The organism is Oharaeibacter diazotrophicus, assembly GCF_004362745.1.
In the GTDB taxonomy this organism is placed as follows: Bacteria; Pseudomonadota; Alphaproteobacteria; order Rhizobiales; family Pleomorphomonadaceae; genus Oharaeibacter; species Oharaeibacter diazotrophicus.
On record NZ_SNXY01000006.1, the window covers coordinates 731,394 to 787,664 of the forward strand.

A 56,271-nucleotide genomic window follows, 5' to 3' on the forward strand; every position below is an offset into this window, starting at 1 on the left:
AGGCGGATCGCGATCGACCAGCGCATAGGCCCTCAGCAGCGCGGCGAAGACGCCGTAGGGGATCCGCACGATCGGCGTTCGCAGGCCGGTGGCGGTGCGCAGCGCACGGATCAGGTCGATGTAGTCGATCCGCTCCAGGCCCGTGATGTCGTAGGCGGCGCCGGCAATGCGGCGCTCGAGGCAGGCGATCACGACGTCGCAGAAATCGCCGACGTAGAGCGGCTGGCGCAGGTAGCGGCCGTCGCCGGGCACGGGGAACACCGGGGCCTTCGCCATGAAGCGGGCGAGCCAGCCGAGATGCTTGCGGTCGAACCAGCCGAACATCAGCGTCGGACGCAGCACCACGGTGGGCAGGCCGGCGTCGAGGACGAGCTTCTCCTGCGCCTTCTTGGTCTCGGTGTAGAAGTCCACCGCGGCCGAGGCGACGACGGACGAGCTGACGTGGACGACATGGACCGCGCCGCGCCGGGCCACGGCTTCCAGCAGGCGAGCGGTCGCCGTGAGATTGTTGCGCTCGAACGGGTCCACGGTCAGACCGCCGATCTGGGCATGGCCGATCACGACCGCGTCCGCGCCGTCGAGGGCGTCCTCCCACGCGCCGCGCTCCGCGAGGTCGGCCTCGACGACGGCGACTGAGGGGTGGAGCCGGCGCAGGACCGCCGCGTTGGCCCGGTGCTTGTCGATGCCGACGATCCGCCAACCACCGCGCGCCTCGAGCCGCGTGATCAGGTTCTGGCCGAGGAGGCCGGCCGCACCGGTGACGACGACCTTGCGTGTCGGTTGTCCGGCCATGCCGTCAGAGCCTCGTCCGGTGGAACAGGGCGGCCGGCACGAGACGGACCGCCAGCATCACCCATCGCCAGAACCAGGGGGCGTAGACGACCACCGGCCCACGCGCCGCGCGGCTCGACGCGACGATGGCCGCAGCGATCGCCTCGGGCTTCGCCCAGAGCGGACCCTTGCGGGCGATGTGCGCGGTCATCGGCGTGTCGACGAAGCCGGGCTTGACCAGCACGGCACGGGCGCCCGAGCGCGCCAGCCGGTGGGCGATGCCCTGGACGAGGATGCCGAGCCCGCCCTTGGCGGCGCCATAGACGTAGTTGGAGGCGCGCCCGCGATCGCCCGCGACCGAGCCGACCACGACAAGAACGCCGCCTCCCCGGCGTTCCAGCACATTGGCGAGCGCGAGGCACCAGCCCGCCGCACTGGTGAAGTCGGTCTGCAGGATCCGCAGCGCCTCGGCCGGGTCCCGCTCGGCGCGGGCCTGCTCGCCGAGCACGCCATAGGCCAGCAGCGCGACGTCGATGCGGCCGTGCTCCGCGACGATCCGGTCGATCGTCGCCGCCGCGTCGACGGTGGCGAGGTCGGCCGCGACGGTGTCGACCCGCGCCCCGCGTACCCGAAGGTCCGCGGCGACCGCCTCAAGCCGTTCCGGATCGCGGGCGAGGAGCACGAGGTGCGCGCCCTCCGCCGCCCAGCGGCGCGCCGACGCCTCGGCGATCGCCGACAGGGCGCCGAGAATCACGATGGTCCGGCCGGGTGCCGCGTCGTTGCTCATGCCGATACCCTACGCCAGAAGTCCGAAGAGATTGCCGGGTCGAGATGGGCGACGAAGCGATCGAGCGCCGGGTAGCCCGCGCGCCACATCGCGGCGGGGATGCGACCGTCCTTGGCCGCGTAGAGCCGCCCCCCCGCCGCGCGCACGACGGCGTCGAGGCGCGCGAACAGCGCGGCCGTGCTCTCGCCGCGCTCGGGGAAGTCGAGCGCCAGCGTGGCGCCCGCGAGCGGGAACGACAGGAGGCCCGGCGAGGCGACGTCGCCGAAGGTCTTGAGCACGGCGAGGAAGGAGCCCTGCCCGCTGCGGGCGATCTCGGCGAGGAGGGCCGCGACGGCGTCCCTCATCGTCGCCGTCGGGACGGCGCATTGATACTGCCGAAAGCCGCGGGGCCCGTAGAGCCGGTTCCAGCCGCGCATGCCGTCGAGCGGGTGGAAGAACGCGCCGTAGTGCCGGCGGCGCGTTCCCGCCGCCAGGATCTGCGCCCGGCGATAGACCGCGTTGAACGCCCGGACCGTCGGGCCGTTCAGCAGCCGATCCGGCGCGTCGACCGGCAGGCCCGGCCACGCCCGGTGGTCGTGCGGCACGAGATCTCCGGTCGGGCACCAGTTCGCCCGCGAGAAGATGCCCCGACCGGCTTGCGGTCCGCGCGCGAGGCAGTCGATCCACGCCACGGTGTGCTCGTGGCTCGCGACCGACGCCGCGGCGAGGTCCCAGAACGCGTCGACGGTGCCGAACGGGATCGTCTCGACGTCGAGAAGGGCGGCGCCGATGCGCTGGAGGCGCAGTTCCACCCATTCCACGATGCCCGTCAGCCCGAGGCCGCCGACGGTCGCCGCGAACAGCTCGGGATCGCTCTCCGGCGACAGTTCCTTCCGCCCGCCGTCGCTGCGCAGCAGGCCGAGCCGCGTCACGTGGCGGCCGAAGGTGCCGGCGCGATGGTGGTTCTTGCCGTGGACGTCGTTGGCGACGGCGCCGCCGAGCGTCACGAAGCGCGTGCCGGGCGCGACGGGGACGAAGAACCCGCGCGGCACGGCGAACCGGAGCAGCGCGTCCAGCGACAGGCCGGCCTCCGCCCGGATCAGGCCGGTCTCCGGGTCGAAGGCGACGAGGCGGTCGAGGCGGTCCATCCGGACGAGGCCGCCGGCGGTGTCGAGGACGCTGTCGCCGTAGGACCGCATCAGCCCGACCGGCAGCGCGGTGCCGCCGGGCGGTGCCGCCAGGAGCGCCGGGAGATCCGAGCGGAAGGCGGGTGTCGCGACCCGCTGCGGCGCGCGCACCACACGCCCCCAGGACCGGACGTCGTCGCGGAGGTGGTAGCGCGCCGTCATCGGTCAGACCGGGATCACGGCCGCGGCGACGACCAGCCCCATGGCCGTGCCCAGCGCCAGACTGACGCGATCCTTGAGCGCGAAGGCGACGGGGTCGTCGCGCATGTTGCCGCGCTGGGCGACCAGCCAGACCCGCCCGAGGAACAGGAACAGGATCGCCGGCATCGCCCAGAGCAGTTCGGGGCGCGCGTAGAAGCCCTGCGGGAAGGCGTCCTCGACCAGGTACATCACGAAGATGAGCACAGCGCCCAGCATGGCCGCCAGCCCGATGCCGAGCGTCAGCGGTGCGTCGTCGGCCACGTAGCCGCGCCCGCCGGCGGCCTCGATGCCGTGGTCGGCGAGCCGAAGCACCTCCGTGTGGCGCTTGGCCATCGACAGCGACAGGAACAGGAACATCGAGAACACCATCAGCCAGGGCGAAGGCTGCACCCCGGTGAGGACGTTTCCGAAGCCGATCCGCACCGTGAACAGACCCGCGAGCACGAAGACGTCGAGGATCGGAACCCGCTTCAGGTAGAAGGAATAGGCGAGCGTCCCCGCGAGATAGAGAACCAGCACCGTCGCGGCCGCGGGGCCGGCGGCGACGGCGATGCCGAGCCCGACCACGAGCCCCCACAGCGCCATGGCGGCGCCCGCCCGGATCGGCAGGCCCCCGCTGGCCAGCGGCCGCCCGCGCTTCGACCAGTGCCGTCGATCGTGCGGCAGGTCCCAGAGGTCGTTGATCAGGTAGGACGCCGAGGCGCAGAAGCCCAGGGCGAGAAATCCGAGGGCGGCGGCCATCCACGCCGCGGGGTCGCCCGCCTTGCCGCTGAGGGCGAGCGGCACGAACACCAGCGCGTTCTTGGCCCACTGGTGGAGCCGCAACGCCCGTCGCAGCACGTGGAATCGGACGGGCTTGCGCGGAAAGACGGCGAGCACGTCGCAGGTGCGGGCGACCTCCTCGCGAACATCCGGGGTGGCGTCGACCACGACCGCACCCCTGCTCGCCGCCCAGACGGCGAGGTCGTCCCGCGAGCGCCCGGCGTAGACGAAGCCGTCCGGGAACAGCTTGGACAGACGCTCGGCCTTCGTCTGTCCCTTCGGGTCCGCGCCGCCGTCCGGCGCGTCGATCCGGTGCACGAAGGGAAAGCGCGCCGCGATCGCCTCCGCCACGGAGCGGTCGGCGGTGGTCGTCAGGACGATCCGCCGCCCCGCCCGCGCCTGTTCCTCGACGAAGCCCAGGAAGGCGGCGTTCACCGGCCAGTGGCGGACGTCGCACTGCGACAGCGACGCCAACCGTGTCCGTCCTGCCGCACGGCCGCACCACGCCGCCGCGAGCGCGCGCACGGCTGCGACCGGGCTTGCGCGAAAGGCGTCCAGCAGGGTCTCGTCGAAGGAGTCGGTGGCCAGGAGCGCGCCGTCCAGGTCGATCACCAGCGGTACGCGGGTGGACGCGTTCTCCGCTTCCTGGGTCGCCGACCGATCCATGCCGCCCCGCCACGTTGGCGCAGGCCGGATACTTCTCGATCGGAAGCGCAACATTTTCGGGAAGCCTGCCGCTGCTTTGTAAATCGACCGATCCGAAAATCAACCGTCGGGTGCCTCGAAACATGCGGCTCGACGAGTGCCCTGATCGAACGGGTCGACACGGCACCGCCCGCACCTCGCATGCCGGGCCGCCGAGCGCTCGGAGAGCGATGATCACAAGCAATTCGGTTGCATCGATACCGGGCGCGTATTAACCTTTCGTTCATTCTCCATCCACCGCGCACAGGGAGGCGTCGATGGATCGGTCGAGACTTTCATTCGTCGTTGTTTTTGCATGCCTTTCCTTGCCGGTTCGGGCGGCCGATACCACGGGGATCTATGGATTCTACGATCCGGCTACCGGTGTGTTCACTCCCGCGGCACCGGCGGTGGGCGAGGCCGGTGTCGACGCCGCCGCCGTCCGCGTCGTCCGCAAGGGGACGCTGGTGGTGAGCATCCAGCTCGACGCCAGGAAACTGCCGGCCGACCAGACCGTCGGCGCCACGGTATCGGCGACGGCCGCGGACGGCACCTACCGGAACCGTGTCTCCAACTTCGCCGCCGTGGTCCGCGACGGTGATCGCGCGAGCGTCGTGGTGACGATGCGCTACGCCTTCACCGTGGAGAGTGCGGCGACGCCGCTGATCGTGGACGTCACCCTGACGGCGAACCGCACACCCTACGGCGTCGCCGACCACACCCGCACGATCGCCCTGCCCGCCGACGGCGCGACCACCAGGGTCGCCTTCTCCAGCATCCTCTGACCGGAGGCGACACGATGCGATCGCTGCTCCCCGTCCTCGCCGCCGCCGCGACGCTCGTGGCCCCGCCGGTACCCGCCGCCACGGTGGAGATCGCCGGCACCTTCGAGGTCACCGTCGCGATCACCTACACCGACGCCGTGCCGGTGGGCGACAAGCTCTCGATCGGCATGTCGATCTACGGCGGGGCCTACGCGTCGCTGACGAGTTCCGTCACCAGGGCCGGCAAGACCGGCAAGGTCGTGCTGAAGCTGCCGGTGCGCTGGATCGTCGACGGCACTACCAAGACCACGCGCGTCGGCCTCTACCTCTCCCATTCCGGCGACGGCAGGAGCCAGACCGCCAACGCCACGCGCGAAATCGCGTTGCCGCGTGGCGGCGGCACCTCGAAGGCCACGATCGCCGTCACGCTCTGAGGATGCACCCGCGTCGACCCCGACGCCAATGCCCAGGACACGCGCCGGCCCCGAGATTCGGGCCGCGCCCGAGAACATGGGGGACCGGATCGATGCGTTTCGCAACCTTGCTGGCGGGCATCACCCTCGCCGCCGCCCTCCCCGCCGCTGCGGCCGAGCCGGTGGCCGGCCCTGCCGCCGCCGCCGCGGTGCAGGCGTCCGGTGTCTTCGCCGTAACCGCCGTGGTGTCGGTCAACGCCTCGATCCCGGACGGGACGACGCTGACCGGCGCCGCCACCGCCAATGTCGGCGATCCGAAGTTCTCCAACTATTCGTCGGTGTCGCTGACCGGCGTCGTCAAGAACCGCAAGGTCACCCTGACCGGGAAGGTCCCGTATCTCTGGGCGCTGTCGTCGCGCGGCGCGAACGTGACCGTGTCGGTCTCGGCCTACAGCTATCGGTTCGCCTCTGGCGACACGCTGAGCTACTCGACCTACGTCTACAAGTCGATCGCCCTGCCGAAGAACGGCGCGACCACCAAGGTAGCGCTGTTCGGTGCGATGTGAGCCGAGGGCGAGCGGGAAAGGACGGAGCGATGCGGAAACTCGCCGGATGCGCCTTGATGCTGGTGACGGCGCTTGCGCCGCCCTTCGCCGCCGGCCCCGCCGCGGCCGCCGATACGGCCCTGTTCAAGCCGGCCGAGGTGCCGCCCGTAGCCCCGCCGCCGGGCACGATCCCAGGCCATTTCGACCCCGCGACCGGCCTCTTCACGCCGCTCGCCCCCGGCCCCGTCACCGCGGCGGACGCGGAAGCGGAGGCGGCGACGACGGATGCCGCGGCGGCGGCCGCCGCGCCCTACGGGCCGCTCACCTACGAGCTGACGGTGCTGCTCGACGGCAACGGCCTCCTGAAGACCTTCGGCTCGATCAGCTACGTGCTGAGCGCCAACTATCCGGCGGCGAAGGTGGGCAGCCAGTCGCAGCAGGCGTCGGTCTCCTATACCGGCACGCTCGCCCTCGCCGGCTCGCCCGCCGGAAGCGGACCGGAGGCCGCCGCGGCGACGCGCAAGCTGGTGATCACGCTGCCCTGGCAGGTGCCGTCGTCGTCGACGGTGAAGTTCGTACCGGTGCTGAGCCTCTCCGGCCGCGACGCCGACAGCGTCAACCACAGCCTGACCGTGACCCTCCCCGCCGTCGCCGTCGGCGACGGGTCGGTGAAGAAGACGGTGACGGTCTCGTTCTGAGATGCCGACCCGTATGCTCTCGATGTCCGGCACTTAGCGGACATTCTTCACGTGATTTCCCGCGCGCCCTCAACGCCCCGTCAGGCGGGCCCAGCGGCGGACGAGATAGTTGTGCTCGTCCATGGTGGTGTTCCACACCGCGATCGAACTGGCGCGCTGCCAGTAGGAGCCGCCGGCGCGGACCGCGCCCTTGCGCACGACAGTCGCGCCGTCGGGGCCCGGCAGGTCGGTCGCGGCCGGTTCGCCCTCGTACCAATAGGCCCATTCGGCCGGAGTGAGATGGTTCCGCACCCGGCCGGGCACCGACATGTAGTAGCCCTGCCGCGCCACCACGGCGCCGGCGTGGCCTTCCAGCCACCAGTTCAGATAGTCGTAGGCGGCGTCGAGCATCCGGCCCGAGAGCCGGCTCGACAGGCAGAGGCCGCCGTGCCAGGCGCGGTAGCCCTCGTCCGGCACGGCCTCCTCCACCGGCACGCCGCGCCGGCGCAGTGCGGTGATCGCCGGCGACCACATCGACTGGATCGCGGTGCGGCCGTCCGCCATCATCTCGGCCGCCTCGGCGGCGGTACGCCAGAAGCCGTTGAAGTGGCCGGCCCTTCGGCGCGCCTCGATCAGGTCGACGAGACGGTCGATCTCGTCGGTGGTCATGTTGCCGATGTCGCGGAAGGTCATCTCGCCGCGGGCCTGGGCGGCCAGCGCCGCGTCGAAGATGCCGATCGCCGGTTCGTCGACCAGCGCGGCGCGGCCCTGCCAGCGCTCGTCGAGGAGCGCACCCCAAGAGACCGTCTCGCCCGGGTCCGGGCCGGCGAGGTCGGGCCGGTAGGCGAAACTGTCGAGGTTGTGCACCGTCGGCAGCATCGAGATCCAGCGCGACGGCAGGTCGCCGAGCGACTGGCTCGGCTGGACGTAGAGCTTGGTCACCGGCGCGTCGCCGTGGCCGAACGAGGCGTTCGGCCCGATCCGGCCGGTCTTGGTGAGGTCGGTCACCTCGCCCCAGAGGGGCACGCGGTCGAGGTCGATCGGCCGGATCGCTCGCCAGAACCAGACGATGTCCAGGTTGTGGAAGCACTGGTCGTAGACGTCGTAGGCGTCGGGGCTGGTCGCCGCCTTGCGCTGCGCCGACAGGAAGTCGAGATTCTCGAACACGATGTCGAGACCGAGGTCCGCCTCGGCCCGGCGCTGGATCTCCGGCAGCGCCGTGATCTCGGTGCCGAGCACCCGCAGCACCGGCCGCCCGGCGGCGTGGACCGCGGGCGCGTGGAGCGGGCTGGTCGGGACGTGCTCGTTCATCGTGGCGGGGCTTCCGTGGCCCGCGGGATCGCGCGCGGCCGCTGCGGCTCTACTGCGGTTGCGGGCGGGTGGCAACCTGTGGGGCATGATGGTTCAGGGCCGCACCGTCTCGGCGAGGTCGCAGCCGACGTAGGCCGCGAAGGAGCGGCGGACGAGGTCCGGATCGAGACCGTCGACGATGAACACCAGCCGCGAGGCGCGGTCCTCGCTCGGCCAGGCGCTCATGTGCACCGGCGTGTGGACGAGATGCAGGACGCCGTGGACCGCGACCGGGAGATCCTCGCCCTCCAGCGCCAGGATGCCCTTGACCCTCAGCACCCGTTCGCCGTGGCGGTTCAGCAGCATGGTCAGCCAGATCCCGAAGGCGGTCCAGTCGACCGGCCGGTCGACCACCATGGCGAAGCTGCGGATCCGCCCGAGATGGTCGTTGCGGTCGACCGCGCCGTGGGGATGGCCGTGATCGGCCGCCGCCGCGCCGTCGGCCGGCTCGGCACGGAAGGTCTCGGCGAACCACGCGCGGGCCGAGGCCGGCGCTCGGCCGGTCTCCAGGACGTCGCGGCCGAGCAGCGTCTCGGCGTCGGCCGTGCCGGCGACGACGAGGGCCGCGGACGGGTTGAGCCGGCGCAGCCGGTCGGAGAGACGGGCGACGCGGACCTCGTCGGAAAGGTCGGTCTTGGTCAGCACCAGCCGGTCGGCCGCGGTCGCCTGCCGGACGGATTCGTCGTGGCGCTCGATCTGGGCGAGGCCGTTGACCGCGTCGACGGTGGTGACGACGTTGCCGGGCCGGAAATGGTGGCGCAGCACCGGGTCGGCCTTCAGCGTCGACAGGATCGGGAACGGGTCGGCGAGGCCGGTGCTCTCGATCACGACGCGGTCGAAGGCCGGCACCTCGCCGCGCTCGCGCCGGCCGTGGAGGTCGCGCAGGGCCTGGGCGAGGTCGCCGCGGATGGTGCAGCAGACGCAACCGGACTTCAGCAGCACCGTGCCGCCGTCGACCCGGTCGATCAGGTGGTGGTCGAGGCCGACCTCGCCGAACTCGTTGATCAGCACGGCGGTGCGTGAAAGCGCCGGATCGCCGAGCAGGCGGGCGAGCAGCGTCGTCTTGCCGGAGCCGAGGAAGCCGGTCAGCAGGTTGACGGGGGTGAAGGCGGGGGCGTCGTCAGCCACGGCGCCGCTCCATCGCCGCCATCGCGGCGGGATCGAGCGGGTCGAGCGGCCGGCCGGCGAGGCGCTCGGCGGTCGGCCAGAGGTGGCCGAGGTCGTCGACGATCTCGGTCTTGCCGGTGCGGGTGGAGAGCAGGAACGACGCGCCCTGCCAGTCCGACAGCGTCAGGCCGAAGGGCCCCAGCGCCGCGTTGGCGAGGGCGACGCGGCGCATGCGCTCGCGCCGGCGGTCGATGCGGTCGCCGGTGCGCGTGTAGACGCCCGGCCGCGCCGCCGCGTCCGCCCAGTGCTCGTTGCCGCCGATCACGCCGCACAGGGAGCACATCGCCCCGCCCTCCCTCTCCTCGCCTCCGGCCACCCGCGGCGGCGGCCCCTCCGGACCGCCGCCGAGGGAAGTCTTACTTCTTGCGCGGGAAGCGCTTGGCGAAGTCGTCGGCCATCTCGTTCATGGTGACGAACTTGACGCCCGGGTGCTTGATCATGTGGGCGTAGAGACGCTCCAGCATCATCAGCACCTGCGGACGGCCGGCGACGTCCGGGTGGATGGTGATCGGGAACACGGCGTAGTCCATCTCGCGGTAGACCCAGTCGAACTGGTCGCGCCACATCTGCTCGATGTCGTGCGGGTTGACGAAGCCGTGCGAGTTCGGCGCCTTCTTGATGAACATCATCGGCGGGAGGTCGTCGAGGTACCACGACGCCGGGATCTCGATCAGGTCGGTCTCGTGGCCGCGCTCGAGCGGGACCATCCAGTCCTTCGGCTGCTTGGAATAGTCGATCTTGGTCCAGGAGTCGCCGACGCGCACGTAATAGGGCGTGAAGTCGTTGTGCATCAGCGAGTGGTCGTACTTGATGCCGCGCTCCAGCAGCAGCTCGTTGGTGACGTTCGAGAACTCCCACCACGGCGCGACGTAGCCGGTCGGCCGCTTGCCCGACAGCTTGGTGACGAGGTCGATGCACTTGTCGAGGACCGCGGTCTCCTGCTCGCGGGTCATCGCGATCGGGTTCTCGTGGGTGTAGCCGTGGATGCCGATCTCGTGGCCGGCCTCGGCCACCATCGCCATCTGCTCGGGGAACGTCTCGATCGAGTGGCCCGGAATGAACCAAGTCGTCTTGATGCCGAAGCGCTCGAACAGCTTGACGAGACGGGGCGAGCCGACCTCGCCGGAGAACAGGCCGCGCGAGATGTCGTCCGGCGAATCCTCGCCGCCGTAGGAGCCGAGCCAGCCGGCGACCGCGTCGACGTCGACGCCGAAGCCGCAGAGAATTTCCTTAGCCATGGTGCTTTCCTCCGGTCCTTGGAGTTGTTGTCCGGCCCGTCAACGCGCCGGGATGACGGTCGCCTCGGCGGCCGCCCATGCAAGAAGGATGTCACCGCCCGGCGGGAACGCCCCCGGCGGATACTTGTCGACGTGGGCCTCCAGGGAGATCGCCCGACCGCCCGGAAGTTCCACCGAGAGGTGCGAGACGTGGCCGACCACGTCCGAGCGGCGGATCCGTCCGGCGATCACGTTGCCTCCGGTCTTGGCAGCGACTGCCTCCCGCGTGCCCTCGAGGGCGGTGTGCACCTCGATCGCCTCGGCGGGCACCACCACCTGCGCGGCCGCCCCAGTGGGGACGGCGCCGTTGGCGGTGCCGGAGAGGACGCCGAGCGGGGTGTCGACCGCGACGCGCCCGCCCGCCACGTCCCGGACGGTGCCGGCGAGGATGGTATTGCGGCCGATGAACTGGGCGACGAACGGCGTATCGGGGCGGCGGTAGAGCTGATGCGGCGGCGAGATCTGCTCGACCCGGCCCTGGTTCATCACCACGATGCGGTCGGACAGCGACAGCGCCTCCGACTGGGCGTGGGTGACGAACACGAAGGTGATGCCGAGATTCTTCTGCAAGAGCTTCAGCTCGTTCTGGATCGCCTTGCGCAGGTTGGCGTCGAGCGCGCCGAGCGGCTCGTCGAGCAGCAGGATGTCCGGCTCGACGACGAGGCCGCGGGCGAGCGCGATGCGCTGGCGCTGGCCGCCGGACAGGCGCTCGGGCCGCTTGTCGGCGACGTCGCCGAGGCCGAGCGTCTCGATGATGCGCTCGACCTTGGCGTCGCGCTCGGCCTTCGGCAGGCCCTTGACCTCGAGACCGTAGCCGACGTTGCGGCGCACGGTCATGTGCGGGAACAGCGCGTAGTTCTGGAAGATCATCGAGGTCGGCCGCCGCTCCGGCGGCAGCTCGTTGATCCGCTTGCCGCGGATCCGCATCTCGCCGGAGGAGATCGATTCGAATCCGGCGATCATCCGGAGCGTGGTCGTCTTGCCGCAGCCGGACGGGCCGAGGAAGGCGATGAACTCGCCCTTCTCGACCGCGAGGTCGAAGCCGATCACCGCCGGTGTGCCGTTGTCGTAGACCTTGCCGACGCCGACGAGTTCGAGATCGTGGGCCACACTTCGTCTCCGCGAAATTCGGGGGGCCACCGCCCGCCGCGGCCCTTGGTCGGGGCGCGGCGGGCGGCGGTTCGTCGGATCCACCGGGCAGGGATCGGGGGCGAGCCCGGCGGGCCGGCGACTTCGGGTCAGGCGTTGAGGAACTCGTCCCACTTGCCGATCAGGTGGTCGTACTCGTCCGGCCACTGGTGCCAGTAGGCGACGTTCTTGGCGCGCTCCTCGAGCGAGCCGCCGTCGCGCAGGTCGCCTTCCTTGATGCCGCGCTCCTCGGCACCGACCCAGGGCTTGCCCTCGTACCAGAAGGCGTATTTCTCGGGCGCCATGGCGTCCTTGATGTTCGTGGTCGGCGAGTAGTAGCCCTGCTCCGACACGGTGATGCCCGGAGCGCCGGACAGCCAATAGTCGGCGTAGGCGGACACCGCCTCCTTGTTGGGCGAGGAGGCGATCAGCGACGGGCCGATCGCCCAGGCGCGATAGCCTTCCTTCGGGATCGCGTACTTGCAGGCCTTGCCCTGCGCCTTGACCGCCATCACCGCCGGCTGCCAGGCGTCGCAGACCACCATCTCGCCGGAGGCGAGCAGGTTGACGAGCTCGCCGAAGTCGCCCCAGAGCGCGCGGAACTGGCCTTCCTTCTTCTTGGAGATCAGGAACTTGGCGGCCTCGTCGATCTCGGCGGCCGACGGGTTGCCGGGGTTGGCGACGGCCGAGAGGCCGAGCGAGTTCATCGCCAGCACCGCCTGACCGAAGGCGATCAGCGGGTCGGTGTTGAGGCCGGACTTGCCCTTCCACTTCGGATCGAAGATCGCCGTCCAGGTGTTGGCCTCCTCGGCCGACAGGACGTCCGGGTTGTAGCCGATCGAGTCGTAGTTGTAGACGGCCGGGACCATGTAGAGCGAGGTCTGCGCCTCGTCGGCCCAGATCTGGCCGACGATCTGGGAACGGCGGTCCCACTTGTCGCTGGCGGTGGTGAAGGTGTCGCGGATGTTGGCCCAGTTCTTCAGGCTGGAAGCCGCGATCGGCTCGACGTTGTTGGTCATCACGACGGCCGGCAGGCGCTCGGCGATCGTCTCCCAGCAGTCGTAGTCGGTCGAGCCCGACAGGATCTTGGTCTGGGCGTCCGGGAAGGTCGCGGCGGTGCCGGTGGCCGAACCGACGCCCGAGGCGGCCTTGAAGTCGGCGAGGATGCGCTCCTGCACCGTGACCGACAGGCCGATGGTGCGCAGTTGCTGGCCCGCGAGGTCCTGCGCCTGCGCCCAGGCGGCGCGCGAGTTCAGGAAGGGCGTGCCGGCGCCCATGGCGACGGCGGCGATGCCGGCGGAGCGCTTCAGGAGCGCGCGCCGCGAGAGCTCGTATTTGTCCATGGTCCCACCTCTCTCCTTATTGATCTCCCATCCGGCCGTGGCGGCGTGACGAGCACCGCCGCGGCCGGCAACCTCTCGCCCGACCGGGTCCCCGTAGGGGCCGGTCAGTAGCGGCCCGGCAGCAGGCCGCCGTCGACCACGACCACCTGCCCGGTCATGTACCGGGCCTTGGCCGAGGCGAGGAACGTGGCGACGTCGGCGATCTCGTCGGGCTCGCCGATCCGCCCCATCGGAATGAAGGCGCCCGCCGCCTCGGCACCCTCGGGGCCGAGCGAATGCTCCTTCGACAGGAGCTGGGCGGTGCGGATGTAGCCGGGGGCGATGCCGTTGACGCGGATGCCGTCGCGGGCGAGCTCGACCGCGAGGCCGCGCACCAGGCCGACGACGCCGTGCTTGGCGGCGGAATAGTGGACGTGCTCGTCCCAGCCGTAGGCGACGCCCATGATCGAGGACAGCGCCACGATCGCGCCCGAGCGGCGCGCGCGCATCCCCGGCAGCGCCGCGCGGACGACGCGGAAGATGCCCTTCAGGTCGACCTCGAAGGTGTGGTCCCACTTGGCGTCTGTCATCTCGGCGAGCGGCACGCGGTGGGCGATGCCGGCGTTGGCGACGATCACGTCGATCGCGCCGCGCCGGGCCTCGACGTCGGCGACGACGGCGTCGACCGCCGCGGTGCCGGTGACGTCGAGCGCCAGGAACTCGGCCGAGCCGCCGGCGGCCCGGATCTCCTCGACCACCGCCGCGCCCTCGGCCGGCAGGACGTCGGTGACGACGACGTGGTCGCCCTCGGCGGCGAAGGCCTTGGCGGTGGCGCGGCCGATGCCGATGCCGCCGCCGGTGATCAGGACTGTCCGGGACATCGCGTGCGGTCTCCTCGAGAAGGGGGTCAGAGCATCACGTCGCCGCTGTTCGGGCCGAGCGTCTGGCCGACGAACAGGGAAGCGGCGGGCGAGGCGAGGAAGGACACGGTGGCGGCCACCTCCTCCGGCTCGCCGAAGCGGCCGAGCGGCAGTTCGGCGGCCTTGCGATTCCGCCAGTCCTCGGAGAGCGCCATCACGAGCGGCGTGTTGATCGGGCCGGGCGCCACCGCGTTGACGCGGACGCCGCGCGCCGACACCTCGCGGGCGAGCGCCTTGGTCATGCCGACGATCGCCGCCTTGGCGCCGGAATAGTGCACGAGCTCGATGCCGCCGATCTGGCCGAGCTGCGAGGCGACGTTGACGATCACGCCGGATCCGGCCGCGAGCATCGCCGGCAGCACGGCGCGCATCATCAGGAAGGTGCCGCGGACGTGGACCGCGAACATGCGGTCGAAGTCGGCCGGCGAAAGGTTCTCGAACAGCGCCTGATGGACGAAGCCGGCGTTGTTGACGAGCAGCGTCACCGGCCCGAAGGCGGTGCGCGCCGCCGCGACGATCGCCTCGACGTCGGCTTCCGACGAAACGTCGCCGCCGGCCGAGGCGGCCCGTCCGCCGGCGGACGCGATCTCGGCGGCGACCGCGCCGGCGCGGCCGGGATCGAGGTCGTTGACGAGGACGGCGTAGCCGTCGCTCGCGAGGCGGGCGGCGACGGCCCGGCCGATGCCGGAGCCCGCGCCGGTGACGATCGCGGTGCCGAGGTCGGCCATCACGCTTCCTCCTGGATGGCGATGCGCCGGGCGCGGCGGACCGACAGGGACATCAGCACCGCGTAGACCGCGAGCAGGGCGAAGGAGAACAAGGTGGTGAGCACGCCGAAGGCGAACACGTTCGGGTGGATCTCCACCGAGAAGGTGCCGTAGATCGCCAGCGGCAGCGTCAGGTCGCGGCCCGAGGCGAACAGGGTGCGGGAGAACTCGTCGTAGGAGAGCGTGAAGGCGAACAGCATCGCCGAGAGCACGCCCGGGAAGATCAGCGGGAAGGTCACCTTGCGGAAGGTGCGGATCGGCGACACGCCGAGCGACCACGACGCCTCTTCGACGCTGGGGTCGAAGCGGTTGAAGATCGCCAGCATCACCAGGAAGGCGAAGGGGAAGGTGTAGACCACGTGGAGCACGAAGGCGGTGCCCCACCAGTGGCGGTCGATCCCGAGCGTGTTGGCGACCAGCGCCATGCCGAGGCCGACCAGCACACCCGGCACCATCATGCCGAGGACGATCAGGTAGAACACCGCGCCCGAACCCTTGAAGCGGGTGCGGAAGGCCTGGGCGGCGGAGACGCCGAGCACGGTGGAGACCACCATGGTGGCGCAGGCCAGCACCAGCGAGCGCAGCAGGCTCTCCTCGATCGGCAGCGGCGCGATGCGCGAAGGCGGCGCGAGGCCGAACAGGTGCTGGTACCAGTAGGTCGACCACTCGATGATCGGGAACTGCGGCCCGCCCTCCGGTCCGGTCTGGAACGACAGTATCGCCAGCACCACGAAGGGGCCGTAGAGAAACAGGATGAACAGCGCCGTGTAGACGGCGAGGATCGGCTTGATGACGGGCGCCTGCATCGCTCAGAGTTCCTTCCTGAGATCGACGACGCGCAGCAGGCCGGCGACGACCGCGCCCATCACGATCGTCAGCACCACGCCGACGACCGCGGCGAAGGCCCATTTCAGCGAGCCGACCTGGGTGACGATGATGTTGCCGAGCAGGTTGACCTTGCGGCCCGACAGCGCGGCGGAGGTGGCGAACTCGCCGAGCACCATCACCGACACGAAGATCGCGCCGACCACCACGCCGGGCATCGACATCGGCAGGATGATGGTGCGGAAGATCCGCCCGAAGCCGGCGCCGAGATCGCGCGCCGCCTCGATGACGTTGGGGTCGATCCGCCCGAGCATGAAGGCGATCGGCCCGACCATGAAGACGCAGTAGATCTGCGTCATGCCGATCACGACCGAGAGCTCGGAGAACAGCAGCGCCTCGATCGGCTGGTCGACCAGCCCGAGTCCTTGCAGGATCAGGTTGATCGCGCCTTCCTTGCCGAGCATCGGCCGCCAGGCGAGCACGCGGATCAGGAAGGACGTCCAGAACGGGATGACGCAGAGCACCAGCAGCGCGGTCTGCAGCGTCTTGTTGCGCACGAACAGGCCGACGAAGAGTGCGGTCGGGTAGCCGACCACCAAGGTCGCGACGAGCACCGTCAGCCAGATCCGGACCGTGGTCCACAGCGCCGTGAGGTAGGTGTCGCTCGAGAAGAAGGTGACCCAGCTCTTCACCGTCAGCGTCGGCTCGATGGTGAAGGTGGTCTGCGTCCAGAAGGAGACGTAGACCATCATCAGGATCGGCAGCACCAGGAACAGCGTCATCCACAGGACGCCGGGCGTGATCAGCCACAGGGCGGTGCGGCGCTGGGCGCGCCGGCGGGTCTCCGCCGCCCCGATCGCCTCGCCTACGGTGGTGGTCGTCATCGGTCCATCGAGCTCCGGTTTCGCACGGCGGCGGATCAGGAGAAGAGAAGGGCGTCGTCGCGCTTCCAGACGAGGCCGTAGCGGCGCTGCGGCTCGTAGGACGGCGGGGCGCGGTGGCTGAGGTGGTCCTCGACCTCGACGAGGCGGCCGTCGGGAAGCGCGAAGAAGGACAGCACCGAGGCGCCGGTGTACTCGCTGGCGACGAAGGCGCCCTCGATCCGGACTTCGTCGGCGGCAGGCGCGGCGGCGGGGTCGCGCACCGCTATGCGGTCGTAGCGCACGCCGTAGCAGACCGGCCGGCGCTCCGGCGCGGCGACGGGGAAGCGCCCGGCCGCCGAGACGAAGGCGGCGCCCTCGAGCGAGCCGTCGAACAGGTTGTAGCAGTTGAGGAAACGGGCGACGGCGCGGCTGGCGGGCCGGTTGTAGACGGTGTCGCCGTCGCCGATCTGGCCGATCCGGCCACGGTCGAGCACGATCACGGTGTCGCCCATGGCGAGCGCCTCGGTCTCGCTGCCGGTGACGTGCAGGAAGGTGACGCCGAGCCGCTCGCGGATGGCGCGGAGCTCGTCGCGCATGCGCATGCGCAGGTTGGCGTCGAGGGCGCCGAGCGGCTCGTCGAGCAGCACCAGCCGCGGCTCGGTGACGAGGGTGCGGGCGAGCGCGACGCGCTGGCGCTGGCCGCCGGAGATCTGCGCGACGCCGCGGCCCTCGAGACCCTTCAAGCCGACGAGGTCGATCATGGCGCGGACGCGGTCGCGGATCTCGCCGGCCGCCATCGTGCGACCCTCGCCGTTCTCGAGACCGAAGGCGACGTTCTTCTCGACGGTGAGATGGGGAAACAGCGCGAAGTTCTGGAACACGAAGCCGATGCCGCGCCGGTGCGCCGGCGTGCCGTCGACGCGGCGGCCGGCGATGGTGACGGAGCCGACGTCCGGCTCCTCGAATCCGGCGATCACGCGCAGCAGCGTCGTCTTGCCCGAGCCGCTCGGTCCGAGAAGCGAGACGTAGCGGCCGGCCGGCAGCGCGAGGTCGAGCCGATCGAGCGCGGTCAGTGTGCCGTAGGTCTTGGTGACACCGGCGAGCTGAAGGATCGTCGACAAGCGAGAACTCCCGACTTCGGTTCGGTCCGGACAAGGCTCCGCCATCGTCGGAACACGCGCCGAACGCCCGAGACGTTCCGCTAATGCTCCGCCGTTCGCACCTTCGCCACCGGCGAAGACGCGGTCGTGCCCGTATCGAACTGCGAATACCCTGACAGACCTCTGGAGGACGCTTCTGTCGGCGTCCGATACTGAAACGGTAGTACGAACGGATTTTGTATGCAACAGCATTCTCGCGGCAGCCGTTGACCGCACCGGTGCAGCATGGCGCCGATCGCGGCAGCCCCTATCGGAAGTGCCGATGCACCGCGTCGGCCGCTGCGATGGCAGATTCCACGAGGTGGCGACAAACGCGGATTTCCCGCCGTTTCCTGGTAGTCGCGCGGGATCGGATCAGTTTTTCCGATCCCGTGCCACGCTTTCACGGATACCGGATTTTCCGCGCCTGCGGATCGGGGCGACCGATGCGGCGGTCTGGACCGACGCCCGCCCGACTGAGGCTCGGCGAGTCGAGGAATGGTCTCAACGATGGATTTGGTATGCAATAGACGTTTTCCGCACCGCATCCCGACCGTGGCGGGCGGGCGCGGAGCGCGCTAGAAAGGGGCGGGATTTCTCCAGCCGGCGAGTGTCCGTCCGCGATGTCCACGATCCGCCCCGGCACGAGCGGCGCGCAGCACCGCTACGAGATCGTCGAGGACGTGCTGCGCGCCAACATCGCGGCCGGCCGCCTGCCCGAGGGTCTGGTGCTGCTCGAGGGCCCGATCGCGGAGATCCTGCAGACCTCGCGCGCGCCGGTGCAGAAGGCGCTGCAGCGCCTCGAGGCCGACGGCCTCGTCCGCCGCTTCGAGGGCCGCGGCTTCCTGGTCGGCGCCCCGGACAGCCGCACCGCGCCGATCCGCACCGACGTCAAGACGCTCGGCCTCGACGTGCCTACCGAGGTCGACGAGGCGCTGCAGAGCCGCGCGTCCTGGGAGCGGATCTACGACGTGGTCGAGGCCGACGTCGCCGCCTGCGTGGTGTTCGGGCAGTACCGCATCGTCGAAACCGTGCTCGCCGAGCATTTCGGCGTCAGCCGCACCGTGGTCCGCGACGTGCTGAGCCGGCTGCAGGAGCGCGGCCTCGTGCGCAAGAATCAGTCGTCGCACTGGATCGCCGGCCCGCTCACCGCCAAGACGATCAAGGACCATTTCGCGCTCCGGCGCCTGCTCGAACCCCCGGCGCTGGTCGGCGCCGTGCCGCTGATCGACATCGGCCGCCTCGAGGCGCTCTACGAGCGGCTGGTCGCCGCCGAGCGCGACCAGGGCGCGCCGCACCACGACAGCCTCGAGGCCTTCGAGACCCAGCTGATCGACGTCTGCGTGCTGTCGACGCCGAACGAGAAGCTCGCCGGCCTGATCCGCGACAACCTGCTGCCGGTGCAGGCTTCGGAACGGCTGCTGCGCCAGCTCGGTCTGCCGAGCGACCGCGCCGCCGTCACCGAGCACCGCCTGATCGCCGAACTGGTGCTGCGCGGCGCCACGGACGCGGCCGCCGCCATGCTCGACCGCCACCTCGACGCCGCGATGAACCGCAACATCGCGCAAATGAAGATCGTGGCGGTGATCTCCGAACCGCGCAGCGTCGCGGCCTACCTCACCCGCGTCGCGGATTGAACCACGTTCCGCAAAGTCCCGACTCGTCGGGACGTTGCGCGGTTCCGGCCATCTGGCCGGCGCCCGGTCGGGCGCTCCTCGCTCGCGAGCTCGGTGTCACCCGCCCGCCCGGCGGAAGTCGCGCGGGGTCGTGCCGTAGCGCGCCTTGAAAAGGCGCGAGAACTGGGCCTGGTCGGTGAAGCCCCAGGCGTAAGCGATCTCGGCGACGCCCATGCGGCAGGTCGGATCGGCCAGCATGGCGCGGCAGGCGTCGAGCCGCTCCTCGCGGATCCAGGCGCCGACCGAGCGTCCTGTCTCGCCGACGAGGTCGTGCAGGTAGCGCACCGAGATGCCGCAGGCGCCGGCGATCCGCTCCGGGTCGAGACCGGGGTCGGCGAGGTTGCGCCGGACGTAGGCCTCGACGCGCGAGAGATGGGCGTCGCGGATCGGCGAGGCGGACGAGGTCAGCGTGCGGTCGTCCTCCTTCACCGCGAGCGCCATCAGGTCGACCAGCTGCTGGCCGAGCGCGCCACGCGCCTCGGCCGAGAGGCCGGCGAAGCGCAGCGGCAGCAACGTGAGAAGGTCGACGAACAGCTGGCCGACACCGGTGCGGGCGTCGAATTGCAGCGTGCAGAAGCGGTCCGGCTGGCGGATCCGCCCGGCGAGGGCCGCGTAGGGCACCTTCAGCACCCAGAGGTCGTTGCGGCCGTCGTGGCTGAACTCGTAGGGCTCGTTGGAGCGCTCGAGGATGAAGCCGCCGGGGCGGCAGCGCACCGCCCTGCCCGACTGGGCGAAGTGGACGTCCGACAGCGCCGGCACCGTCACGAGGTAGTGCTCGCCGCTCTCGTTGGCGAGGTGACGGCGCCGCCGGACGTAGCAGAGCGGATCCGACGTCAGCCGCGACAGCGACACCGGGCCGAAGGTCCACGCCTCCAGGCGGCCGTCGAAACGCTCGGTGTCGCGGAAGGTGAGGTCGAGCGGGAAATAGGCGTCGGCGATCACGTCGCGCCAGTGCCGGCTGCGCCGGTTCGCGTCGGTCCCGTCGGTGGTGGCGATGCTGTGCAAGACGACCTCCCGGCGGTCGGCGCGACGATCCCGAGACGGGGCCCGAGCCCAGGCCGCACCGATCCCTCCCGAACACCGAGACTGCGGGGCGCCCGGCCGGCCTGTCAACGGCACTGCACGGATTCGCAAATGTTGGCGCGCTCACCGCCAAGACCGCCGCCGCGAGCCGGCTCTAGCCTTCTCGAAACGGCCGGGCACACGGCCGGGGAACGGTTCGGCATCGGCGGCGGCGCGCAAGGGGATCGGACGGCTCGTCCGGCCCGACGGCGGCGCTCGCCCTCCAAGGCGAGGACGACATGACGACGAAGGTAGATCCCATCACGCTGTCGGTGGTCCGCGGCGTGCTCGAGACCACGCAGCGCGAGATGACGCTCAGCCTCGAGAAGACCGCGCGCTCCTCGGTCTTCAATCTCGCCCACGACTATTCCACCGCCCTCTTCAACCACGTGCCGGAGATGATCCTGCAGGGCCAGGACATCCCGATCCACATGGGCTCGCTGATCCCGGCGATGAAGGCGGTGGCGCGCTTCTTCGGCGACGACATCCACGAGGGCGACCTCGTGATGCACAACGACCCCGCCTATTCCGGCAGCCACATCCTCGACACCTGCGTCTACAAGCCGGTGTTCCACCGGGGCGAATTGGTGTTCTGGACGGTGTGCAAGGGCCATCTCACCGACATCGGCGGGCCGGTGCCGGCCGGCTACAACCCGAACGCCACCGAGATCTACGCGGAGGGACTGCGCATCCCGCCGATCAAGATCTGGGACCGCGGTAAGCCGCGTCACGACGTCCTCAACCTGCTGCTCACCAACATGCGCGCCCGGCGCGACCAGGAGGGCGACTTCAACGCCCTGATCGGCGCCTGTCAGGTCGGCGAGCGCAACCTCCTGGCGTTGATCGACAAATACGGCCTCCCGACCGTCCGGGCCGCGATCGGCGAGCTCCAGGACATGGCCGACCGCCACATGCGCAAGCTGATCGCCGAGGTGCCCGACGGCACCTACACAGGCACCGCCATCCTCGAGGACGCCGGCCACGGCTACGGCGACTTCGAGATCACCGCCACGGTGACGATCGCCGGCGACAGCTGCCACATCGCGATCGCGAGCCCGCCGCAGATCCCGTATTTCATCAACTCCTACGAGGGCAACAGCCACTCCGGCGTCTACCTCGGGCTGATGATGTTCGCGCAGCTGCCGCCGCCCTACAACGAGGGGCTCTACCGCTGCGTCACCGTCGACATGGGACCGAAGGGCACGCTCTGCAACGCCAGGGAGCCGGCGCCGCACGTCAACTGCACGACGACGCCGATGGAGACGCTGACCGACGCCGTCCGCCTCGCCTTCGAGAAGGCGGCGCCGGCCAAGGTGGCGGCGTCCTGGGGCCACGCCAACGGCTGCAACATCGCCGGCTGGGACACCCGCCACGACGAGGAATACGTGACGATGGTGCTGGCCTCGATCATATCGGGCGCCGGCGCCACCCCGAGCCAGGACGGCTGGCACGCCTGCGGGCCGGAATGCTGCTTCGGCGCCCTCACCTCCGGCGACATCGAGCTTTTGGAATACTCCTACCCGATCATCATCCACCGCTATTCGCTGATGACCGACAGCGGCGGCGCCGGCAAGTACCGCGGCGGTTCCGGCACCTGCTGGGAGGTCGAGCCGCTCGACCGGCCGATGACCTTCATCACCTTCGGCGAGGGCCGCCGGATCCCGGCGGTGGGCGCCGCGGGTGCCACGTCGGCGCTGGTCGAGCCCAAGGTCGGCCGTCTCGTGGTGACGCGCGAAGGCGGCACCGAACTGATCAAGAAGAACGTCATCGAGACCATCCGCCCCGGCGAGCGCGCCGCCAACATGAACCCGGGCGGCGGCGGCTACGGCGATCCGTTCGAGCGGCCGGTCGAGAAGGTGGTCGAGGACGTCCGCAACGGCCTCGTCTCGCTCGAGGGCGCCCGCGCCGACTACGGCGTGGTGATCGCCGACGCCGGCAGCCTCGCGGTCGACGAGGCCGCGACACGGGACCTCCGCACCCGCGCCGCGTGAACCTCGGCGCGCCGCGTCTCCGTCCGACGTCGCGCGAGCGGAACGCGGCGGCCGCGTCCTCCTACCTCCACCGGTGACGGAACGGCGCGGCCGACGCGAGCGATCCCGAAGCCGGCCGCGACCCGGCCGAACGGGCATGCCGCCACCGCCGTAGCGACCTCCCATTCCCCCATCCTTCAGGAACCACCGCCATGCTCTCCCGCTTCCGCCTCGGCATCGACGCCGGCGGCACCTTCACCGACTTCGTGCTGGCCGAGGACACCGGCGAGATCCGGCTCTACAAGGCGCTGTCCACCCCATCGGATCCGACCCTGGCGATCCACGCCGGCCTCGACCAGATCGCCGCCGACCTCGGGCTGACGCCGGCCGAGATCGTCTCGAACTGCGACCTCTGCATCAACGGAACCACCGTCGGCCTCAACGCGCTGATCCAGCACAAGGGCGCCAGGACCGGCCTGATCTGCACCGCCGGCCACGAGGACTCCATCGAGATTCGCCTCGGCCACAAGGAGGACGGCTACCGCTACGACGCCGAGTATCCGCCGGCGCGGATGCTGGTGCCGCGGCACCTGCGCCGCGGCGTGCGCGAGCGCGTCATCTCCGACGGCAGCGTCCGGGTGCCGATGGAGGAGGAGGACGTCCGCGCCGCCTGCGAACTGTTCGCCCGCGAGGGCGTCGAATCGGTCGCGATCTCCTTCGTGTGGTCGGTGCTGAACCCGGCGCACGAGCGCCGCGCCGCCGAGATCGTGCGCGAGATGCTGCCGAACGCGGTCGTCACCGTCGGCTCGGAGCTCTATCCGCAGGTGCGCGAGTACACCCGCACCTCGACCGCGATCACCAACGCCTATCTCGCCCCGATCATGGGCCGCTACGTCGCGGCGGTCGACCGCACCTTCCGCGCGCTCGGCGCCCGCCAGCCGGTGCGCTATTTCCAGTCCAACGGCGGCCTCGCCACCGGCGAGGCCATGACCGACCGCGCGGTCTACGCCATCAACTCCGGCCCGGCCTCGGCGCCCCAGGCGGGCCTCTACGTCACCGCCCCGCTCGGCGTGAAGAACGTCATTACCGTCGACATGGGCGGCACGTCCTTCGACATCACGCTGACCCGCGACGGCGTCACCAACGTCTCCAAGAACACCGACTTCCTGCGCTACCGCATCGGCATGCCGATGATCCAGGTCGAGACGCTCGGCGCCGGCGGCGGCTCGATCGGCTGGATCGACGCCATGGGCCTGTTGCAGATGGGTCCGCAGAGTGCCGGCTCCGATCCCGGCCCGGCCTGCTACGGCCGCGGCGGCGCCGAGCCGACCGTCTCCGACGCCAACCTCGTGCTCGGCTACCTCAGCCCGGCCGGCCTGCTCGGCGGCCGCCTGCCGCTCGACCGCGACCGCGCCGTCGCCGCGATCGAAAGCCGGATCGCCGCGCCGCTCGGCCTGACGGTCGAGCAGGCGGCCTACGGCATGTTCACGATCGTCAACAACAACATGGTCAATGGCATCCGCCGCGTCTCGGTCGAGCGCGGCTTCGACCCGCGCGACTTCGTACTGGTCGGAGCGGGTGGCGCGACCGCGGCGCACATCACCGCGCTCGCCCGCGAGATCGGCATCGACACCGTGGTGATCCCCAAGCTCGCCTCGGGCCTCTGCGCCTTCGGCCAGATCATCTCCGACGTGAAATACAATCACATGGCGACCTGCCCGGTCCGCCTCGACGGCGACGACGTCTATGCCCGGGTCGGCGCCCTGTTCGAGGAGATCGAGGCGCGCGGCATCGCCGAGCTCGAGGCGAACGGCTTTCCGCGCGACCGAATCCGGATCCAGCGCTCGCTCGACATGCGCTACGTCGGCCAGGTCCACGAGTGCACGGTGGAGATCGACCGCTTCCGCCTCGACGCCGGCAGCATCGGCGCGGTCAAGGAGGCGTTCCACCGCCGCCACGAGGAGCTCTACACCTACGCCGAGCGCCACAACGCGGTGGAAGTGGTTAACCTCGAGGCGACGCTCTACGGCATCGTCGACAAGCCGCCGCAGAAGCCGCTGCGCGCCGGGTCGGGCGCGGCGACGGCTCTCGCGGGCCGGCGCGTCGCGATCTTCTCGGCGGACGGCGCGGGCGTCGAGGTACCGGTCTACGACGGCAGCCGGCTCGGCGCCGGCGACGTGGTGGTCGGTCCCGCCATCCTCGAGGAGACCACCACCACCATCGTGCTGGAGCCGTCGTGGACGGCGCGGCTCGACGCCGGTGGTTCCTACGTGATCACGCGCGGGGCATGAGCCCGGCGCGGGGACGCTCCGTTCGGATCCCGGGCGGCCCGGGCGGAACCGGACTTGGCGAAGCCGAAGCACGGGGAGGGGTGTCGACCCGCGCCCTCGCCTCTTCCCGCGATCGTCCGCGCGTCGGCGGCACCACCGGCCGCGGCAATGCCACCCTCGGACGCGGCCGCGAGGGCCCCGACGGCGGTGCGCCGCCCATCGATCTCGCCCGCGTGCTGGTGGAGACGATCGGCCGGCGTCGCCCCTTCGGCGACGTCCGCCTCGACGCCGCGGCGATCGCGCGGGCGGGCGGCGTGCAGCAGACACTGATCGAAGGGGCGTTGCGTCGTCTTGCGCTGCTCGGCTTCGTGAGGCCGACCGGGCATGGCTGCTACGTGGCGGCCATGCTGACGGCGCGCCGGACCCGCGAGGAATTCGCGGTTTGGGCGGACGGCGGGGAAACGCCCGCCCCGGCCTCGGCGGCGGCGCTCTGTCGGTTGGCGCTCGAGGCCGGGACGGCAGCGCTCGGCATGGCCGGACTGCCCGACGACCCGGTGGCGCTCGCCCGTCTGCGCGACGTCGAGGCCGCACGCCGGAGCGGCGAGCCGCTGCTCGCCGCCGCGCTCGAGGCGCGCCACCGGCGCCTGCTCGAGACCGAGTTCGTGGCGCGCCTCAAGCTCGCCCACGCCCTGCCCTTCGCGGGTCTCAGCCCGGCTTCCGTCCGCTCTTCAGAGCTTCCAAACGCGCCAGGAACCAGCGCTTGAAGAAGGGATCGGCGTGCATGCGCGCGACGATGTCGCCGTCGCTCTTGCGACGCTCGGTCCATTGCAGCCAGTCGCTCATGTAGCTCATCGCGAATGTCTCCTCCGGTCGGCGTTGCGGAACGGACCGCCGTCGCGGCGGTCCTCAGACCGAACCGCCGGGGCAACGGAAGGTTCCGGGCGAGTGAGCGACCGCGCCCGACCTTGCGGGCCTACACCGTCAGCGCCCGCTCCTCGCGCCCGACCGCACCGAAGATGCGCAGGTAGCGCTCGATCTCGGCGGGGTCGCCTGTCGCCTTGGCCGGATTGTCGGACAGCTTGACCGCCGGACGGCCGTTGACGCTGGTGACCTTGCAGACCAGCGAGATCGGGTCGAGATCCTCGCGTGCCGCGGGAGCACATCCGCGGAAGTCGTTGGTTAGATTGGTACCCCAGCCGAAGGACATGTTGACCCGACCGTCGAAGTGGCGGAACACCTGCTCGATCTCGTCGGTATCGAGGCCGTCGGAGAACACGATCAGCTTGTCGCGCGGGTCCTGGCCCTTGGCGCGCCACCATTCGACGATCTGCTCGCCGGCCTCGATCGGCGGCGCGCTGTCGGGGCGGAAGCCCTTCCAGTGCGCGACCCAGTCCGGCGCGTCGCGCAGGAAGGCGGCGGTACCGAAGGCGTCGGGCAGCACGATGCGCAGGTTGCCGTCGTACATGTCGCGCCAGTCGCGCAGCACCTTGAACGGAGCCTGCCGGACCTCCTCGTCGGTGGTCGCCAGCGCGGCCATCGCCATCGGCAGTTCGTGGGCGTTGGTGCCGATCGCCTCGAGGTCGGACTTCATGGCGATCTCGACGTTCGAGGTGCCGATGAAGGCCTCGCCGAGCCCCTCCTTGAGCGCGTTCACGCACCAGTCCTGCCAGAGGTAGGAATGGCGGCGGCGGGTGCCGAAGTCGGCGATGCGGAGGCCCTTCAGCTTCTGCAGCCGCTCGACCTTGGCCCAGAGCTTGGCCTTGGCGCGGGCGTAGAGCACGTCGAGCTCGAAGCGGCCCATGGTGCGCATCACCGACCGCGAGCGCAGCTCGTTGATGATGGCGAGGGCCGGGATCTCCCACATGGTGGTATGGGTCCACGGGCCGTGGAAGTCGAGCTGGTACTGGCCGTGGCGGCGGCTGAGCTCGTATTCCGGCAGCTGGAAGTCCTTCAGCCACTCGAGGAAGCGCGGCTCGAAGATCTGCTTGACGCCGTAGAAGCTGTTGCCGGCGAGCCAGATCCACTCCTTCTTGCCGAGCTTCAGCGAGCGGGCGTAGTCGAGCTGGGCGCGCAACTCGCCCTCGTCGATGTCGTCGGCGAGGCGAACGTGGCGTGTCCGGTTGATCAGCGAGAAGGTCACCTCGACGTCCTGGTAGCGACGCCAGATCAGCTGCAGCATCAGCAACTTGTAGAAGTCGGTGTCGAGCAGGCTGCGGACGATCGGGTCGAGCTTCCAGCTGTGGTCGTAGACGCGCTTGGCGATGTCGGTGGTCATGGATCCGTCTCCCGAGCGGGGGCCTCGGGGATGTGTCGAAGGGCCGGCCGGGCCGGCCCGGACGGGCGCGACACCGGCGGGCATCATCGCCGATCGCGCCGCAAACGGCAAACCGGGGGACATCGCCATGGACGGTTGCCGAAAAGCGGGAATCCGGGGCCGACCGGCCGAGTCCTTGTCCGTATGAATACATATGCCCGCTGACTTCGCCTCATGCGAGGCGCTAATGTCGGGGCCCCGACTCCAAAAAGCCTTATCGCGCCATGACCGCACTCCCGGGCCCTCGCCCCTCGGGCGAATCCGATTTCGCCGCCCTGTTCACGCCCAAGCTCGTCACCGCGCTGCGCGAGGGCTACACGCTCGAGAAGTTCCGCGCCGACGCCGTCGCCGGTCTGACGGTGGCGATCGTCGCGCTGCCGCTGGCGATGGCGATCGCGGTCGCCTCCGGCGTCGGCCCGGAGCGCGGCCTGTTCACGGCCATCGTCGCGGGCTTCCTGATCTCGGCGCTCGGCGGCAGCCGGTTTCAGATCGGCGGGCCGACCGCGGCCTTCATCGTGGTGGTGTTCAACGTCGTCGAGCGGGTAGGCTACCAGGGCCTCGTGCTGGCGACGCTGATGGCCGGCGTGATCCTGGTGGTGGTCGGCTTCCTGAGGCTCGGCACCTACATCAAGTACATCCCCTACCCGGTCGTCACCGGCTTCACCGCGGGCATCGCGGTTTCGATCGGCGCCAGCCAGCTCAAGGACGCCCTCGGCCTCGACGCCGCCATGCCCGGCGACTTCGTCGCCAAGATGGAGACCATCGCCGGTCACATCGGCGAGGCGCGGCCGGCGACGGTGGCGATCACGGTGCTGTCGATGGCGCTGATCCTGGTGCTGCGGCGCTTCCGGCCGCACTGGCCGGGCTTCCTGATCGCGGTGGTGCTCGGCTCGCTCGCGGTCACCCTGCTCGGCCTCGACTCGGCCACGATCGGCTCGCGCTTCGGCGGCGTGCCGAGCATGCTGCCGGCCCCGACCCTGCCCGCCTTCGACCTCGCGACGCTGCGCGCCGTAACGCCCGACGCCCTCACCATCGCATTGCTGGCGGGCATCGAGAGCCTGCTGTCCGCCGTGATCGCCGACGGCATGACCGGCCGGCGCCACCGCTCCAACTGCGAACTGGTCGCCCAGGGCGTCGCCAACGTCGCCTCGGCGATGTTCGGCGGCATCTCGGCGACCGGCGCGATCGCGCGCACGGCCACCAACATCCGCTCGGGCGCGCGCACGCCGGTCGCCGGCATGCTGCACGCCGCCTTCCTGCTCGCGTTCATGCTGGTGGCCGCGCCGGTGCTCGCCTACGTGCCGCTGGCGACGCTGGCGGCGATCCTGCTGGTGGTGGCCTGGAACATTTCCGAGATCCACCACATCCACAAGATCATGACCACCGGCGGCAACGGCGACCGCTTCGTGCTGGCCGGCACCTTCCTGCTGACCGTCGGCGTCGACCTCACCGTCGGCATCGGCTTCGGCGTGGTGGTGGCCGCGGTGCTGTTCATGCACCGCATGGCCGAGTCGGTGGCGATCGAGCACCACGACCGGCTGTTCGACGAGGACGTCGCCGACCGGCCGGGCGAGCACGAGGATCTCGCCGTGCCACCGAAGGACGTGGTGGTCTACCGCATCCGCGGGCCGTTCTTCTTCGGCGCGACCCAACAGGTCGGCTCGGTTCTGGAACGCATCGGCGACCCGCCGCGGCTGTTCGCGCTCGACTTCTCCGGCGTGCCCTTCGTCGATTCCACCGCGGCGACGGCGCTGCAGAGCTTCGCCGGCAAAGCCGCCCGCCGCGGCACCCGGGTGGCGATCGCCGGCGCGTCGACACAGGTCAGGGCGGAGTTGGAGCGCTTCGGTGTCCGGCCCCCCGAGGTCTCCTACGTCGCGGATGTCGAGGCCGCCCTCGCCGAATAGGCGGCGCGACGCTCAGACGCCGCGCGAGCCGCGGCGCACCACCGAGCCGTCGCCGGCGTGTTCCGGCGGCGGCGCTCCGCTCCACACCCCGGCGAGGACGCAGCGGTTTCGGCCCGCGCGCTTGGCGTCGTAGAGCGCCCGGTCGGCCTCGATCACCAACTGGTCCAGCACGTCGCCGTCGGCGGACGAAACCGCGACGCCGATGCTGACGGTGATGCGCGGCGGCAGCCCGTCCGCCGCCGGCGCGGGTACGACCACCGCCGCCCGGACCCGTTCGGCGAGCGCCATCGCCCGCTCCGGCCCCGCAGCCGGCACGAAGACGACGAACTCCTCGCCGCCGAGGCGGGCGTGGCGGGTCGGGTCGGGGATGGCGCCTCGGATCCGGCCGGCGATCGCCTTGAGGACGAGGTCGCCGACGGCGTGGCCGTGGCCGTCGTTGATCGCCTTGAAATGGTCGACGTCGACCAGCAACACGGCGTCGCCGGCGGCGCAGCGCGCCGGTGTCACCGCGAAGAAGTATCTTCGGTTGTAGGCGCCGGTGAGCACGTCCACGGTCGCCATGTCGACGAGTTCGCGAGCGACGCGCTCCTGGGCGAGCAGGATCACCGCCACGGCGAGCCCGAACTTCATCACGATCGCGATCATGAAGGCGTCGACCGGGCGCGGAATGCCGTCGTAGAGCCCGAGCATGCCGAGCGCCGACGCCAGATGCGTCACCGCCAGGAACGCCAGCACGGCCGAAAGCAGCAGGCGAGCCGGCAGCGGCTCCTGGCGGTATCCCGCCGCCATGGCCCGTCCCGACACCGCGTAGGCGGCCACGGCGGTCAGGTTGAACACGGCGCCGCGGATCCCGTTGTCGGCGTCGAAGTCGGTGGCGAGCGCGATCACGACGAGGACCGCCGGATAGGTCATCACCAGCCAGCGCCGGGCGGAGGCGCGTCGCGTCTCGATCTCGGCGAGCCCGATCCAGAGTGCTCCATAGGCGGCGGCACCTACCACCAGAGTGAAGAGGCGCCAGGACGGCCACGTCAGGATGCCCATTTCGCCCCAGCCCGCCACGGTGGAACCGACGGCCAACAGCAGGAAGGCGAGGCAGAGCGGCGGGGCGCCGAGCCGCTCCCGGCGCACGATCGCGGCATAGGCGAAGATCACCACGCCGACCAGCAGCGAGGTCTTGTAGAGCTCCAGCACGGTGGCCATGTCGAGCGACGGCAAAGACCACCTCGCGAGCGCGCTGGAGAGGGACCCCGCGGGCACGCCGACGGGGCTACCGGATCACCGGTCGCGCCGAGGATAGCCGAAGACCGACATCAGAAGGTTTACGGACCCGAACGACAACGCGACGGGCGGATCGCCGCCCGGTCTCGGTCAGAGCTTCAGCCGTTCCAGGATCTGCTGGACCGCAGCGACGGTGGAAAGGTAGGCCGACGTCAGCGCGAAACCGATCTTCACGGCGTCCGGCGGATCGAGGCGGAAGGCCAGCGCCGCGCTGGCGAACACGAACCACGCCGCCGTCACCGCCAGCGTCAGCGGACGCCAGCGCTCGACCCGGACCGGATGCACGAAGGCGACCGGCATGAAGGTCAGCACCGCGAGCGCGACCACCACGGCGATCACGAACCACGCCGGCGGCTGGAAGACGAAGAACACGAAGACGACGCCGTTCCAGACGGCCGGGAAGCCGCGGAAAGCGTTGTTCTTCATCTTCATGCGGGTGTCGGCGAAGTACATCGCGCTGGTGAAGACGATGATGCCGGCCAGCACCAGCGCGATCGGCGTCGAGGTGAAGCCTGCGGTCACGATCGCGAAGGCCGGCAGGAACACGTAGGTGACGTAGTCGACCACGAAATCGAGCGAGGCGCCCGAGAAGGTCGGCAGGCGCCGTTCCACCGCGAATCGCCGGGCGATCGGGCCGTCGACACCGTCGACGAACAGCGCCACGCCGAGCCAGCCGAAGAACTCCGTCCAGTTGCGCTGGTAGGCCGCGAAGGCGGCGAGCATGGCCAGCACCACGCCGCTCGCCGTGAAGGCGTGGACGGCGAGCGCGATGGCGGTGTTCTGGTGCTTTTCCACGAGGGTCAGCTGCGCCACGGGAACCTCCCGCACGCGAGCGCGGCGGCCGCGGCCGGGCGGAGTGCCGGGGCGAACCCCCGCGTCCTCGAAAAATTGACCAAGCCCGTCTCCATGCGCCTCGAGAAGCCCCTCGTCACAGACCCGTTACATTACCCGAAGAACAGGCCCGACGCCAAGCCGAAGCCGCCCGCCAGGAAGACGATCCCGAGGAAACGGGTGAGAAAAAGCCCCGACGTCGTCTTCTCGAGGCCCATCAGCACGCCGAGCACCGCCATGGCGACGAGATTCATCAGACCGGTGGCGAACATCACCGCCATCATCGCCCAGCAGCAGCCGAGGCAGGCGAGGCCCTCCTCGACGCCGATGCGGAACGCGCCCTCGCCGTCGAGGAAGGCGGCGTGCGGGTTGCGGCAGCGCACGAGGCAGGCGAACTTCAGCGGCGTGAACTGGTAGATGCCGGCGGCGACCAGCACGCTCGCCGACAGCGCGACTCCGGCCGGCGCCATGTGCGGCGCGAGGGCCCCGATCGCCGTGAGCCCCGCCTGCGCCGCCGTCGCGAGCACCGCGAGCGCCAGCCAGACCGAGGTGTAGCCGGCCATCACCGCCGCGGCGGCGCGCCCGCCGGCCGCCGCGTAGACCCGGAAGGTCGGCGCCGCGGTCGGCAGCATCATCGCGAACACCATGGCGGCCCACATCGCGAACACCGTCGCGACATCGACGGCGCCCCAGGCCGACATGCCGGGCATCAGCGGTCCGTGCCCGCCGCCACCGGCCGCGAGCCCGGGCGCGAATGCGGCGATCCGGTCGAACAGCGCGGCGAAGACCGCCATGCCCGGCCCCATGTCGGCGGCGCTGCCGCCGAGCGAGACCGCCAGCACCAGCCAGCCCCAGCCGAGCGCCGCCATCACCAGCACGGCGCCGAGCGTCGCCCGGCGCCAGCCGCGCGCCAGCGCCGCCGCGACGCGGCCGGCGGCAGGTGCGTCGCCGGCCACGGCCGACGCGGGCGCGTTGCTCGGCCGGTCGGCCGTGTCGTCGCGAACCATCGAGATCATGGCGGCACCATCGGCTCCCGGCGCCCTGAAGGCAATCCGGTCCATTGCCGACGTGCCGCCGCTCCCGCCTCTCAGCCGATGCCGTATTCGGCGGCCTTGGCCGGGTCGCGCGCGGCGACCTGGCAGGCGAGGTCGTAGATCACCTTGGCCTGCTTCCAGGTGGCGTCGTCCTGCATCTTGCCGTCGATCATCACGGCGCCGGTGCCGTCGGGCATGGCGTCGAGGATGCGCTTGGCGAAGGCGACCTCCTTCGGGTCCGGCGAGAACACCTTCTTGGCGATGTCGATCTGGGTCGGGTGCAGCGACCACGCGCCGGCGCAGCCCATCAGGAAGGCGTTGCGGAACTGGGCCTCGCAGGCGGCCGGGTCCGAGAAGTCGCCGAACGGGCCGTAGAACGCCTTGATGCCGGCGGCGAGACAGGCGTCGACCATCTTGCCGACCGTGTAGTGCCAGAGGTCCTGCTGGAAGGCGACGCGCGGCGCCGTGCCCGCGGCGTCGGCGAGCACCGCGTAGTCCGGGTGGCCGCCGCCGACGCGCGTGGTCTTCATGCCACGCGAGGCCGCGAGATCGGCCGGACCGAGGCTCATGCCGTGCATGCGCGGGCTGGCGGTCGCGATCGCCTCGACGTTCTTGACGCCCTCGGCGGTCTCGAGGATGGCGTGGATCAGGATCGGCTTCTTGACGCCGTGCCGGGCCTCGAGCTGCGCCAGCAGCTGGTCGAGGTAGTGGACGTCCCAGGGACCCTCCACCTTCGGCAGCATGATGACGTCGAGCTTGTCGCCGATCTCGCCGACGATCGTGGCGAGGTCGTCGAGCACCCAGGGGCTGTTCAGGCAGTTGATGCGGGTCCACACGCCGGTGGCGCCGAAGTCGGTGGCCTTGACCATCTCGACGAAGCCGGCGCGCGCCGCCTCCTTGGCGTCGGCGGGGATGGCGTCCTCGAGGTTGCCGAGCACCACGTCGACCTGACGGGCGAGCTCTGGCACCTTGGCGCGGACCTTCTCGATGTGCGGCGGCACGAAGTGGATCATGCGCTCCACCTTGACCGGCAGTTCGCGGTAGGGCTCGGGCGCGCCGATGGCGAGCGGCTTGTAGAAGGCGCGCGGCGTCTTGACGGTCATGACGGGATCTCCTCCGGTCGGTCGCAACGAGCGCTAACCGATCGCGGGTGCGCCGCACAATGCGCCAAGGGTCGCAACGCCCAGCGTCGGCGGGCCGACGCGGCCCGCACCGGCCGGCGTCAGTCGCGGCCGTCGTCGACCTCGGGCGCCCTGGCGAAAGCCCATTTGCGGTGCGCCCACATCCACTGCGACGGCGTCTCGGCGATCCAGCCCTCGAAGACGGCGTGCATGGCGAGCGCCGCCGCGGCGATGTCGGCCTCGGCGTCGTCGGTGCGCGGCACCTCGACCGGCCGGGCGTCGAGGCGGAAGCGGGCGCCCTCGGTGCGGACGACGCGGCCGACGATCAGCGGCACGCCGAGCCGGCGCGCCAGCACCGCCGGGAAGGTGGCGAGCCGCGCCGGCCGGCCGAAGAAGGGCGCGACGATGCCGGACCGGTCGCGCAGGTCCGCCAACATCCCGACGGCGACGCCCTGCCGCACCAGCGTGCGCAGCCGGATCGGCGTCATCCGCTCGCGCGGGAAGATGCCGGCGTCGTAGAGCGGTTCGCGCAAGCCCCGCAGGAACGACTCGGCCAGCGGGTTCTTCATCGGCTGGTACACCGCCGCGACGCGGAAGCCGGCGAGGTGGATTCCCCAGCCGCAGAACTCCCAATTGCCCATGTGCAGCGAGGCGAACACGGCGCCCTTCGCGATCGCGTCGCGGCAAGGCTCCAGCGCCGTGGTGTCGACGGTGAAGCGGGAACGGTCGGCGGCGAGGCGGGGCAGCAACAAGCCTTCCGCCGCGGTGCGGCCGAGGTTGTCCCACATGGCGAGCAGGATCGCGCGCCGCTCGGCGGCGGAAAGCTGCGGCATCGCCGCGGCGAGGTGCTCGTCGGCGCGGCGATGCCGCGACAACCGCGGCGCCACCAGCCGCCAGATCGCCCCCATGGTCGCCGACGCCCGGTCGACGCCGAGCAGGCCGACGAGACCGGCCACGGCGCGCAGCGCCGCGAACTCGAACCGGTGCGCGAGCGAGGGCGTCGCCGCCGCTTCGGCGGGCGCGGTTCGCGGGGTCGGCTCGGGGCTGTCCGTCATGGCGGGCGTTCGGGGATTCGCGGGGTTCGGGCGGGGCGCGCCGGGTCGGCGTTGACCGCCCCTCGATAACCGTCTAGGCGGGAGAAGGCCAGTCCGCACCGCCCTCCCCGCCTCCCCGCGAACCAGGCTCCCGATGCTCCAGGTCCTCACGCTCGCGACACCCTTCTTCGGGGTGATCCTGATCGGCTTCGTTTCCGGCAAGATCGCCCGCATCCCGCGCAGCGGCCTCGCCTGGCTCGACTTCTACCTGATCTACGTCGCCCTGCCCGCGCTGTTCTTCGACCTGATCTCGAAGACGCCGGTCGAGGAACTGACGCGCTGGACCTTCATCGTCGCCACGACGACGTCGACCTTCCTCGCCTTCCTGATCTCCTTCGCGCTCGGGCGGGCCATCACCGGCTCCGACGTCAAGGTCGCGACGATCCAGGGCCTCGTCGGCTCCTACGCCAACGTCGGCTACATGGGCCCGGGCCTGACCCTCGCCACCCTCGGCAGCGCCGCGGCGGCGCCGACGGCGTTGATCTTCTGCTTCGACGTGGCGCTCGTGTTCACCATCGTGCCGATGGCGATGGCGCTCGCCGGCGGCGCCGAGCGCTCGCTCGGCCACACGCTGGCGCTGGTGGCGCGGCGGATCTTCACCCATCCCTTCATCATCGGCTGCATCGCCGGCGCACTCGGCGCCGTGTTCGAGGTCCACCCGCCCGAGGCGATCCAGGCGACGGTGACCTTCCTGCGCAATTCCGCCGCGCCGGCCGCGCTGTTCGCGCTCGGTGTGACGGTGTCGTTGCAGCCGGTCGGCTCCGGCGCCCGCGAGATCCCGGCGCTGGTGGCGGTGAAATTGCTCGTCCACCCGGCGATCGCCTGGGCGCTGGTGACGCTGGTCGGCGGCTTCCCGCCGGTGTGGATCGAGACGGCCGTGCTGATGGCGGCGATCCCGCCGGCGGCGACCATCTTCGTCGCCGCCCAGCAATACGACACCTATACCCACCGCGCCGCCACCGCGATCCTGGTCGGCACCGCGGCGAGCGTGGTCACGGTCACCGCCGTGCTCTACCTCGCGACCCACGACCTGATCCCGCTGAATCCTTGGGGTGGGTGACGGGGGCCTGGTGACGGTGCGCCGTCAGCGGCTGCGGAACACCACGCAGGCGCCGCCGGCCCGCTTCAGCGCCCGGCAGAGTTCGCCCGCGGCCTCGCGCGTCGCCGCGGGGGCGCGGACCCGGTAGAAGCGGCGGACGCCGCGGTTCCGCAGCCGCGTTCCCACGATCATCGGCTGCGCGTCGCCGAGCACGGCGGCGTAGCGGGCGCGGACGCGCTCGTAGCGGGCGAGCGCGCGCGCCTTGGAGAAGTTGCCGGCGAGTTGGACGCCCCACGGCGCGAACGGCCCCTCGACCGCCGCCTCGGCCGGCCGCTCGATCCGGATCTGCGCGACGAGGTCGACGCAGGGCTTGTCCGCCGCCTCGGGGTCGGCGGGCGGAGCCGCCGCCGCGCCCTTTGCCTTCCAGTCGTAGACCGAGGCGCCGGTGACGAAGGCGACGTAGTCCTCGGTCTCGAGCGGCAGCACGCCGTCGGCGCGGCCGAGCCAGCCGGCGACGCGGGTCGGGCCGCCGTTGTAGGCGGCGGCGGCGAGGCCGAGGCTGCCGAAGCGGTCGCGCAGGTCCGCGATCAGCGCCGCGGCGGCCGGGATAGCCTGCTCGGGATCGAAGGGGTCGAGGAGGCCGCGCTCGGCGGCGGTGCCCGGCATGAACTGCGCGACGCCCTGGGCGCCCGCCCGGCTGGTGACGCCGGTCCGAAAGCTCGATTCGCGCCAGATCAGCCGCGTCATGAAGGCCACGGGCAGGCCGTGGTCGCGCGCCGCCGGCTCGATCAGGTCGCACAGCGCCCGGTCGACGCTCTCCTCCTCGGCCGCCGCGGGCGCGGCGACGGCGAGAACGGCGAGGCAGAGGGTGACGAGGGTCCGGCGCATGGCCGCGACCATGCCCGATCGCGGCCGGCGGGAAAAGCGGGTGGCGGCGGTGGCGCCGCCCGTCAGCCCTTGCCGCCGGAGCGGACCAGCTTGACGATCTGCGCCGGCGGCAGGCCGGACTGTTCGGCGATGCGGCGGTCCTGGTCCTCGATCGCGGCGCGGGCCGGCTCGTCGCCGTCGAGACCGCCGAGCAGCTCGGCCGGGACGCGGCGGTTGGAACGGCGCGAGCCGTCGTCGTAGAACACGTCGAAGAGGACGAAGTCGGACTTCGCCTTGCTGGGCTTGGCCATGGGATGGGTCCTTGGAGGCGCGCGGGGAGGCGGGCGCTGAAGTGGCGCGGAAGGAGCGCGGGCGACCTGTAGCAGGAATGGGCGGACTTGCCACGAAAAACGCGGCCGTCCGGCTCCCTCGCATACCGGCGTGGCGTTTCCGTGACGGCCGGGCCCGCGGCGCCCGGCCCGCTCAGGTGCTGCGCAGCAGCCGCGGGCTCAGACCCTCCCGCATCATGAGCTTGCGCAGCGGGCCGACGTCGCGGGCGAGCTGGAGCAGAACGGCGCGGCCGACCTGGACCGGCAGGAAGTCGGTCAGCAGCGAGCGGTTGAGGAGGTCGACGCCGGTGGTGCGGGTCCACACGTCCGACCGGCGCGCGGCGGCATAGCGCTCGCCGATCGTCTCGGCGGGAAGCCCGCCGCCCGTGCGGGCGCGGCGGACGATTTCGGCGAGCGCGGCGATGTCGCGGATGCCGAGGTTGAGGCCCTGGGCGCCGATCGGCGGGAAGGCGTGGCAGGTCTCGGCCACCAGCACCACCGGCCCGCGGGCGAGCGCCTCGGCGGAAAGGCCCGCCATCGGCCAGAGCTGGCGCGGGCTCGCGACCGTGAAGCGGCCGAGCATGGAGTGGGCCCGGCGCTCGAGGTCGGCGGCGAGCGCGTCGTCGGAAAGCGCGTTCAGGGCCTCGGCGACGGCAGGCTTCTCGATGCAGACCAGCGCCGAGCGCCGAGCCGCGAGCGGGACCAGGGTGAACGGGCCGGTCTCGGTGTGGAACTCGGTCGAGGTGTCGAAATGCGGCGCGGTGTGGTCGAGGTTCAGCACCAGCGCCGTCTGCGGATAGCTCCAGGTCTTGACCGCGATGCCGGCGGCCTCGCGCACCTTCGAGCCGCGGCCGTCGGCGCCGACGACCAGCCGCGCCGTCACCGTGCGGTCGTCTGCCGTGACGAGTTCGGGGCGCGGGCCGGCGAGGTCGAGCCGGTCCATCGTCGCCTCGACGCGGCGGATCCGCCCGTCGGCGGCGACCGCGGCGGCGAGGCCCTCGGTGAGCGCGGCGTTGGCGACGTTCCAGCCGAAGGCGTCGAGGCCGAGCTCGCTGGCGTGGAAGGCGATTTCCGGCGCCCGCACCAGCCGGCGCGTGCCGTCGACCAGCCGCATCGTCTTCAGCGGCGCCGCCCGGTCGGCGACGCGGTCCCAGCCGCCGACGGCGCGCAGCACCTCGACCGAGCCGGCGAACAGCGCCGTCGTCCGATGATCGGCCGGCGGCGCGGGCGGCGCCACCAGCGCCACCTCCGCCCCCGCGGCCGACAGCGCCAGCGCCGCGGTCAGCCCCGCAGGCCCGCCGCCCACCACCGCGATCTCGACGTCGATCGTCCCCATGGCACCGCTCCGGATGTTCACGCCGTTGTTCTGGCGCGGGCGGGCCGGTTCGGCAAGGCGGGTGCGACGCGGACAGGGCACTCGCCGGACGTTTCTATTCATCCTTCCCCTCAGGGGAAGGTGGCCCGAAGGGCCGGAAGGGGTCGTCTTCGTGGGTCGGGCCAAGCACGTTTTGGACGAAATGGAGCCTCGTTCAAATTCAAAACGGGCAGGCTGACGGGAAGAAGGGCGACCCCTCCCCCTCGCTTCGCTCGGCCCCTCCTCCCCTTGAGGGGAGGGATGGAAGGCCGCTCCAAGCGATCGCCCTGGCGACGCGGATGCCGCTCGCGCCCCTCAGCGCGACGAGCGGATGACCTGGACGTCGAGATCCCGGATCTTCTTGCGCAGCGTGTTGCGGTTCACACCCAGGAGCTCCGCCGCCTTGATCTGGTTGCCGCGCGTCGCCGCAAGGGCCGCGCCGATCAGCGGATACTCCACCTCCTTGAGGATGCGGTGGTAGAGGCCGGGCGGCGGCAGGCCGTCGCCGTAGCCGGAGAAATACTTGGCGAGGAAGCGCTCGACCGAGGTCGACAGCCCCTCGTCGCGCGGGGTCTCCTCTTCGACCGGCACGATCGAGGGCGTGGAGAGCTCCTGCTCGATCAGGTTCACCGTGATGGTGTCCTGCGGGTAGAGCGCGGCGAGGCGGCGGACGAGGTTTTCGAGCTCGCGGATGTTGCCCGGCCAGCGGTAGCGCTTCAGCCGTTCCACCGCGGCGGGCTCGATCTGCTTGGAGGGCAGGCCCTCCTTTTCCGCGAGGTTGAAGAAGTGCCGGACGAGGTCGGGGATGTCCTCGGCGCGCTCGCGCAGCGGCGGCAGGCGGATCGGCACCACGTTGAGGCGGAAGAACAGGTCCTCGCGGAAGAGGCCCTGGTTGATCAGCTGGCGCAGGTCCTTGTTGGTGGCCGCGACGATGCGCACGTCGGTCTTGATCGCGGTGCGGCCGCCGACGGTGGTGTACTCGCCCTGCTGCAGCACGCGCAGCAGACGGGTCTGCGCGTCCATGGGCATGTCGCCGATCTCGTCGAGGAACAGCGTGCCGCCCTCGGCCTGTTCGAAACGTCCGGCCGAGCGGGCCTGGGCGCCGGTAAAGGCGCCCTTCTCATGGCCGAACAGCTCGCTCTCGATCAGGTCGCGCGGGATCGCCGCCATGTTGATCGCGACGAAGGGGCCGGAGCGGCGCTTGCCGTAGTCGTGCAGCGCGCGCGCCACCAGCTCCTTGCCGGTGCCGCTCTCGCCGGAGATCATCACCGTGAGGTCGGTCTGCATCAGCCGGGCGAGGACGCGGTAGATCTCCTGCATCGCCGGCGAGCGGCCGACCAGCGGGATGTTCTCGCCGCCCTCGTCGCCGTCATCGGTGCGCTTGCGGTTCTTCGGCTCGGCGAGAGCCCGGCCGACGATGCCGATCAACTCCTTGAGGTCGAAGGGCTTCGGCAGATACTCGTAGGCGCCCTTCTCCGAGGCCCGGATCGCCGTCATGAACGTGTTCTGCGCGCTCATCACGATCACCGGCAGGTCGGGCCGGAGCTTCTTGATGCGCGGCAGGAGGTCGAAGGCGTTCTCGTCGGGCATCACCACGTCGGTGATGACGAGGTCGCCGTCGCCCTGGCTGACCCAGCGCCACAGCGTCGCCGCGTTGGAGGTCAGGCGGACCTCGTAGCCGGCGCGCGACAGGGCCTGATTGAGCACGGTCCGGATCGCGCTGTCGTCGTCGGCGACGAGGATGCTGCCGGTCGGCATGGATTGTTATCCTTCTTGGGATCGTCAGTCCGAGGACTTTTCGGTGAAGGCGGGGAGGAGGACGCGGAAGACGGTGCGACGGGGCTGGCTGTCGCACTCGATGACGCCGCCGTGGTCGCCGATGATCTTGGCGACCAGCGCGAGGCCGAGGCCGGTGCCGTTGGTCTTGGTGGTCACGAAGGGGTCGAACATGTGCGACTGGATCTCCTCGGGCACGCCCGGGCCGTTGTCGCGCACGCAGAATTCGAGCGGCAGGCTGACGCGCTCGCGCGCGCCGGGAACCGACAGCCGCACGCCCGGCCGGAACGCGGTCGACAGCACGATCTCCGCGTCGGGCGTGTCGTCGAGCGCCTCGGAGGCGTTCTTGACGAGGTTGAGGAACACCTGCACCAGCTGGTCGCGGTTGGCGTAGACCGGCGGCAGCGACGGGTCGTATTCCTCGAGGATGCGGATGCCGCGGGCGAAGCCCGACTGCGCCAGCCGCTTCACGTGCTCCAGTACCGCGTGGATGTTGACCGGCTCGCGCTCGATCGGGCGCTCGTCGGAGAACACCTCCATGCGGTCGACCAGCTTGACGATGCGGTCGGCCTCGTCGGTGATCAGCTGGGTCAGCGCCCGGTCCTGGTCGTCGACCGACTGCTCGAGCAGCTGGGCGGCGCCGCGGATGCCCGACAGCGGGTTCTTGATCTCGTGGGCCAGCATGGCCGCGAGCCCGGTCACCGAACGGGCGGCGCCGCGGTGGGTGAGCTGGCGGTCCATCTTGTCGGCCATGGTGCGCTCCTGGAGCATCACCACCACCTCGCCGGTCGGCTCGGGCGCCGCGAAGATGTCGACGACGCGCTCGCCGCCGTTGCGCGGGGTGCCGACGTCGACGCGGTACTCGTTGACGCTGGAGCCCTGTTCGCGCACCTGCTCGATCAGCGTCAGCAGCGGGCTGCCGAACGGCACGAAGTGCTTGAGCGGATGGCGGGCGAGCACGGTCGCGCTCGCCTGGAAGAACACCTGCGCGGCGTCGTTGGCGGCGCGGACGTGGTCGTCCGCGCCGACCTGGATCACCGGGTGCGGCAAGGCGTTCAGGATCGAGACCTCCCGCGCCGACGCGGCGGTGCGGTCGTCGTGGCTGCGGCGCTCGGCCTTGCTCATGCGGCCCTCCTCGCGGGATCGGCGTCTGGCACCCCGTCGAACCAGCGCCGGATGTCGGCGACGACCGACGAGGGTTCGTCGGCGGTGAAGATGCGCGCCTTCAGCGCGGCGGCTTCGGCGTCGGCGCGCGGGACGCGGTCGAGCGTCCAGCCGACGTGCTTGCGGGCGATCCGCGTGCCGAGCGCCTTGCCGTAGAGCGCGAGGATCGCCTCGTAATGCTCCAGGATCACGTCGCGAATCTCGTCCGCCGACGGATCGGCGTCGGAGCCGCCGGAGGCGAGCGCGGCGGCGATGGCGCCGGGCGCCCACGGCCGGCCGTAGGCGCCGCGGCCAACCATGACCGCGTCGGCGCCGGAGGCGGCGAGGGCCGCGCGGGCGCTTTGCGCGTCGACGACGTCGCCGTTGACCACGACCGGGATCGAGACCGCCTCCTTGACCGGGCGCACCGCGGCCCAGTCGGCGGTGCCCTTGTAGAACTGGCAGCGGGTGCGGCCGTGCACCGTGACCATGGCGACGCCCGCCGCCTCGGCGCGGCGGGCGAGTTCGGCGGCGTTGAGGCTGCGCTCGTCCCAGCCGAGCCGCATCTTCAGCGTCACCGGCACGGAGACGGCGCCGACCACCGCCTCGATCAGCGTCGTCGCATGATCGAGGTCGCGCATCAGGGCGGACCCGGAATAACCCGTGGTGACACGCTTGGCCGGACAGCCCATGTTGATGTCGACGACGTCGGCGCCGCCGGCCTCGGCGCGAATCGCCCCCTCGCGCATCCAGCGGGCCTCGCGGCCGGCGATCTGGACGACGTGGGTGCGGATGCCCTCGCCCTCGGCGCGGGTGACCGTTTCGGGATCGCCTTCGAGCAGCGTCTCGCAGGCGACCATCTCGGAGACGACGAGGCCGGCGCCGTGACGCTGGGCGAGCCGGCGGAACGGCAGGTCGGTGACGCCTGACATCGGCGCCAGGAACACGCGGCCGGGCAACTCGACCGCGCCGATGCGGAGCCCGCCAACCCGGGGCTCACTCAGTTCCGCCGACGGCCGCAGGGCCGACTCGTTCATGCTCATTCACTATGCACCGGTTTGTCGTGCTCACATTTTACGCAGCGCGCGCGCGGGCGCAAGCCGATATCGACGGCTTGCCCACCGGATTGCCAACACCTATTGCGTTCTGGTGAAAAGCCCGGGACGACAGCCCGCGGCGGACGACCCGGAGTTATCGCGACGTGGCCATTTCTTCACCCAGGGTTGCCGTCGTCGTGGTCGCCGGCGGGCGCGGCCTGCGCGCCGGCGGCGAGGTGCCCAAACAGTATCGCCTGCTCGGCGGACGGCCGGTGATCGCCCGCACGATCGGCGCCTTCCTCGCCCATCCCGCGGTCGCGACCATCCTGCCGGTGATCCATCCGGACGACGCCGCGCTCTATGCGGCCGCCGCGTCCGGCTGGCGCGATCCGGCGGGGCGGGTCCGCGCGCCGGTGCTCGGCGGTGCGGAACGTCAGGCGAGCGTCCGTGCCGGCCTCGAGGCGCTCGCGGCCGACGCCCCCGACCTCGTGCTGATCCACGACGCCGTCCGCCCCTTCGTCACGCCCGCCGCGGTGGACGCCGCGATCGCCGCCCTCGCCGACCACGTCGCGGTGGTCGTCGGAACGCCGGTGGTCGACACCGTCAACCGCACCGACGCCGCCGGCGCGGTGGTCGAAACCGTCCCGCGCGAAGGCCTGTGGCGCGCCGCGACGCCGCAGGGCTTCCGCTTCTCCGCCATCCTCGCCGCCCACCGCGCCGCCGCCGCGGCCGGCCGGAACGGCTTCACCGACGACGGCGCCGTCGCCGCCGCCGCCGGCCACGCCGTCCACATGGTCGCCATCGCCGAAGGAAACGTGAAGTTGACGACACCGGCCGACTTCGCCGCCGCCGAGGCCCGCCTCGCCGCCGAGACCTTCCTGCGCCTGCCCGACGTCCGGGTCGGCGTCGGCTACGACGTCCACGCGCTCGAGCCGGGCGACGCGGTCTGGCTCGGCGGCGTCCGCATCCCGCACGACCACCGGCTCAAAGGGCACTCCGACGCCGACGCCGCCCTGCACGCCCTCACCGACGCCATCCTCGGCGCCATCGGCGACGGCGACATCGGCCGCCACTTCCCGCCGTCGGACGAGCGCTGGCGCGGCGCGGCGTCGTCGCTGTTCCTCGCCGACGCGGTTCGCCGCGTGCGCGAGCGCGGCGGCGTCGTCGCCCACTGCGACGTCGCCATCGTCGCCGAGGCGCCGAAGATCGGCCCGCACCGGGAGGCGATGCGTGCGGCGATCGCCGCCGCCTGCGGCATCCCGGTCGACCGGGTCGGCGTCAAGGCCACCACCAACGAGGGCCTCGGCTTCACCGGCCGGCGCGAGGGCATCGCCGCCATCGCCACCGCCACGATCCGCCTGCCGTTGCCGGAGGACGACGCGTCGTGACCGACCTGTCCCCGCTCCACGCCCGCGCCGCCGCCCTGCTCGACCGCTGCCGCGCCGCCGGCGCCGTGATCGCCACGGCGGAGTCCTGCACCGGCGGCCTGATCGCGGGCCTGCTCACCGAGATCGCCGGGTCGTCGGACGTGGTCGACCGGGGCTTCGTCACCTATTCCAACGCCGCCAAGACCGACATGCTCGGCGTGCCCGCCGACCTGATCGCGGCGGAGGGCGCGGTGTCCGAGCCGGTCGCCCGTGCCATGGCGGAAGGCGCCCTCGCCCGCTCGGCCGCGACCCTCGCCGTCGCCGTCACCGGCATCGCCGGCCCCGGCGGCGGCTCCGCCGACAAGCCGGTCGGCCTCGTGCATTTCGCCCTCGCCGCCAAAGGCCGCCCCACCCGCCACCGCGCCTGCCGCTTCGGCGACCGCGGCCGCGACGGCGTGCGCGCGGCGACGATCGCGGTGGCGTTGGAGATGCTGGAGGAGGCGACGGGCTGAGGCGGCCGGCTCGCTCAAGGCGAGTAGTCGCAGGCCTTCTGGTCGTTCACCCAGCAAGCGACGGACATCAGCGTGTCGAAGGCGTTGCCGAGAGAGCCGTAGACGTTCCGCTCGGGGCTGCCTTGGACGGCGTAGAGCCAAGCGGCGTTCCGCCGTGCCGGCACGACGTAGAGGAGTTCGCGTGCCACACCGCAGAAGCGAGCGCGCGCGGTTCCGCCCGGCAGCTTGCCGGCGTGGTGCACGATGAAGGCCTGCTTGTCCGGGGCGCCTTGGCGGACCCAGGCAGGGTAGGATCTTTCCTTCGTCCACTCCGCGCCGCTGTTCTCGTAGATCACGATGGTGTCGAACAGATCCCGGTACTGAGCGGCGTGCGGCCACGCGGCCGTATCCTCGGAGTAATCACCCCCGTTGAAGACGGTGTACGCGCTCGCCCCGAAAGCCAGATACACGGCCTTTCGAATATCGCGATAATAATCGACATTGCTCTTGTTTGCGAGATTGACGTCGAGAAATACGCCGTCGACCTTGGGGTAGAACTTTTTATAGTACGACAGGTTCGTGGCGATGTCGCCGACGGGCCGCTGCACGCTCGGCAGCTTGCCGGGTTGCGGCTTCTGGTAGGGGTGAACATAGGCGAGGATCAGCGCGCCCGCCGCGTCGAGGCGATCGACGACGGCGGCGTAGTCCGGCGAGAAGTCGCTGTCGTCGTCGAGTTCGCCGTTGTTGGCGTTGACGATGACGGCCAGCCTGAAACCGGCCCGCGTCGCCGCGCGGGCGGAGGCCACGAGCTTGTCCCACTGCTCCGGTGCGCCCGGGTCGGTCGGATAGAAATACGCGGGCACGATGATGTTCAGGCTGCGCTTGGCCGTCAGCGCGGGACAGACCGGCGTCTCGGCAAGGGCGGGCTCCATGATCCCGATCGAAGCGGCCACGGCGAGCGCGGCGGCGAAGCCTCGCGACAGGATGCTGCCCATGTCCCTCTCTCCCGACGTCCGATGGCGACGGAAGAATCTTAACCAAAACCTGGAGCTGTCCGCAACGCGCGAATCACCGCCGGTGAGTGGTGCTTCGCGCGTCCCTCCTCACCCCACCCCGTAGACCGCATCCGCGCGCGCCTCGAACGCGTCGGCGAACTTGCGGAAGGCGCGGTCGAACATGGCGCCCATCAGGGCGCCGAGGGTGCGGCTCTTGAACTCGTAGGCGATGAAGAAGCCGACCTCGCTGTGGTGGTCGTCGATCGGCCGGAAGGTCCAGCGGTTCTCGAGGTGGCGGAACGGGCCGTCGAGATATTCGACGACGATCTCGTTCGCCGCGCGGTCGAGCGTGACCTTGGAGGTGAAGGTCTCGCGCACGAGGGCGTAGGACACGGTCATGTCGGCGACCATGACCTCGCGCCCCTCCGGCAGCGCGCGGCGGGCGCGCACGACCAGGCTCTCGCAGAGCGGCACGAACTTCGGATAGGTCTCCACGTCGGCGACGAGATCGAACATCGCTCCGGCGGGGTGACGGACCTTGCGGGTGGTGCTGAACGACGGCATGGCCCTGCTATGGGGCAGTCGCGCGGCCCTGTCCAGACCCGTCGGCGACCGGCACGGCGACGGCCGCGCTCCAGCCCGCGCCGCGCTCGTTGGCGGCGGCCAGCTTGCGGGCGAGATCCTCGCCGAGCAGTCGGTAGACCGCGGTGGAGACGACGTCGTCGCGGCCGGCCTCCGCCGCAAGTCGGGCCGGATCGAGCGCCAGCACCTCGCCGTCCTCGGCCATGGTGACGGTGGCGCTCGCCGGCCGACCGGTCAGGAAGGCCATCTCGCCGACCACCAACCCGGCACCGCGGCGGGCGACCTCGCGGCCGCCGGCGACGACGGCGCAGCTGCCGGTACGGACTACGAAAAGCCGGCGCACCGGCCGGCCCTCCTCGGTGAGGTTGGCGCCGGCCGGCAGCGTCTCGAAGCCGCCGCAGGCGAGCAGGCGGACGAGCCGGGCCGGATCGAGCACCGGGAAGGTCGCCTTCAGGAAGGCGCGCTGCTCCGGCGAGATCGCGAGCCCGAAGCGGCCGCGGAGGATCACGCCGATGTGGAACAGGTTGATGGCGACGAAGATCGCGCTCCAGGCCAGCCCGGCGCCGAGGTCGCCGCCGGAATAGGCGAAATAGATCATCTCGAGCACGATCCCGACCACTGCCAGGACGCGCAGCCACAGCATGCTGGAGACGAGGTAGGAGAGGGTCAGCGCCAGATAGGCGGCATGGCCGAACGGGCTCGCGCCGTCGAACAGGGCGGCCCGTACCGCGGCCGCCGCCTCGCCGAACGTCCACTCCATCCGGTCCTCCCCGCCACACCCCGACAGAGGGGCATGGTAGGCCGGACCGGCGGTCGCGAAAACCACCTATGCGCGCCGCGCGCCCCCGTTCGGCGGGAACGCCGACGCGGTCCGCGGGCGCTCAGCGGCCGGCGAGACGGGCGGCGCGGTTGGCGCGCAGGCGCTCGAAGTCCTCGCCGGCGTGGTGCGACGAGCGCGTCAGCGGGCTCGACGAGGCCATCAGGAAGCCCTTGGCGAAGGCGACCGCCTCGTAGGACTTGAACTCGTCGGGGGTGACGAAGCGCACGATCGGGTGGTGCTTGCTGGTCGGCTGCAGATACTGGCCGATGGTGATGAAGTCGACCTCGGCCGAGCGCAGGTCGTCCATCAACTGCAGCACCTCGTTCCGCTCCTCGCCGAGGCCGACCATGATGCCGGACTTGGTGAAGATCGTGGGATCGAGTTCCTTGACCCGCTGCAACAGGCGGATCGAGTGGAAGTAGCGGGCGCCGGGGCGCACCGTCAGGTACTTCGACGGCACGGTCTCGAGATTGTGGTTGAAGACGTCCGGCCGGGCCGCGACCACCACTTCGAGGGCGCCGTCCTTGCGCAGGAAGTCCGGCGTCAGCACCTCGATCGTAGTCTTCGGTGAACGGGCGCGGATAGCGCCGATCACCGCGGCGAAATGGGCGGCGCCGCCGTCGGCCAGGTCGTCGCGGTCGACCGAGGTGATCACCACATGGCTGAGGCCGAGCTTCTCGACCGCGATCGCGACGTTGTCCGGCTCGGCCGGGTCGAGCGGGCCGGGCATGCCGGTCTTGACGTTGCAGAAGGCGCAGGCGCGGGTGCAGGTGTCGCCCATGATCATCATGGTCGCGTGCTTCTTCGACCAGCACTCGCCGATGTTCGGGCAGCCGGCCTCCTCGCACACCGTGACGAGGCCGTTCTCCTTGACGATGCCGTGGGTCTCGCGGAACACCGGCGAGCCCGGGGCGCGCACGCGAATCCAGTCGGGCTTGCGCTGGATCGGATTGTCGGGCCGGCGCGCCTTCTCGGGATGGCGGGGCTTCGGCGGGTTCGAGATGGTGTCGACCAGCGTGACCATGGGTGCTCGCGTCGTCCTCTCCGTGGGGCCCCGCCGCCCGTCCGGGCATGGTGTCGCGGCCGCGTCTCCTCGTCGCACCAGATGCACCAGCGCGGCGGTTTTCTCAACGGGTGCGGTGCACGGCGGCCATGCGCGCCGGGCGGGACCGCCGCGTCAGCGGCCCTCGCCGCGGATCGCGCGCCAGCCGAGGATCAGCACGACGGCCCCGATCACGCCGGCGACGAGGTTGGCGACGAGGCCGTGGGTCGAGACGCCGAACTTGCCGGCGACGTAGCCGAACACCACCGCACCGACGACGCCGAGCACGAGATTGGTGAGGAGGCCGTGGTCGGAGCGCGTGAAGCGCTCGGCGAGCCAGCCGGCCAACATGCCGATCACGATGGTTCCGATCAGTCCGACGCCTTGCACGTGCGCGTCTCCGGGTCCGAAGGCGGCCGGGGCGGCCACCCGTCCAAGCGAACATGGGGGACCGGCGGCCCCGGCGCCAGCCCCCGGCCCCGCAGGTCAGGACAGCAGGATCACGCCGTACCAGCCGAGGCCGGCGTAGGTCTCGTAGCCCGGCGTCGCCGAGAAGGCGAGGAAGCCGCCGCCGGGCCGTTCGATCACGCCGGCGGCGCGGCCGGCGGCGTCGAAGGCGATCCGCTCGGTGAGGATGCCATGGCCGTCGGAGGCGGCGATGACGCGGTGGCCGGCGTCGACCAGCAGCACGCGCGCCCGCGCCTTCTCGTCCTCGGTCAGGCGGACGCCGGTGACGACCGTGTGCGCCTGCGGTTCCCAGTCGAAATGGACGGCGAGGACGCCCGTCGCCGCACCGCGCACCGCGCCGTCGGCGCGCACGGCGGTGGCGTAGGTGGCGACCCTGGCGCCGCCGAGCAGCGGCTCGTCGCGGATGTCCTCGGCGTGGAAGTCGTCGCCGGTCGCGAGGCGGCGGGCGGCGCGGAACCAGTCGGCCTCGGCGACGCTGCGGCCGACGACGTCGTGGCGCTCGGGTCGGCCGGAGGCGATCACCGTGCCGTCGAGATCGACCAGCCAGATGTCGAGGTAGACGGTGTAGGCGCGCAGCACCACGCCGAGCCGGGCACCGGCATGGCGGCACTCGGCCGCCCCGGCGCTCGCCGCGGCCGCGACCACGGCGGCGTCGGTCGCCCACCAGCGCACGTCGCAGGTGCGTTCGTACAGGTTGCGGTCGATGATCTCGATGGCGTTGAGGGCGAGGTCGACGAGGCGCTGGCCCTCGGCGCTGCGCGCCATCGCGCTCGCCATCGCCGACAGCGCCTCGATCTCGGAGGCGACCTCGGTCTCGAGCGCCTGCGACAGCGCCTCGACCTCGTCGGATATGCCGCGGACCTCCTGCGACACTACCGCGAAACCACGCCCGGCGTCGCCGGCGCGCGCCGCCTCGATCAGGGCGTTGAGGGCGAGGATGCGCATCCGCCGGTTGATGGCACGGATCTGCCCGACCTTGCCGATGGCGACGTCACGGGCCGCCTCCGACTTCCGCGAGATCGCCTCGATCGTCAGTTCACTCATGCGGGCACCGTCCCGAACGCATCGCAAAGCGCTTGCAACACGTGTGTATAGTGGCGATCAACACCGCGAAATCAATGACATATTGTCAAAAGAATGGTCAAAAATGAAGCAGGTCCAACGAAAGTCGAAATTGTATTAAGTCGTGCTGATGGCCGATGAAAGACGTGTGCAGATCAGTATGAACACGCACAACCTCCCCCACCCGTGCGACGTCTCCCCGGATCGCCGCGAGTTGGCGATGGCGGTGTTCGCTACAGGTCACTGGACGGTTCGCGCGCGAGATGGCACGGTTGCCGTGCCCAAGCCCTAGATCGTTCGTCGGGCGAGATCGCGGGCGGCCCGGTGGAACGAGAGGGCCGGCGGGTGACGCCTCGCGGCCGGACGGGGCGTGTTCGCCTTCGATTGGCACCACACGGGCGAAAGGCCCGGCAGGGCGCCGACCGGATCGCAGTGACCGAGGTCGCGACATGTCGCGACCTCGGTCTTGGCGCATCAGATGTGGATCGCGCGACCGTAGGCCGAGAGCACGCTCTCGTGCATCATCTCGGACAGCGTCGGATGCGGGAAGACCGTGTGCATCAGGTCCTCCTCGGTGGTCTCGAGCTGCATCGCCACGACGAAGCCCTGGATCAGCTCGGTGACCTCGGCGCCGATCATGTGGGCGCCGATCAGTTGGCCGGTCTTGGCGTCGAAGATCGTCTTGACGAGGCCCTCGGGCTCGCCGAGCGCGATCGCCTTGCCGTTGCCGACGAACGGGAAGCGGCCGACCTTGACGTCGTAGCCCTCTTCCTTCGCCTTCTTCTCGGTGAGACCGACCGAGGCGACCTGCGGGTGGCAATAGGTGCAGCCCGGGATCTTGCGCTTGTCCATCGGGTGGACGTGCTTGCCGGCGATCGCCTCGATCGTCAGCACGCCCTCGTGCTCGGCCTTGTGGGCGAGCATCGGCGGGCCGGCGACGTCGCCGATGGCGTAGACGCCCGGCACGTTGGTGCGGCCGAGGCCGTCGGTGACCACGCAGCCGCGTTCGATCTTCACGCCGAGCTTCTCGAGGCCGAGATTCTCGATGTTGCCGACGACGCCGACGGCCGAGATGACGCGGTCGACGGTGATCTCCTGCTTGGAGCCGTCCTTGAGCTCGACGGTGGCGGTGACGTCGTCGGCGCCCTTCTTCAGGCCGGTCACCTTGGCCTCGAGCAGGATCTTCATGCCCTGCTTCTCGAAGCGCTTCCTGGCGTGCTCGGCGATCTCGTGGTCCTCGACCGGCATCACCTGCCCCATCACCTCGACCACGGTCACCTCGGCGCCCATGGTGCGGTAGAAGCTGGCGAACTCGATGCCGATGGCGCCGGAGCCGACCACCAGCAGCTTCTTCGGCATCGTCTCGGGGACCATCGCCTCGAAATAGGTCCAGACCAGCTTGCCGTCGGGCTCGAGCCCGGGCAGCACGCGCGGGCGGGCGCCGGTGGCGACGATGACGTGCTTGGCCTTGTAGGTGCCGGCGCCGAGCGCGCCGCGCGGGGCGGGGTTCGGCTTGCCGTGCTCGGTCTCGGCGGCGGCGGCGACCTCGACGGTGCCCGGCGCCGACAGCGCGGCGCGGCCCCAGATCACGTCGACCTTGTTCTTCTTCAGGAGCCCGCCGACGCCGGCGTTCAGCTGCGCCGACACCCCGCGCGAGCGCTTGACGATCGCGGCGGGATCGAAGCCGACGCCCTGCACGGTCAGCCCGTAGGCCTCGGCGTGGGTGGCGTAGTGGTAGACCTCGGCCGAGCGCAGCAGCGCCTTGGTCGGGATGCAGCCCCAGTTCAGGCAGATGCCGCCGAGGTGCTTGTTCTCGACGACGGCGGTCTTGAAACCGAGCTGCGCCGAGCGGATGGCGGTCACGTAGCCGCCGGGCCCGCCGCCGATGACGATGACGTCGTAGTCGGACATGTCTCGTTATCCCTTGGGTTTTCGACGCGGGAGGCGGGAGCCGCTACCCTCCCCCTTGCGGGGAGGGTCGACCGCCGGAACGGCGGGCGGGGTGGGGTCGGCGCCGTGCTCCACGATCTTTTGGAAGATTGTGTCGAGAACCCCGTCGAGATTCTCGGTGAGTTCGTTGTTCCAGAAACGCAAGACCTCGAAGCCGCGACTCTCGAGCCACGCGTCGCGGACACGATCCTTCGCACCGTCGTCGTGGCCATGGTGATCGCCGTCGAGCTCGATCACCAGCCGCCCGGCGAGCCAGGCGAAGTCCGCGATGTAGGGTCCGATCGGCGCCTGCCGCCGAAAGTTGGCGCCATACGGGCGCAGGTCCCGCAGTTTGGTCCAGAGCAGGACCTCGTGCCCCGTCATGTCCGCGCGCAGACGCCTCGCCCGGTCTCGCGTGACGGAGTCGATCGAGGTCCGCGGCATCGCCAATCCCTCTCGGAAGAAGTCACCGGCTCGCGGGTGGAAGCCACCCCACCCCGGAATGCTGCGCATTCCGACCCTCCCCGCAAGGGGGAGGGTATTCGTGTGCGGCACCGGCGCGGCCGGAACTCCGAGAGGATCCCCGCCGGGCGAAACGTCCCCGTCCCGCCCTCGCCGGCTCAGACCAGCATCGAGAACGGCTTCTCGACGTAGCCCTTGAAGGCTTGGACCAGCTGCGCGCCGAGCGCGCCGTCGACCGCGCGGTGGTCGGTGGAGAGCGTGACGCTCATCACTGTGGCCACCGCGAGCTGGCCGCCCTTGACCACCGCGCGCTGGTCGCCGGCGCCGACCGCCAGGATGGTGGCGTGCGGCGGATTGATGACGGCGGCAAAGTCCTTCACCCCGAACATGCCGAGGTTGGACACCGAGGTGGTGCCGCCCTGGTATTCTTCCGGCTTCAGCTTGCGGTCCTTGGCGCGCTTGGCGAGGTCCTTGATCTCGTTCGAGATCTGCGACACCGGCTTCTTGTCGGCGCCGCGGATGATCGGTGTGATCAGGCCGCCCGGGATCGACACGGCGACGCCGACGTCCACGACCTTGTGGCGGAGCATGCCGCCGTCGGTCCACGACACGTTGGCGTCCGGCACCGACCGCAGCGCGAGGGCGTAGGCCTTCACGACGAGGTCGTTGACCGAGAGCTTGTAGGTCGGCTTGCCGTCGACCGTCGGCGCGGCGTCGTTGAGCTGGGTGCGCAGCGCCAGCAGCGCGTCGAGCTCGATGTCGACCGTCAGGTAGAAGTGCGGGACGGTCTGCTTCGACTCGGTGAGCCGCCGCGCGATCGTCTTGCGCATACCGTCGTGCGGGATCACCTCGTAGCTGCCCGGCTCGAACAGCTTCAGCGTCATCTCGTCCGACGGGCCGGTCGCGAGCGCCGGCTTCGGCGCGGGGGCCGGAGCGGCGGCGGCCGGGGCCGGCGCCGGGGCGGCCGCGGCGGGCTTGGCACCCGGCTCGGCCTTCTCGACGTCGCGCAGCACGATGCGGCCGTGCGGGCCGGAGCCCTTGACCGCGGCGAGGTCGACGCCCTTGTCCTTCGCCACCCGGCGGGCGAGCGGCGAGGCGAAGATGCGGCCGCCCTCGGCCTTGGCCGGCGCAGACGCCGCGGCGGGAGCCGACGCGGCCGGCGCCGCGGGCGCCGGAGCGGGAGCCGACGCGGGGGCCGTGGCGGGCGCCGCCTCGGCCTTGGCCGGCGCCTTGCCGGCGCCGGCGGCCGCGACGTCCTCGCCCTCGGCGGCGAGCAGCGCGATCACCGCGTTGACCGCCACGTCCTGGGTGCCCGCGGGCACCACTATCTTGGCGACGACGCCCTCGTCGACGGCCTCGACCTCCATGGTGGCCTTGTCGGTCTCGATCTCGGCGATGACGTCGCCGGACTTGACCGTGTCGCCCTCCTTGACGGTCCACTTGGCCAGATTGCCCTTCTCCATCGTGGGAGAGAGCGCCGGCATCAGGATCTCGATCGGCATTGGTTTCCCTCCCAGGATCACGCCGTGTAGGTCACGGCGCGGACCGCGTCGATGACTTCCTTGACGTTCGGCAGCGCCAGCTTTTCCAGGTTCGCCGCGTAGGGCATCGGCACGTCCTTGCCGGTGATCCGGGCGACGGGCGCGTCGAGATAGTCGAAGGCGTTGGCCATGATCTGGTAGGCGATCTCGGAGCCGACGCCCGACTGCGGGTAGCCCTCCTCGATCGTCACCACGCGGCCGGTCTTCTTGACGCTCTCGACCACGGTGGCGACGTCCATCGGACGGATGGTCCTGAGGTCGACGATCTCGGCGTCGATGCCCATGCCGGCGAGTTCCTCGGCCGCCTTGACCGCGTAGGTCATGCCGATCCCGAAGGTGACGAGCGTGACGTCCTTGCCGCGGCGGTGGATGCGCGCCTTGCCGATCGGCAGGACGAGGTCGTCCACCTTCGGCACCTGGAACGACTGACCGTAGAGGATCTCGTTCTCGAGGAAGATCACCGGGTTGGGATCGCGGATCGCGGCCTTGAGCAGGCCCTTGGCGTCGGCGGCCGAATAGGGCTGCACCACCTTGAGGCCGGGGATCTGCGAGTACCAGGCGGCGTAGTCCTGGCTGTGCTGGGCGGCGACGCGGGCGGCCGCGCCGTTGGGGCCGCGGAACACGATCGGGCAGCCCATCTGGCCGCCGGACATGTAGAGCGTCTTGGCGGCCGAATTGATGATGTGGTCGATCGCCTGCATGGCGAAGTTGAACGTCATGAACTCGACGATCGGCTTCAGGCCCGCGAAGGCCGCGCCGACGCCGAGGCCGGCGAAGCCGTGCTCGGTGATCGGCGTGTCGATGACGCGGCGGGCGCCGAACTCCTGCAGCAGCCCCTGCGTGATCTTGTAGGCGCCCTGGTACTCGGCGACCTCCTCGCCCATGACGAAGACGTCGCCGTCGCGGCGCATCTCCTCGGCCATGGCGTCGCGGAGCGCCTCGCGCACCGTCATCGTGACGTACTGGACGTCGGACGGCAGGTCGGGATCGGCGAGCGGCTCGGACTTCGGCTGCGCCGGTACGCCCGAGACGGTCTCCTTCGTGTTCTCGACCGTCGCGATCTTGTCGCCTTGGGCAGGCGCGTCGATGGCGGTCGCAGGGGCCGGAGCGGCGTCGGCCTTCGGCGCGGCGGCCTCGCCCTCGCCCTGGATGCGGGCGATCGGGGTGTTGACCTTCACGCCCTCGGTGCCTTCCGGCACCAGGATCTCGGTCAGCGTGCCCTCGTCGACCGCCTCGACCTCCATGGTCGCCTTGTCGGTCTCGATCTCGGCGATGACGTCACCGGACTTGACGGTGTCGCCCACCTTCTTGGTCCACTTGGCGAGTTTGCCCTCTTCCATCGTCGGCGAGAGGGCCGGCATCAGAATGTCGGTCGGCATTCGGTCAATCCTCCCCTGCCCTCATCCGACGATGCGGAATGACAGGCCGGTCATCTGGTTGAGTGCGTCGATGTCCTTCGGCGTCCTGCAGACGACGAGAAAGTCCTGCCCCAGGTCGTGCTTGGCGAAGCGCAGGCCGGAACTGCACCGCGTGAGCCGGTCGGCGAGTACGTCGATGATGCGCCCGTCCAGCCAGTCGTTGTCCACGACCAGATCGACACGCGAGACTTCGTCGCCATCGACGAACTCGACGAAAGCATGCCCCGCCTCGACGTCGACGCTGTCGCGCACCGCGTCGTAAAGGCGGATGCCGCCGGCGAGCGCCGCCATGTGCTCCACGAAAGTGACGTAGCTGCCGTGGTCCTCGACGCATTCCGCGTCGAGGTGAGCGACGTCGGCCGAAAGCGCCGGCAGCGGGGAGAAGTCCTCGGTGCAGCGCTCGTTGCCGAGAGTCGCGAGCAGCACCTCGAAGTCCACTGCTCGTGCGCGGCCGACATCCCTCGGCTCGCGTTGCCCGAGAAACGCGGCGAGCCGCCCCATGAGGCCCGGTGCGACCTCCCTCAGGGCCGGCGCCCCGTCCTCGGTCAGGGCGGCGGCGATCTCCTCGACCGAGACCCCCTCCCGAGCACGGATGCCGACGTTCGCGAGAACGTCCAGCAGCCGTGCGAGATGGGCACGATCGATCTCGGGGCGGGCACGTCGGTCCATGGGACGACCGTCAGAGCAGGATGTCGGTGTAGAGCTCGGAGGGATCCGGCTCCGGGTCGACGGTGGCGAAATCGGCCGCCTCGGCGACGATGCCGCGCACGTCCTTGTCGATCTGCTTGAGGTCGTCCTCGCTGGCCCAGCCCTTCTCGATCAGGCGCAGGCGGACCTGCTCGATCGGGTCGTGCTCGGTCCGCATCTTCTGGACCTCGTCCTTGGTGCGGTACTTGGCCGGATCGGACATCGAGTGGCCGCGGTAGCGGTAGGTCTGCATCTCGAGGATGTAGGGGCCCTCGCCGGCGCGGCACAGCGCGACGGCGCGCTCGCCGGCCGCCTTGACGGCGCGGATGTCCATGCCGTCGACCTGCTCGCCCGGAATGTTGAACGACAGGCCGCGCTTGGAGAAGTCGGTCTGCGCCGAGGCGCGGGTCACCGCCGTACCCATGGCGTAGCGGTTGTTCTCGATGATGAACACGACGGGCAGGTTCCAGAGCGCCGCCATGTTGAAGGCCTCGTAGACCTGGCCCTGGTTGGCCGCGCCGTCGCCGAAATAGGTGAGCGAGACGCGGTCGTTGCCGCGGTACTTGTTGGCGAAGGCGAGGCCGGCGCCGAGCGGCACCTGCGCGCCGACGATGCCGTGGCCGCCGAAGAACTGCTTCTCGCGGCTGAACATGTGCATCGAGCCGCCCTTGCCGCGGGAGTAGCCCCCGCGCCGGCCGGTCAGCTCGGCCATCACGCCCTTGGCGTCCATGCCGCAGGCCAGCATGTGGCCGTGGTCGCGGTAGCCGGTGACGACCTGATCCTCGCCCTCGCGGATGCACATCTGCATGCCGACGACGACGGCTTCCTGGCCGATGTAGAGATGGCAGAAGCCGCCGATCAGGCCCATGCCGTACATCTGGCCCGCCTTCTCCTCGAAGCGGCGGATCAGCAGCATGTCGGTGTAGGCCTGGATCTCCTCTTCCTTCGAGAACTCGGCGATGGCGGGAACGTCGCGTGCCGCGTCCTGTTTGGACGAGCGTGAACGCTTCTCGGCGGTGGGTCGCACGGCCATATGGTCCTCCCCGGATCTGGGTTCGTATGCCCGGGAACGACGGAACGCGATCGGCCTCTGCAAGTCAACGGTGATGGCGCATATCGATCATGCGATCGGCGCAAGCCTAGGTTATCTAATCAACCGAAATTCGGTTCATTTTATCTGATTGACTGGATTTCAGTTATCTTGCACTGCAGCACGGCCGTTCAGCAGGATCACGACCTCGTTCGGATGCACCATGTTGAGCTGCTCGCGGGCGCGCTCGTCCACCATGTCCTGGTCGAGGCTGCCGGAGCGCATGAGTTGAACGCGGTTCTCCAGCGCCGCCCGTTCGGTCGAGATCCGGTTCAGGTCGGCCTTCAGTTGGGACATCTTCGTCTCGAGCCGCTGGCGCCCGACGATGCCGTATTCGCCGTGGAAGGCGTGGTACGCGAAGTACCCGAGGAACACCGCGGTGACCGCCGGGAGGATCAGGTGGCGGGACCGCGAGGGCCGGTACTGACGGGTGGTCATGCGACGCAACTCTCGAACGCGGGACGTCCTGTCCCCTGCCCGGAGAGCATGGCGTGGTCATGGTAAAGGGGGCGTTTACCGCGCTGCGGCGACGAATTGCGCGCCCACCCCGGATACATGCCCGTTACATATCTCCGGAAATCGGTTAGCGTCCGCCTCCGCAGGATCGACGGGGAGCTTGGAAATGCGCGTCGCGGCCGTGGTCGGTGTGCTGATGTCACTCGGAATCGCCGGTTTCGCCGGACCGGCGGC

General features: G+C 70.8%; 55 protein-coding genes (2 of these 55 running past the window's edge). 13 read left to right on the forward strand and 42 right to left on the reverse strand.

Translation table 11 applies throughout. From position 1 onward, the window contains the following. The 4 genes in view from EDD54_RS03510 to EDD54_RS03525 are tightly spaced (at most 4 nt apart) and all read right to left on the reverse strand, a layout consistent with a single transcriptional unit that may run on beyond the window. On the reverse strand, positions 1-792 hold the 5' portion of the coding sequence (locus EDD54_RS03510) for an NAD-dependent epimerase/dehydratase family protein (RefSeq protein WP_126536532.1). It extends 156 nt beyond the left edge of the window; 792 of the gene's 948 nt are visible here — the first part of the coding sequence; its start codon is at positions 790-792; the stop codon falls past the left edge of the window. A 4-nt stretch (positions 793-796) separates the two neighbouring features. Next, positions 797-1,558 (reverse strand): SDR family NAD(P)-dependent oxidoreductase, encoded by a 762-nt coding sequence (locus EDD54_RS03515; protein ID WP_126536530.1) that lies wholly within the window; start codon positions 1,556-1,558, stop codon positions 797-799. Then, positions 1,555-2,886, reverse strand: a complete 1,332-nt coding sequence (locus tag EDD54_RS03520; RefSeq protein ID WP_126536529.1) for an FAD-binding oxidoreductase — start codon at positions 2,884-2,886, stop codon at positions 1,555-1,557. The genes EDD54_RS03515 and EDD54_RS03520 overlap by 4 nt, the downstream gene beginning before the upstream one ends. Before the next feature lie 3 nt (positions 2,887-2,889). Continuing rightward, positions 2,890-4,353: a UbiA family prenyltransferase gene (locus tag EDD54_RS03525; RefSeq protein ID WP_165644314.1), complete on the reverse strand. Its 1,464-nt coding sequence runs from the start codon at positions 4,351-4,353 to the stop codon at positions 2,890-2,892. A 404-nt stretch (positions 4,354-4,757) separates the two neighbouring features. On the opposite strand from EDD54_RS03525, the gene EDD54_RS03530 reads away from it, so the two are divergent. From EDD54_RS03530 to EDD54_RS03545, 4 genes are all read left to right on the forward strand, one after another. Further along, entirely contained in the window at positions 4,758-5,156 is a 399-nt protein-coding gene (locus EDD54_RS03530) for a hypothetical protein (RefSeq protein ID WP_126536525.1), read from the forward strand. 14 nt (positions 5,157-5,170) lie between these two features. Next, positions 5,171-5,569 carry a hypothetical protein gene (locus EDD54_RS03535; protein ID WP_126536523.1) on the forward strand — a complete coding sequence of 133 codons (399 nt, stop codon included), beginning with the start codon at positions 5,171-5,173 and terminating at the stop codon, positions 5,567-5,569. A gap of 92 nt (positions 5,570-5,661) precedes the next feature. After that, complete coding sequence (locus EDD54_RS03540; RefSeq protein WP_126536522.1) at positions 5,662-6,114, forward strand: hypothetical protein; 453 nt, start codon at positions 5,662-5,664, stop codon at positions 6,112-6,114. A gap of 29 nt (positions 6,115-6,143) precedes the next feature. Next, positions 6,144-6,791: a hypothetical protein gene (locus EDD54_RS03545; protein ID WP_126536520.1), complete on the forward strand. Its 648-nt coding sequence runs from the start codon at positions 6,144-6,146 to the stop codon at positions 6,789-6,791. A 69-nt stretch (positions 6,792-6,860) separates the two neighbouring features. On the opposite strand, the gene EDD54_RS03550 is transcribed toward EDD54_RS03545, so the two are convergent. From EDD54_RS03550 to EDD54_RS03600, 11 genes are all read right to left on the reverse strand, one after another. Further along, positions 6,861-8,081 carry an ABC transporter substrate-binding protein gene (locus tag EDD54_RS03550; protein ID WP_126536518.1) on the reverse strand — a complete coding sequence of 407 codons (1,221 nt, stop codon included), beginning with the start codon at positions 8,079-8,081 and terminating at the stop codon, positions 6,861-6,863. A gap of 93 nt (positions 8,082-8,174) precedes the next feature. Next, a complete protein-coding gene (locus EDD54_RS03555) occupies positions 8,175-9,248 on the reverse strand; it encodes a CobW family GTP-binding protein (protein ID WP_126536516.1) in 1,074 nt (357 codons plus the stop codon). Further along, on the reverse strand, positions 9,241-9,570 hold the full coding sequence (locus tag EDD54_RS03560) for a hypothetical protein (protein ID WP_126536514.1): 330 nt from the start codon (positions 9,568-9,570) through the stop codon (positions 9,241-9,243). The genes EDD54_RS03555 and EDD54_RS03560 overlap by 8 nt, the downstream gene beginning before the upstream one ends. A gap of 73 nt (positions 9,571-9,643) precedes the next feature. Beyond that, positions 9,644-10,525 carry a polysaccharide deacetylase family protein gene (locus tag EDD54_RS03565; protein ID WP_126536512.1) on the reverse strand — a complete coding sequence of 294 codons (882 nt, stop codon included), beginning with the start codon at positions 10,523-10,525 and terminating at the stop codon, positions 9,644-9,646. Between the two features lie 39 nt (positions 10,526-10,564). Next, positions 10,565-11,674 (reverse strand): ABC transporter ATP-binding protein, encoded by a 1,110-nt coding sequence (locus EDD54_RS03570; protein ID WP_126536510.1) that lies wholly within the window; start codon positions 11,672-11,674, stop codon positions 10,565-10,567. A gap of 128 nt (positions 11,675-11,802) precedes the next feature. Next, a complete protein-coding gene (locus EDD54_RS03575) occupies positions 11,803-13,035 on the reverse strand; it encodes an ABC transporter substrate-binding protein (RefSeq protein ID WP_126536508.1) in 1,233 nt (410 codons plus the stop codon). 104 nt (positions 13,036-13,139) lie between these two features. After that, positions 13,140-13,895, reverse strand: coding sequence for an SDR family NAD(P)-dependent oxidoreductase (locus EDD54_RS03580; RefSeq protein WP_126536506.1), 756 nt, complete (start codon positions 13,893-13,895; stop codon positions 13,140-13,142). Positions 13,896-13,921: 26 nt separating this feature from the next. Continuing rightward, positions 13,922-14,662 carry an SDR family NAD(P)-dependent oxidoreductase gene (locus tag EDD54_RS03585; protein WP_126536504.1) on the reverse strand — a complete coding sequence of 247 codons (741 nt, stop codon included), beginning with the start codon at positions 14,660-14,662 and terminating at the stop codon, positions 13,922-13,924. Then, complete coding sequence (locus EDD54_RS03590; protein ID WP_126536502.1) at positions 14,662-15,507, reverse strand: ABC transporter permease; 846 nt, start codon at positions 15,505-15,507, stop codon at positions 14,662-14,664. Before EDD54_RS03590 ends, EDD54_RS03585 begins: the two co-directional genes overlap by 1 nt. 3 nt (positions 15,508-15,510) lie before the next feature. Further along, positions 15,511-16,410, reverse strand: coding sequence for an ABC transporter permease (locus EDD54_RS03595; RefSeq protein ID WP_126536500.1), 900 nt, complete (start codon positions 16,408-16,410; stop codon positions 15,511-15,513). Between the two features lie 35 nt (positions 16,411-16,445). Beyond that, positions 16,446-17,510, reverse strand: coding sequence for an ABC transporter ATP-binding protein (locus tag EDD54_RS03600; RefSeq protein WP_126536498.1), 1,065 nt, complete (start codon positions 17,508-17,510; stop codon positions 16,446-16,448). A 641-nt stretch (positions 17,511-18,151) separates the two neighbouring features. Between EDD54_RS03600 and EDD54_RS03605 the strand changes: the two genes are divergently transcribed. Then, positions 18,152-19,165, forward strand: coding sequence for a GntR family transcriptional regulator (locus tag EDD54_RS03605; protein WP_126536496.1), 1,014 nt, complete (start codon positions 18,152-18,154; stop codon positions 19,163-19,165). Positions 19,166-19,261: 96 nt separating this feature from the next. On the opposite strand, the gene EDD54_RS03610 is transcribed toward EDD54_RS03605, so the two are convergent. Then, on the reverse strand, positions 19,262-20,209 hold the full coding sequence (locus EDD54_RS03610) for an AraC-like ligand-binding domain-containing protein (protein ID WP_126536494.1): 948 nt from the start codon (positions 20,207-20,209) through the stop codon (positions 19,262-19,264). A 296-nt stretch (positions 20,210-20,505) separates the two neighbouring features. Here EDD54_RS03610 and capB point away from each other — a divergent pair, with 296 nt between their 5' ends. The 3 genes from capB (at position 20,506) to EDD54_RS03625 (ending at position 25,270) form a co-directional block, all read left to right on the forward strand. Beyond that, positions 20,506-22,257 carry a caprolactamase subunit beta gene (capB, locus tag EDD54_RS03615; RefSeq protein WP_126536492.1) on the forward strand — a complete coding sequence of 584 codons (1,752 nt, stop codon included), beginning with the start codon at positions 20,506-20,508 and terminating at the stop codon, positions 22,255-22,257. A 191-nt stretch (positions 22,258-22,448) separates the two neighbouring features. Continuing rightward, complete coding sequence (gene capA, locus EDD54_RS03620; RefSeq protein WP_126536490.1) at positions 22,449-24,527, forward strand: caprolactamase subunit alpha; 2,079 nt, start codon at positions 22,449-22,451, stop codon at positions 24,525-24,527. 80 nt (positions 24,528-24,607) lie between these two features. After that, on the forward strand, positions 24,608-25,270 hold the full coding sequence (locus tag EDD54_RS03625; protein WP_126536488.1) for a hypothetical protein: 663 nt from the start codon (positions 24,608-24,610) through the stop codon (positions 25,268-25,270). On the opposite strand, the gene EDD54_RS22840 is transcribed toward EDD54_RS03625, so the two are convergent. Next, a complete protein-coding gene (locus EDD54_RS22840; RefSeq protein ID WP_165644312.1) occupies positions 25,212-25,358 on the reverse strand; it encodes a hypothetical protein in 147 nt (48 codons plus the stop codon). The genes EDD54_RS03625 and EDD54_RS22840 overlap by 59 nt on opposite strands. Before the next feature lie 121 nt (positions 25,359-25,479). Continuing rightward, a complete protein-coding gene (gene pncB / locus EDD54_RS03630; RefSeq protein ID WP_126536486.1) occupies positions 25,480-26,781 on the reverse strand; it encodes a nicotinate phosphoribosyltransferase in 1,302 nt (433 codons plus the stop codon). A gap of 263 nt (positions 26,782-27,044) precedes the next feature. Between pncB and EDD54_RS03635 the strand changes: the two genes are divergently transcribed. After that, a complete protein-coding gene (locus EDD54_RS03635) occupies positions 27,045-28,724 on the forward strand; it encodes a SulP family inorganic anion transporter (RefSeq protein WP_126536484.1) in 1,680 nt (559 codons plus the stop codon). A 12-nt stretch (positions 28,725-28,736) separates the two neighbouring features. Here EDD54_RS03635 and EDD54_RS03640 read toward each other — a convergent pair whose 3' ends face one another. The 5 genes from EDD54_RS03640 to EDD54_RS03660 form a co-directional block, all read right to left on the reverse strand. Further along, positions 28,737-29,939 (reverse strand): GGDEF domain-containing protein, encoded by a 1,203-nt coding sequence (locus EDD54_RS03640; protein WP_126536482.1) that lies wholly within the window; start codon positions 29,937-29,939, stop codon positions 28,737-28,739. Between the two features lie 153 nt (positions 29,940-30,092). Continuing rightward, entirely contained in the window at positions 30,093-30,815 is a 723-nt protein-coding gene (locus EDD54_RS03645) for a CDP-alcohol phosphatidyltransferase family protein (protein WP_208112144.1), read from the reverse strand. Between the two features lie 131 nt (positions 30,816-30,946). Further along, a complete protein-coding gene (locus EDD54_RS03650) occupies positions 30,947-31,849 on the reverse strand; it encodes a DUF2182 domain-containing protein (RefSeq protein WP_166653430.1) in 903 nt (300 codons plus the stop codon). A 71-nt stretch (positions 31,850-31,920) separates the two neighbouring features. Further along, positions 31,921-32,970 (reverse strand): HpcH/HpaI aldolase/citrate lyase family protein, encoded by a 1,050-nt coding sequence (locus EDD54_RS03655; protein WP_126536478.1) that lies wholly within the window; start codon positions 32,968-32,970, stop codon positions 31,921-31,923. Positions 32,971-33,089: 119 nt separating this feature from the next. Next, positions 33,090-34,043 (reverse strand): lysophospholipid acyltransferase family protein, encoded by a 954-nt coding sequence (locus tag EDD54_RS03660; RefSeq protein WP_165644761.1) that lies wholly within the window; start codon positions 34,041-34,043, stop codon positions 33,090-33,092. A 133-nt stretch (positions 34,044-34,176) separates the two neighbouring features. Between EDD54_RS03660 and EDD54_RS03665 the strand changes: the two genes are divergently transcribed. After that, complete coding sequence (locus EDD54_RS03665; protein WP_126536474.1) at positions 34,177-35,142, forward strand: AEC family transporter; 966 nt, start codon at positions 34,177-34,179, stop codon at positions 35,140-35,142. Positions 35,143-35,166: 24 nt separating this feature from the next. Here EDD54_RS03665 and EDD54_RS03670 read toward each other — a convergent pair whose 3' ends face one another. The 6 genes from EDD54_RS03670 to dusB all read right to left on the reverse strand — a co-directional run bounded on the left by EDD54_RS03670 (position 35,167) and on the right by dusB (position 41,627). Next, entirely contained in the window at positions 35,167-36,009 is an 843-nt protein-coding gene (locus EDD54_RS03670; RefSeq protein WP_126536472.1) for a transglycosylase SLT domain-containing protein, read from the reverse strand. Positions 36,010-36,071: 62 nt separating this feature from the next. Then, on the reverse strand, positions 36,072-36,299 hold the full coding sequence (locus EDD54_RS03675) for a hypothetical protein (RefSeq protein ID WP_126536470.1): 228 nt from the start codon (positions 36,297-36,299) through the stop codon (positions 36,072-36,074). A 172-nt stretch (positions 36,300-36,471) separates the two neighbouring features. Continuing rightward, positions 36,472-37,653 (reverse strand): UbiH/UbiF family hydroxylase, encoded by a 1,182-nt coding sequence (locus EDD54_RS03680; RefSeq protein WP_126536468.1) that lies wholly within the window; start codon positions 37,651-37,653, stop codon positions 36,472-36,474. Positions 37,654-37,986: 333 nt separating this feature from the next. Continuing rightward, a complete protein-coding gene (gene ntrC / locus EDD54_RS03685; RefSeq protein ID WP_126536466.1) occupies positions 37,987-39,429 on the reverse strand; it encodes a nitrogen regulation protein NR(I) in 1,443 nt (480 codons plus the stop codon). 24 nt (positions 39,430-39,453) lie between these two features. Then, entirely contained in the window at positions 39,454-40,572 is a 1,119-nt protein-coding gene (locus tag EDD54_RS03690) for a two-component system sensor histidine kinase NtrB (RefSeq protein WP_126536464.1), read from the reverse strand. Further along, on the reverse strand, positions 40,569-41,627 hold the full coding sequence (dusB, locus tag EDD54_RS03695) for a tRNA dihydrouridine synthase DusB (RefSeq protein ID WP_281009627.1): 1,059 nt from the start codon (positions 41,625-41,627) through the stop codon (positions 40,569-40,571). Before dusB ends, EDD54_RS03690 begins: the two co-directional genes overlap by 4 nt. Positions 41,628-41,791: 164 nt before the next feature. On the opposite strand from dusB, the gene EDD54_RS03700 reads away from it, so the two are divergent. After that, entirely contained in the window at positions 41,792-43,015 is a 1,224-nt protein-coding gene (locus EDD54_RS03700) for a bifunctional 2-C-methyl-D-erythritol 4-phosphate cytidylyltransferase/2-C-methyl-D-erythritol 2,4-cyclodiphosphate synthase (protein WP_321184112.1), read from the forward strand. Beyond that, positions 43,012-43,506, forward strand: a complete 495-nt coding sequence (locus EDD54_RS03705) for a CinA family protein (RefSeq protein ID WP_126536460.1) — start codon at positions 43,012-43,014, stop codon at positions 43,504-43,506. The genes EDD54_RS03700 and EDD54_RS03705 overlap by 4 nt, the downstream gene beginning before the upstream one ends. A gap of 14 nt (positions 43,507-43,520) precedes the next feature. Here the strand turns inward: EDD54_RS03705 and EDD54_RS03710 are convergent, their stop codons facing one another. The 13 genes from EDD54_RS03710 to EDD54_RS03770 form a co-directional block, all read right to left on the reverse strand. Further along, positions 43,521-44,480 (reverse strand): spherulation-specific family 4 protein, encoded by a 960-nt coding sequence (locus EDD54_RS03710; protein ID WP_126536458.1) that lies wholly within the window; start codon positions 44,478-44,480, stop codon positions 43,521-43,523. Positions 44,481-44,588: 108 nt separating this feature from the next. Continuing rightward, complete coding sequence (locus EDD54_RS03715; RefSeq protein ID WP_126536456.1) at positions 44,589-45,044, reverse strand: type II toxin-antitoxin system RatA family toxin; 456 nt, start codon at positions 45,042-45,044, stop codon at positions 44,589-44,591. Positions 45,045-45,051: 7 nt separating this feature from the next. After that, positions 45,052-45,822 (reverse strand): Crp/Fnr family transcriptional regulator, encoded by a 771-nt coding sequence (locus tag EDD54_RS03720; protein ID WP_126536454.1) that lies wholly within the window; start codon positions 45,820-45,822, stop codon positions 45,052-45,054. Between the two features lie 121 nt (positions 45,823-45,943). Then, positions 45,944-46,906, reverse strand: a complete 963-nt coding sequence (lipA, locus tag EDD54_RS03725) for a lipoyl synthase (RefSeq protein WP_126536451.1) — start codon at positions 46,904-46,906, stop codon at positions 45,944-45,946. Positions 46,907-47,059: 153 nt separating this feature from the next. Further along, the gene (locus EDD54_RS03730) at positions 47,060-47,314 is read right to left on the reverse strand and encodes a GlsB/YeaQ/YmgE family stress response membrane protein (RefSeq protein WP_245515625.1); all 255 of its coding nucleotides are present in this window, start codon (positions 47,312-47,314) and stop codon (positions 47,060-47,062) included. A 96-nt stretch (positions 47,315-47,410) separates the two neighbouring features. Further along, on the reverse strand, positions 47,411-48,436 hold the full coding sequence (locus EDD54_RS03735) for a methyl-accepting chemotaxis protein (protein ID WP_126536449.1): 1,026 nt from the start codon (positions 48,434-48,436) through the stop codon (positions 47,411-47,413). A gap of 492 nt (positions 48,437-48,928) precedes the next feature. Further along, positions 48,929-50,365 carry a dihydrolipoyl dehydrogenase gene (lpdA, locus tag EDD54_RS03740; protein ID WP_126536447.1) on the reverse strand — a complete coding sequence of 479 codons (1,437 nt, stop codon included), beginning with the start codon at positions 50,363-50,365 and terminating at the stop codon, positions 48,929-48,931. Between the two features lie 6 nt (positions 50,366-50,371). Further along, positions 50,372-50,896: an endonuclease domain-containing protein gene (locus tag EDD54_RS03745; RefSeq protein WP_321184111.1), complete on the reverse strand. Its 525-nt coding sequence runs from the start codon at positions 50,894-50,896 to the stop codon at positions 50,372-50,374. 107 nt (positions 50,897-51,003) lie between these two features. Beyond that, on the reverse strand, positions 51,004-52,347 hold the full coding sequence (locus tag EDD54_RS03750) for a pyruvate dehydrogenase complex dihydrolipoamide acetyltransferase (protein WP_126536445.1): 1,344 nt from the start codon (positions 52,345-52,347) through the stop codon (positions 51,004-51,006). A gap of 17 nt (positions 52,348-52,364) precedes the next feature. Continuing rightward, on the reverse strand, positions 52,365-53,765 hold the full coding sequence (locus tag EDD54_RS03755) for a pyruvate dehydrogenase complex E1 component subunit beta (protein WP_126536443.1): 1,401 nt from the start codon (positions 53,763-53,765) through the stop codon (positions 52,365-52,367). A 21-nt stretch (positions 53,766-53,786) separates the two neighbouring features. Further along, complete coding sequence (locus EDD54_RS03760; protein ID WP_126536441.1) at positions 53,787-54,473, reverse strand: hypothetical protein; 687 nt, start codon at positions 54,471-54,473, stop codon at positions 53,787-53,789. Between the two features lie 10 nt (positions 54,474-54,483). Beyond that, the gene (pdhA, locus tag EDD54_RS03765) at positions 54,484-55,524 is read right to left on the reverse strand and encodes a pyruvate dehydrogenase (acetyl-transferring) E1 component subunit alpha (RefSeq protein WP_126536439.1); all 1,041 of its coding nucleotides are present in this window, start codon (positions 55,522-55,524) and stop codon (positions 54,484-54,486) included. Positions 55,525-55,683: 159 nt separating this feature from the next. Next, on the reverse strand, positions 55,684-56,019 hold the full coding sequence (locus EDD54_RS03770; RefSeq protein WP_126536438.1) for an FtsB family cell division protein: 336 nt from the start codon (positions 56,017-56,019) through the stop codon (positions 55,684-55,686). Positions 56,020-56,203: 184 nt separating this feature from the next. Between EDD54_RS03770 and EDD54_RS03775 the strand changes: the two genes are divergently transcribed. Continuing rightward, positions 56,204-56,271 carry the 5' portion of a hypothetical protein gene (locus EDD54_RS03775; protein ID WP_126536437.1) on the forward strand. Its footprint extends 1,144 nt past the window's final position, so 68 of the gene's 1,212 nt are visible here — the first part of the coding sequence; it begins with the start codon at positions 56,204-56,206; its stop codon lies beyond the right edge, outside the window.

Bases quoted from the DNA above. Each gene is read 5' to 3' on its own strand.
- EDD54_RS03550 (WP_126536518.1), bottom strand. From the start codon at position 8,081: ATGAACGAGCACGTCCCGACCAGCCCGCTCCACGCGCCCGCGGTCCAC.
- EDD54_RS03580 (WP_126536506.1), bottom strand. From the start codon at position 13,895: ATGTCCCGGACAGTCCTGATCACCGGCGGCGGCATCGGCATCGGCCGC.
- EDD54_RS03525 (WP_165644314.1), bottom strand. From the start codon at position 4,353: ATGGATCGGTCGGCGACCCAGGAAGCGGAGAACGCGTCCACCCGCGTA.
- EDD54_RS03745 (WP_321184111.1), bottom strand. From the start codon at position 50,896: ATGCGCAGCATTCCGGGGTGGGGTGGCTTCCACCCGCGAGCCGGTGAC.
- EDD54_RS03635 (WP_126536484.1), top strand. From the start codon at position 27,045: ATGACCGCACTCCCGGGCCCTCGCCCCTCGGGCGAATCCGATTTCGCC.
- dusB (WP_281009627.1), bottom strand. From the start codon at position 41,627: ATGAACGAGTCGGCCCTGCGGCCGTCGGCGGAACTGAGTGAGCCCCGG.
- EDD54_RS03650 (WP_166653430.1), bottom strand. From the start codon at position 31,849: ATGATCTCGATGGTTCGCGACGACACGGCCGACCGGCCGAGCAACGCG.
- EDD54_RS03750 (WP_126536445.1), bottom strand. From the start codon at position 52,347: ATGCCGATCGAGATCCTGATGCCGGCGCTCTCTCCCACGATGGAGAAG.
- lpdA (WP_126536447.1), bottom strand. From the start codon at position 50,365: ATGTCCGACTACGACGTCATCGTCATCGGCGGCGGGCCCGGCGGCTAC.
- EDD54_RS03590 (WP_126536502.1), bottom strand. From the start codon at position 15,507: ATGCAGGCGCCCGTCATCAAGCCGATCCTCGCCGTCTACACGGCGCTG.
- EDD54_RS03660 (WP_165644761.1), bottom strand. From the start codon at position 34,043: ATGACGGACAGCCCCGAGCCGACCCCGCGAACCGCGCCCGCCGAAGCG.
- lipA (WP_126536451.1), bottom strand. From the start codon at position 46,906: ATGGTCACGCTGGTCGACACCATCTCGAACCCGCCGAAGCCCCGCCAT.
- EDD54_RS03670 (WP_126536472.1), bottom strand. From the start codon at position 36,009: ATGCGCCGGACCCTCGTCACCCTCTGCCTCGCCGTTCTCGCCGTCGCC.
- EDD54_RS03760 (WP_126536441.1), bottom strand. From the start codon at position 54,473: ATGGACCGACGTGCCCGCCCCGAGATCGATCGTGCCCATCTCGCACGG.
- EDD54_RS03755 (WP_126536443.1), bottom strand. From the start codon at position 53,765: ATGCCGACCGACATTCTGATGCCGGCCCTCTCGCCGACGATGGAAGAG.
- EDD54_RS03680 (WP_126536468.1), bottom strand. From the start codon at position 37,653: ATGGGGACGATCGACGTCGAGATCGCGGTGGTGGGCGGCGGGCCTGCG.
- EDD54_RS03535 (WP_126536523.1), top strand. From the start codon at position 5,171: ATGCGATCGCTGCTCCCCGTCCTCGCCGCCGCCGCGACGCTCGTGGCC.
- EDD54_RS03595 (WP_126536500.1), bottom strand. From the start codon at position 16,410: ATGACGACCACCACCGTAGGCGAGGCGATCGGGGCGGCGGAGACCCGC.
- pncB (WP_126536486.1), bottom strand. From the start codon at position 26,781: ATGACCACCGACATCGCCAAGCGCGTCTACGACCACAGCTGGAAGCTC.
- ntrC (WP_126536466.1), bottom strand. From the start codon at position 39,429: ATGCCGACCGGCAGCATCCTCGTCGCCGACGACGACAGCGCGATCCGG.
- EDD54_RS03540 (WP_126536522.1), top strand. From the start codon at position 5,662: ATGCGTTTCGCAACCTTGCTGGCGGGCATCACCCTCGCCGCCGCCCTC.
- EDD54_RS03605 (WP_126536496.1), top strand. From the start codon at position 18,152: ATGTCCACGATCCGCCCCGGCACGAGCGGCGCGCAGCACCGCTACGAG.
- EDD54_RS03575 (WP_126536508.1), bottom strand. From the start codon at position 13,035: ATGGACAAATACGAGCTCTCGCGGCGCGCGCTCCTGAAGCGCTCCGCC.
- EDD54_RS03735 (WP_126536449.1), bottom strand. From the start codon at position 48,436: ATGAGTGAACTGACGATCGAGGCGATCTCGCGGAAGTCGGAGGCGGCC.
- EDD54_RS03545 (WP_126536520.1), top strand. From the start codon at position 6,144: ATGCGGAAACTCGCCGGATGCGCCTTGATGCTGGTGACGGCGCTTGCG.
- EDD54_RS22840 (WP_165644312.1), bottom strand. From the start codon at position 25,358: ATGAGCTACATGAGCGACTGGCTGCAATGGACCGAGCGTCGCAAGAGC.
- EDD54_RS03520 (WP_126536529.1), bottom strand. From the start codon at position 2,886: ATGACGGCGCGCTACCACCTCCGCGACGACGTCCGGTCCTGGGGGCGT.
- EDD54_RS03560 (WP_126536514.1), bottom strand. From the start codon at position 9,570: ATGTGCTCCCTGTGCGGCGTGATCGGCGGCAACGAGCACTGGGCGGAC.
- EDD54_RS03665 (WP_126536474.1), top strand. From the start codon at position 34,177: ATGCTCCAGGTCCTCACGCTCGCGACACCCTTCTTCGGGGTGATCCTG.
- EDD54_RS03690 (WP_126536464.1), bottom strand. From the start codon at position 40,572: ATGAGCAAGGCCGAGCGCCGCAGCCACGACGACCGCACCGCCGCGTCG.
- EDD54_RS03675 (WP_126536470.1), bottom strand. From the start codon at position 36,299: ATGGCCAAGCCCAGCAAGGCGAAGTCCGACTTCGTCCTCTTCGACGTG.
- EDD54_RS03770 (WP_126536438.1), bottom strand. From the start codon at position 56,019: ATGACCACCCGTCAGTACCGGCCCTCGCGGTCCCGCCACCTGATCCTC.
- EDD54_RS03715 (WP_126536456.1), bottom strand. From the start codon at position 45,044: ATGCCGTCGTTCAGCACCACCCGCAAGGTCCGTCACCCCGCCGGAGCG.
- capA (WP_126536490.1), top strand. From the start codon at position 22,449: ATGCTCTCCCGCTTCCGCCTCGGCATCGACGCCGGCGGCACCTTCACC.
- pdhA (WP_126536439.1), bottom strand. From the start codon at position 55,524: ATGGCCGTGCGACCCACCGCCGAGAAGCGTTCACGCTCGTCCAAACAG.
- capB (WP_126536492.1), top strand. From the start codon at position 20,506: ATGACGACGAAGGTAGATCCCATCACGCTGTCGGTGGTCCGCGGCGTG.
- EDD54_RS03655 (WP_126536478.1), bottom strand. From the start codon at position 32,970: ATGACCGTCAAGACGCCGCGCGCCTTCTACAAGCCGCTCGCCATCGGC.
- EDD54_RS03710 (WP_126536458.1), bottom strand. From the start codon at position 44,480: ATGGGCAGCATCCTGTCGCGAGGCTTCGCCGCCGCGCTCGCCGTGGCC.
- EDD54_RS03585 (WP_126536504.1), bottom strand. From the start codon at position 14,662: ATGGCCGACCTCGGCACCGCGATCGTCACCGGCGCGGGCTCCGGCATC.
- EDD54_RS03565 (WP_126536512.1), bottom strand. From the start codon at position 10,525: ATGGCTAAGGAAATTCTCTGCGGCTTCGGCGTCGACGTCGACGCGGTC.
- EDD54_RS03720 (WP_126536454.1), bottom strand. From the start codon at position 45,822: ATGGAGTGGACGTTCGGCGAGGCGGCGGCCGCGGTACGGGCCGCCCTG.
- EDD54_RS03515 (WP_126536530.1), bottom strand. From the start codon at position 1,558: ATGAGCAACGACGCGGCACCCGGCCGGACCATCGTGATTCTCGGCGCC.